Source organism: Paraburkholderia lebeckiae, from assembly GCF_014201005.1.
Lineage (GTDB): Bacteria > Pseudomonadota > Gammaproteobacteria > Burkholderiales > Burkholderiaceae > Paraburkholderia > Paraburkholderia tuberum.
This window is the reverse complement of sequence record NZ_JACHDK010000007.1, coordinates 57,672-112,996: the sequence shown is the minus strand read 5'-3', so window position 1 is coordinate 112,996 and position 55,325 is coordinate 57,672. Positions and strand designations below refer to the sequence as shown.

Here is a 55,325-nt window from a genome sequence, read left to right as displayed (position 1 = left end):
ATGCGCGTCGTCCCAGCCCCACTTCGGCAGCAGGATGCCCCAGAAGCGGGTGCCGTAGGTGTTGAACGACGAGCCGAGATACCCGGCAAGCGGCATCGCCACCATGCCGACATATAAAAGACCCTGCGTAGTGCGCGCGGCGGCGCGTTGCCACGGTGGCATCGGCGGCAGCGGAGGCCGGTGAAGGACCAGCCGTGCGACGATGCGCAAAAGCACCAGCAGGAAAACCGTCAGTCCGAGCGACTTGTGCAGATTGATCAGCGTCGCCTTGACAGGCAAGCCCTTCGGCAATCCGACCATATAAAGCCCGAGCGCGAGCAGCCCGACGATGCCGAGCGCGATCAGCCAGTGCAGCGCTATCAGCAGCCCGGCATAGCGCGGGCCGCCGGCGCCGGCATTTGCGTTGACGTCGATATCAGGCTTCGCGTTTGCAGAATCCGCTGTCGTCATGCCCTGTCTCCATGCAACATCGTTGCGGGACGTTTCTTTTTTGCCGAACACCGTTTCAGTCGCGGCCGACATAGCGCTGCGTCAGCCGACGATCAGTATTTCACCGCGGCCGTCGACCGCGAGGTCGCCCGTGAAGCGGACCGGCAGACGGTCGGCGCGCCACTGCGAAAACGGCGCGATTTCGGCCGCGAGACTGCGTATGAGCAATGACCAGAATACGTCGAAACCGTGTCCGCCGCCGGTGAAAGTAGGGGGCGGCAGTGGCTCCGGCCGTTGTGCGAGCAGCAGCGTGCCACGCCTCATTGCATAGGCATAATGCGCGCCCAGTTGCCCCGCCACGCCGACGGTCCCCGCCACCAGCCGCGACGCCGCGAAATCGCCCGCGTTGCCGCCGACCAGCACGAGGCCGCGGCGCATCCGGTCGGCGAGCCGCGCGCCCGCGTTGCCGTGGATCGTCAGCGTGCCGCCGCTCATGCCTTCCATATCGCCCGTCAGTGCGCCGGCGGCGAAGTCGCCGCTGTCGCCGCGCACCGTCACGCGTCCGCCGCGCATTTCGCAGCCGGTGAAGTGCCCCGCGTCGCCGTCGATTTCAAGCAAGCCGCCGCTCATTCTGAAGCCGCTGTAGTCGCCGACCGAGCCGCGCGCGACGAGCCGTCCGCCATCCATCTGCGCGCCGAGCCGGTCGAGCCACCGCGCGGCGTCGTCGATCAGCAGCGTGGCCATGTCGTCGCCGGACGCAGGCGCGTCGTCGCGCGAAACCTCGAAGACGTCGCCGACCGCACAGCGCTCGTTGCCGGCCGGCAGCACGATGCGCTCGATCTCGGCCAAGCTCATGCTGGCCAGCGCCGAGGGTGACAGCGCTGCGGCATCGACGCGAAAGCCGGGTGGTGTCGTCACGCGCAACATGGTCGTGCTCATGCGTGACTCCCGTTGAGCCCCGCAGCCAGTTCGTGCAGATGAAAGTGGTACGGCCCGAGCTTGCCGCCGTAGTTGCCCGCCGAAATGCGCAGCACGCCGGCCGCGCGGCCGAGTCCGGCGGCCGCGCCGATCCCGGCCGTCATCGCCGCGCCGACGTCGGCGTCGGTCAGACCGTCGATGACGATCTCCAGCACGCAGCCAACGTCCGCGCTCAACTCGATGCGCCGCGCGAGGCCGGTCAGGCTCGGGCAGAACGCGTCGTTGGTCGACGCGGTCGCGCCCGCGTACTTCGAGCCGATCTTCGAGCCCGAGCGCACGATGCCGCCGGGAAACGGCATGATCACGTTCGGCAGCCGGCGCATCGCGTCGACCGCGGCTTCGGCGGCCGCGAGCGCGGCGCCGAGGTCGCGCGCGAGCAGCAGCAGGTTGCCGCCGCCGACGGCCTTGACCGTCGCCGCCGTGTCTTCGCAGACGAACTCGCCGTCCATCACCGGCACGCGCCAGTAACGCGTGGGTCGGTTCCCCGCGTCGATCATCTTCGCGATCTGCCAGCCGTCGCCGAAAAAGCGCAGTCCGCTGCCGAGCGGCGCCGGGTCGGACAGCGGCGCGCGGCTCGTGGCCGGATCGATGCCGCCGTAGACGGCCGTGCTCGGACAGGTGAGCACGCATTGGCCGACGCGCCGCCCGATCTGCTTCGCGAGCTCCTTCGACGACACCGCGAACAACAGCACCGCGACGCCGGGCCGGCCGTCGGGCGTGGCATCGGGCGCGAGCGCACGCTCGACGCCCGCCTCGCAGCCGCAGCCGATCACCGAGGTCGCGAAGCCCGCCAGCGAGTTCGCCGCGTGCATCGCCCAGCTCGCCGTGTGCGCGGTGATCACGAGCCGGGTCGCCTTCATTGGAAAGGCTTCGGCGAAGGTCGCGTCGATCGCGGTGCCGTTGATGTCGAGCGGGGCGGGTGCGTTCATCGTGGACGCGTCAGGTTAGACATTCGACGGGCAATAGTCGTCCGCCGCGGCAGCAGCGGCAGGCTTCGTCGTCGCTGATCGCGGCGTGCGCGAAGTTGCTCGCGAGGTTCGCGTCGCTATACGCGCGCAGCGTTGTCTCGATGCCGCGATCGAATTCCGGCGCGACGAAATGGATACCGCCCGTCGGCGTCGCGACCAGCGTGCCGTCGCGCGCGACCAGTTCGCCGTCCTTGAACACATAGGCTGGCGACGTGAACATCCGCTCGCGGTCCGGCTCGTCGCGATAGACGGCGATATCCGCGGCCGCGCCCGCGCCGAGATGGCCGCGATCGCGTAGACCGAGCAGACGCGCGGGACCGGCGCGCGTGATGATCGCAATCTCGTACAGCGAGAATTCGCGCTTGAGCTCCGGCAGCGCGCTGGCGACCTGCGCTTCGGGATGCAGCTTCGCAAGCTGCTCATCGCGAAACGGCTTGTCCATTAGCAGGCGGATCAGATGCGGATAGCTCGTGAACGGTCCGCCGTTCGGATGATCGGTGGTCATCGCGACGCGCCACGGGTCGTCGACGAGCAGGAAGATTTCGAGGCCGATGATCCATTGCAGCGCGTTCACGTAGCTCTGTTCGCGATAACGGAACGGCAGCACGCCGCAACCCGCGTCGCACTCGATATCGCCCACCACCCACTTGTGCGGCCGCGCGAGCGGCGCGTTGCGGAACTGCATCATCGTGTCGCCGGAGGCCGTGACGGTCTGTCCGAAGATGATCTGGCCGACGTCGATCGACACGTTCGGCCGCGCGTTCACGGCCTCGGCAATCTGCCGCGCGCCCGACGAAAACTTGCGCGAACCCTCGGTGCCATAGCTGTGAAACTGGATATGCGTCAGATGGATCGGCAGGCCGTCGGCGGCGTCCATCGTCGCGATGGTCGAGGCGAGGTTGCCGGGCACGCCGAGGTTGCTCGTGTGCACGTGCAGCGGATGCGGCACGCGCAGCTCGGTCAGCGCGCGCGTCAGCGTGCGCAGCACGTCGCGCGGCGTGATGCCGTAGTGCGCGTGCGGCTCGTCGACGTTTAGCGAGCGCTGGTTGAACTTGAACGCCGAGATGCCGCCGGGGTTGACCACCTTGACGCCGAGCGCCTTGCTCGCGTCGATCGTCCAGCCGACGTAATCGCGCAGACGTTCGAAGTCGTCGCGCGCGGCGAGCATCCGCAGGAACAGCTCGTCGTTGCCGAGCATCACGTACGCGCCGTGATCGATGATCGGCGTGTCGCCCATTTCGAGGTGCGTGTGGCGCGCGTTGGACGGCATCATCGCCGGCTCGAACGCTGCCGTGTAGCCCATTTCGGCGTAGCGGTAGCCGGTCGCGAGCGTGCCCGGCGTGCAGACGCCGCACGACGGCAGGCGCAGGTAGCGGCCGTTGTCGTCGCGCGCGGCTTCGTAGGCGGCCTCGCGCGGCGCATGGGCGCCCCGCGCATCGGCGCGATGGTCCTCGGGCAGCAGCAGGCGCGACAGATTGGTCTTGCCGCCGCCGATATGCGAATGCAGGTCGATGCCGCCCGCCATCACGATCATGCCGGTCGCGTCGTATTCACGATCGACGGGCGTGGTGGCGGGCAGGTCGACGATGCGGCCGTCGCGGAACGTGAGGTCGCGGCGCTCGCCGTTGACGTTGTGGATCGGGTCGAACAACGTGCCGCCCTTGAGCCGGACGAGAGTCATGGCTGATCCTCGCGCGTACTCGAGCGTTCGCTCAATCGCCCGCTCAACTTCGCGGCAATCGACGCCACCGACTCCAGCGCGGCACCACGCGCGGCGGTGAGCGGCATCACGACCGTGCCGTCGATGCGAAACAGATGCCCGCCGCTATCGACGCCTGGTGTCGCGACCGGCACGAACACGGTGTTCGCGCCGCGTGCCCTGGCGGCATCGGCGAGCGCCGGATGACCGAGCACGATCAGGGCAAGCGCGGGATCGAGCGACGCGGGCCACGCGTGCGGCGCGAAGCCCGCGATCCACAGCAGCGCATCGACTTCGCGTTCGGCGAGCAGCCGAGCCGCCCGATAGCGGTACGGATCGTGATCGAGCGCGGTGCCCGCGGCGTGCGCCGGCATCGACACGCGCGTGCGCAAGGGCAAGCCGGACAGCCACGTGACGGTCTGATTGACCGTCAACGCGCCGTCGTCGCCGCCGAGCGCGAGACATGCCGCGCGCGTCGTGCGATTCACGGCCTTCACGATCCGGTTCAGCGCTTCGATCAGCAGCGCCGCGTGCGGCGCGGGCAGTGCGGCCGGTTCGTAGACGACCACCGTATAGCGCGCGCCGGCGATGCGTGCGTGCAACGACGCGAGCGCGGTTGCCACCTTGGCTGCGCTGCCATCGCCGTGGCTGAGCGCGGCGGCGTCGCGTCCTTCCGCGAGCGCTGACCACAGCGCGAGCGTGTCGTACGGATCGGTGTCCGGCAGCAGCGTGTCGATGCGCGTTTGCGCGAAGCCGGCTGCGGTCGGGTCCGCTTCGCAGCCGACGAAGACCAGCTCGCGCGCGAGTTCGGTCCCCGCCAGCGCGCGCGTGAAAAAGCGCGGATAGCGCCGCGACGGCTGACAGCCGAAGAACACCAGCAGGTCGGCGCGCGCGCGCACTTCGGAGAGCGTCGTAAAGAGCGAGCCGCGGTCTTGCAAAGCGAGCGTCGCGGGCGTCAGCGCATCGCCGTGCAGATGATCGAGGATCGCGCCGCAGGCGGCGGCAAGCGGATACAGCGCGCGGATGCCGGCGACGTCGGTGGCGAGGCCGCCGAATAATGGGCGGCGCGCGTTCGCGAGCAACTGCGCGGCGCTCGCCAGCGCGGCATCCTTGTCCACTTCGTTGCCATCGACGGTGCAAGCGCATTGCGCGTCCGTCGCGCCGTACTGCGCGAGCGCGTGAGCGAGCCGCGAACATTCGGTGTCCGGCACATCGAGCGTGCCGTCGTCGTGGGCAGCGGCGGCCAGGTCGTCGCACAGCAAAGGGCAGAACGGACAGATCCAGTCGCGTGTGAGCGCCGCGGCGCGCGTTGCGCTCGGGCTGGGGGGCGATGGATCGATGGAGGGGCTATGCATGGGGCAGGTTTAGCAAGCTCCATGCCGATCTTTCGACACGCCTCGGCGGGCGAGCGCCGCGCTGAAGCGGGCCGCGCCTACGGTCGTACTGCTTTGCATTCAGCGGATGAACGTGCGCGGTTCCCTGCGGCAAGCGTGCCTGATCCTGCGTCGGCGCGCGGCGTCAAAGGCCCGCTGCGCCATACAAAATGTGTGCCGTTCTGGAGCAGAGTGTCAAGCAGAGTGTCACGCGCGAACAGTCCGGCTCGTGTTGCGTTTACCGACAGCGCTGTCAGAACGCGTGGCATGGAAATTGTATGGAAGGCCTACGCGGAATCGGAATGCGCGCAGTCGATCTGTCGATCGTGCAGCGCGGAGGCCACCAGCCAGGCGCTTGCGCCGGTGCCGGCCGCGGCGGCCAGATCGTCGCGATTGCGGATGCCGCCCGCGCCGATCAGCGTGGTGTGCGCGGCGGCCTGCGCGCGCACGCGCTCGAACGTCGCGAGATCGGGGCCGGCGTAGCTGCCGACCTGGTCGAGCGTCATCGCGATCACGCACGACGGCCACCACGCCGACGAGCGGTCGAGCGCGGCCGCGGCGAGCAGTTCGCCCGCGCGATGATCGAGCGACAGGATCGGCGCGAGACCGGCGCGCTGAGCGGCGTGCAGTGCGTGGATATCGCGCAGCGTCTCCGAGCCGAACACAGGCACGAGAGTCGCGAGGTGGGAACCGGCAGCAGGGCTGTCGTGTTGATCGATGGCGTCGTCGATGCGCTCGAATAGCGCGCGCATTGACGCGTAGTCCGCGAAACCCGCGTCGAGCCACAGTTCGATGCCGGGCAGCGCGGCCCGCAATGCGGCGAGCGTCGAAGCATGCGCGCCGCGCTGCAGGATGGCGCCGAGATCGGCGATATAGAGCGTGCGCGCGCCGCTGGCTTCGAGCAGCGCGCGGGCGGTGGCAAGTGGGTCGCTCGTCGCGACGAGGCGGGACTGGATGGGCCGATAGGCGCTCCGCTCGCCGCGCACGGCGCGTACGACCTGGCCGTCGAGCAGATCGAGAACAGGTATCACCTGCATAGGGGCGCTTTCCTTTGAACAGAATCTTTGTCTACGAGTATCTCACCGGCGGCGGCATCGACCCCCAGCTCGCCGGCCCGGGCAGTCTCGCCGATTTGAGCGCGCTGATCGTCGAAGGACGCGTGATGCGCGACGCGCTGGTCGCCGCTCTGCGTGAACTCGACGGCGTGCAGGTCACGTTCGCGACCTCGCGCTTCGAAACGCCAGGGGCGGGCGAGGCCCATTGTATGGCCGCGCCCGGCGAATCGATGACGGCGTTCGTCGCGCGCGCGGCGCGTGAGCACGATTACGCGTGGGTCGTCGCGCCGGAATGCGATGGGCTGCTGCTGCGCTTTCACGATGCGGTCGGCACCGCGCGCTGGCTCGGCTGCGCGAAGGAAGCGATCCGCGTCGCGTCGAGCAAGAGCGCGACCGCGGCGTGTCTTGCCGCGCATGGCATTGCGACGACGCCGGCGCTCGAACCCGGCGACTCAGCCGCGCAGCACGACGGCCGGTGGGTGGTCAAACCGGACGACGGCGCGGGCGGCCTCGACACCATCGTGTACGAGCGCTTCGCCGATGCCTGCGCCGAGTACGAGGCGCGTGCGGCGGCGGCGCGCAATCCGGTGCTGCAGGCGTGGATCGATGGCGAGCCGTTGAGCCTGTCGCTGATCTGCCGCGGCGACGCTACCAAGCTCCTCAGCATCAATCGTCAGCAGATCGGGCTGAGCGGCGGCGACGCGTCGGGTGATGTTGCGCGGATCGTCGAGTTCGACGGCGTGCTGGTCGATCAGATCGACCAGCACAGCGACATGGGCCGCGCGCTCGACACGCTCGCGCATCGCGTCGCGCGGGCCATCCCGGGTTTGCGCGGCTTCGTCGGCATCGATGTCGTGTGGCATCCGCAACTCGGGCCGGTCGTGATCGAAGTGAATCCGCGTTTGACGGTCGCTTATGCGGGGCTGTCGGCGGCGCGCGGCAGCGGCCTGACGCGCGCGCTGCTGGCCGCGCATGGCGTGCGCATCGAGCGCTGCGGCGCGGCGCGCGCCAATCCGCCGACGTACGAGGTGCGCCCTTGAGCCCCGCCCGTTCGAACCCGGCGGCGCGGTTCGGCTGGGACGTCGGCGGCGCGCACGTGAAGGTGTCGCTCGTCGACGGCAGCGACGCCGTGCTGGACGTCGTGCAATGGCCGTGTCCGCTTTGGCAGGGGCTCGACCATCTGCACCGCACGATCGAGCTCGTCTTCGAGCGCTGGCCGCAGGCCCGCACGGACGCCGCGCAGCATGCGGTGACGATGACCGGCGAGATGGTCGACCTGTTCGCGGATCGCGCCGAAGGCGTGCGCGCGATCGTGGCCGCGCTCGCGCAGCGGCTCGGTCCCTCACTGCGTTTCTACGCCGGCGACGCCGGCTGGCTCGCCGCCGCCGACTGCGCGGCCGGCTGGCGTCACGTCGCGTCGGCGAACTGGCTCGCGACCGCGAGCTGGGTCGCTACCCGCATGGCGAACGCGCTGCTGATCGACATCGGCAGCACCACCACCGACATCATTCCGATCGTCGACGGCCGCGTCGTCGCTCGTGCCGCGAGCGATGCGGGCCGGCTCGCGACCGGCGAACTCGTGTATCACGGCGTCGTGCGCACGCCGTTGTGCGGCGTCGCGCAGCGGATCGAATTCGGCGGCGCCATGCTGAACGTGATGAACGAATGGTTTGCCACGACCGCCGACGTCTACCGGCTGACGGGCGAACTGGACCCGCTGCACGACGTGCAGCCGAGCGCCGACCAGGGGCCGAAAACGCAGGCGGCGAGCCGCGCGCGGCTCGCGCGCATGATCGGGCACGACGCGCACGACGCGTCGGACGTCGAATGGCTGCACTTTGCGCGGCGCTGGCGCGCGCTGCAGGTGCGCGAAATCGGCGCGAACCTGATGCGGGTGGTCGCCGCGCAGCCGGTGCTCGCGGCCGCGCCGCTGGTGGGCGCCGGCTGCGGCCGCTTCCTCGTCGCCGCATTGGCGCGTGACGAAGCGCGCGGCTATATCGATTTCGGCGCGCTGGCGGGCGTGCCCGATGCTTGCGCGGCATGGGCGGCGACCTGCGCGCCGAGCGTGGCGGTCGCGCTGCTCGCGGCGCGCGAGCCGGGCGCCCAACGGCCCGGCGCGCGTGATATCGCGGCGCGCGCGGCATGAGTTGAGAGGCGCGGCGCGCAATCCGGGGACGCGGCGCACCGGCGCACGAGTAGCGCAAAGAGGGGCAGTGGACACGACAAGGCAAGCGGGACAAGTTCGGTGATGAACGAGGTTGCGAAACGACGCGACCCGGCCGGGCACTCAACTGGACACGAGGGCAACAGTCATGTGGGTGGTCAAGATCGGAGGCAGCCTGAGTCACGACCCGGCACTGCGCCACTGGCTCAGTGAGCTATGCGAAGTCGGCGGCGGAAGGGTCGTGATCGTGCCCGGCGGCGGCGATTTCGCGGACAAGGTCCGCCAGTACCAGGGCGAGTGGAACTTCGACGATCTGGCCGCGCACAACATGTGTCTGCTCGCGATGACGCAATATGCGCTGCTGATGCAGGGCGTTTCGCCCGAACTGGTGATCGCGTCGAGCGAGGCGAAGATTCGCCGCACCCTGCGTGACGGTCATGTTGCCGTGTGGGCGCCGACCGCGCTGATGCGCGACACGCCCGACGCGATGAGCAACTGGGACACGACCTCGGACAGCCTCGCCGCCTGGCTATCGACGATGCTCAACGCGGAGCGGCTGGTCGTCGTCAAATCCTGTCCGATCGCCGTCGACGATCCGCTCGAAACGCTGGCCGCGTCGGGGGTGATCGACCGCAAGTTCGTCGACTACGTGAACGATGCGAACTATGTGGTCGAATTGCTCGACAAGAGCAACGTCGCGCTGATGCGCGACCGTTTGCTGAATATTCCGGTGATGTGAGCGGCTGCTACAGCCGCGTCGCGTCGGTCGTGCCCGGCAACGGCGCGCCGCCATCGACGCGAATCTCTCCAGCCGGCCGATGCAACGCGCTCGCCCATTGCGCGACGCGCTCGGGGTCGAGCCGCGAGCGGCGCCCGTCGGCGCACAGCGCGGTGCGAAAACCGGCCACGTCGGGCGCCAACGCGCGGATCTGCGGCAGTTGCGCCCAGCCGAGCGCACCGGCGATGCCCGCCATCGCGCCGCGTTGACGCGCGAGCCGCAACCAGCGCGCGAGCGAGTCGACATCGACGTGATCGAACAGCGTGCCGCCGTCCTTGCTCGCGGTGTCGAACATCAGGCCGGCGAAGCCGAGCGCCGCGGTGTGGCTGACCAGTTCGTCGTCCATGCCGCCGTCGCATAGCAGCACCGGCACGACGCTAGCCGGCAGATTCGCGAGCTGCTCGATGCAGCGGCGGGCGGCCGGTCCGCGCGCGACGCCGACCTTCACATAGTCGACGCCGGCATCGCTGACGTCGATCACGCGCGCGGCGATCTCGTCGAACGCATCGGCCGGCACGTCGCCGATCGCCGCGCTGATCGGCTTGACCGGGTAGCGCGCGCGAAGTTGTTGCGCGATGGTCGTGATGGCGCCGATCGACAGGCCGCCGAGCGCGCCGTCGTCCGGCTCTTTCAGGTCGATCAGCTCGGCGCCGGCGCGGGCGGCGTCGAATGCTTCGTCAGCCGAGCGGACGCTCGCGAGCAATGCGGTCATCGGGGTTCTCCGCGGAAGGAAGGGTTTTCAGTGATGGGCCGAAGCGGCGGCCTGATGCGCCGCGTCTTCGAGGCTCGCGCGATATCGCGCGATCGCGGCGACGAGCCAGCTCCATGCGGTGCGCTCGTTGTCGCCGGCGGTTTTGTCGATCGCGATCTGCAGATACACCATTTCTCGATCGACCTTGTCGGCCGGCAGCATGAAGAGCCGGCTCACCAGAATCGCGCCTTCCACGACCGCCGACTGCGCGCGATTGAAGCCCGCGAACGGCGCGTGGTTTTCACGGTGCACGCATTTCATCACCAGCACCGGGCGCTCGGCGTCGTCGCGCAGCTCGTCGAGTTCGAGCTCGGCGTGGGCCAGCGACTCGGCCAGACGTACGCTCGGCACGCGGCTCGCAGCCACGGTCGGCCAATCGGTCGCGCAGTGCGTGACGCAGCCCGCGAAGATCCGCACGTCGGTGGTGAAATTCAGCACGGCCGCGCGCGTCGCGATCACGTTGTCGAGCGTGACCGACGGGCGGAACGGCGCGAGGATGATGCGCTCGCCCTCGTAGCGCGCGCCCATCGGCGCGACGTGTGGACGGCCATCGCACGCTGCCGTGGTGACGATCGTTTCGTGGATCATGGCTGGGAACGTGTGTCCCGACAGCGCCGGAAGGCCGGCCGTCAGCAGAAGTCGAACACAAACGGGAACCGCAAAGGGGCCGCGGCGTGCGGCCCGGTTGCGGGCTTAACGCGTAGCGACATACATCACGATTTCAAACCCGAGGCGTACGTCGGTGTAGCTCGGAGTCGTCCATTGCATACGTGCTTCCTCCTTCCGTTGAAACAGCGGGTGGAACAGCGTTGCGCCGCCGGCCCGGCGTGATGCCGGTGTCGACGGCAGCCGGCATCACGCAAGCTCCGTGCCCATGCGCGTACCGGCCGGCCAGGCGTGCGTGCATTCGACGGCCAATACAGCACCCGGCGAATTGCGCCACGCCGTGGCGCTCGCGCGGGTTGCCAGACGCAAAGAGCCGCGCGGTGTGGCGAAAACGAAGCAAAGTGTGCCATCGCGATTCGCTAATTCGATTGCGCTGTCACGCCGCGCGCGCCTCGCTCACCAACACATTCTGCTCCCATTCGCGTCGCATGGCTCGAAAAAGAACCTCACGATGTGATAGCGATAACCGATCCGTTAAGTCTGCCAAATAAAATCGTGAATTCACCTTGGGCGTGTCCGTGCCTACAGTGCATCTCAAGCGCTTCGTTCTTCCGGCAGTGCGCTTGCCACCTTCGAGGACACGTCATGAACGATTTCAGTCAACCGCCGATCCAGCCCGAACCTCAAGCGCGCGATCCGCACAATCCGCGCGAACGGTACGCGGCGGGCGTGATGAAATACCGCGAGATGGGGTACTGGCAACCGGACTACGAAACGAAAGACACCGACGTGATCGCGCTGTTTCGCATCACGCCGCAAGCCGGTGTCGAACCCGAGGAAGCAGCGGCCGCGGTGGCCGGCGAATCCTCGACCGCGACGTGGACGGTGGTGTGGACCGACCGCTTGACCGCCTGCGACATGTATCGCGCGAAAGCGTATCGCGTCGAGCCGGTGCCGGTGTCTCGCGCCGACGAGCCGCAGTACTTCGCGTACATCGCTTATGAACTCGATCTGTTCGAGGAGGGCTCGGTCGCGAACCTGACCGCGTCGATCATCGGCAACGTGTTCGGCTTCAAGCCGCTTAAGGCACTGAGGCTCGAAGACATGCGCATTCCCGTCGCGTATCTGAAGACGTTTCAGGGGCCGCCGACCGGCATCGTCGTCGAGCGCGAACGGCTCGACAAGTATGGTCGGCCGCTGCTCGGCGCGACGGTCAAGCCGAAGCTCGGTCTGTCGGGCAAAAACTATGGACGGGTGGTCTACGAAGGCCTGCGCGGCGGCCTCGATTTCCTGAAGGACGACGAGAACATCAACTCGCAGGCGTTCATGCACTGGCGCGACCGCTTCCTGTTCGCGATGGAGGCCGTGAACCGCGCCCAGGCGGAGACTGGCGAGCTCAAAGGGCACTACCTGAACGTGACGGCCGGCACGATGGAGGACATGTACGAGCGCGCCGAATTCGCGAAGGAGCTCGGCTCGTGCATCGTGATGATCGACCTCGTGATCGGCTGGACCGCGATCCAGTCGATGTCGCGCTGGGCCCGCAGGCACGACATGATCCTGCATCTGCATCGCGCGGGGCACGGCACCTACACGCGGCAACGCAACCACGGCATCTCGTTTCGCGTGATCGCCAAATGGCTGCGCATGGCGGGCGTCGATCATGCGCATGCGGGCACCGCGGTCGGCAAGCTCGAAGGCGATCCGCTGTCGGTGCAGGGCTACTACAACGTGTGCCGCGACGCGCACAACGCGGTCGATCTGTCGCGCGGCATTTTCTTCGATCAGCCGTGGGCCGGCTTGCGCAAGGTGATGCCGGTCGCCTCGGGCGGGATTCACGCGGGGCAGATGCATCAGCTGCTCGATCTGTTCGGCGACGACGCGATCCTGCAGTTCGGCGGTGGCACGATCGGCCATCCGGCCGGCATCCAGGCCGGCGCGACCGCGAACCGCGTCGCACTCGAAGCGATGGTGAAGGCGCGCAACGAGGGCCGCGACATTCTGCGCGAAGGGCCCGACGTGCTCGAAGCCGCCGCGCGCTGGTGCACGCCGCTCAAGCAGGCGCTCGATACGTGGCGCGACGTGAGCTTCAACTACGCATCGACCGATACGCCCGATTTCGCCGCCACGCCGACGGCGGCCTAGCCACGCCGAGCTTTTCCCGCGAGCGCCTCACGAGCGCATCCGCAACGCGGTGCAACGGCACCGCGCGGGGCACCGTTGACGCTGCTCCGAACGCGACATCCATCCACGAGGTTCGTCATGCGTATTACTCAAGGAACGTTTTCTTTTCTGCCCGAGCTGACCGACGAGGAAATCGGTCTGCAGATCGACTACGCGCTGCGCCAGGGCTGGGCCTGTTCGGTCGAATTCACCGACGACCCGCATCCGCGCAACACCTACTGGGAAATGTGGGGTCTGCCGATGTTCGACCTGCACGACGCGGCCGGCGTGTTGCAGGAGGTCAGGGCTTGCCGCGAGGCGCGGCCGCAGCACTACATCAAGGTCAACGCGTTCGACTCGGTGCGCACCTTCGAGACGATGCGCCTGTCGTTCATCGTCAACCGGCCGGACGTGGAGCCGGGCTTCCGGCTGTTGCGGCAGGACGCGCAGGGGCGCACGCAGCGCTACAGCATGACGGGCTACGCGGGCGACCGGCCAGCGGGCGAGCGTTACGGCACGGCGGGCTGACGCCGCTGATTGCGCAACAACGCACACGACGACCCGCAGCGAGGAGGAACCATGACAGACGCCGCCACCGTGGACGCATGCTCCGCGTCTACCGCGCGCAGCGACGCCGCCGCGCCCCACATCGACCTCGCGGCGCTGTACCGCGACTCGGGCATCGGCGACGTGCTCGGCGAACTCGATCGCGATCTGGTCGGGCTCGCGCCCGTGAAAACGCGCATTCGCGAAGTCGCCGCACATCTGCTGGTCGAGCGCGCGCGGGCTTCGCTGGGTCTCGCGGGCGGCGCGCCGACCTTGCATATGTGCTTCTCCGGCAACCCCGGCACCGGCAAGACGACGGTTGCGCTGCGCATGGCGGAAGTGTTGCACCGGCTTGGCTACATTCGCCGCAATCATCTGGTGTCGGTCACACGCGACGATCTGGTCGGCCAGTACATCGGCCACACCGCGCCGAAAACGCGCGATGTGCTCAAGCGCGCGATGGGCGGCGTGCTGTTCATCGACGAAGCGTATTACCTGTATCGCCCGGAGAACGAGCGCGACTACGGGCAGGAAGCGATCGAAATCCTGTTGCAGACGATGGAGAACCAGCGTAGCGACCTGGTCGTGATTCTGGCCGGCTACGCGTCGCGAATGGAAGTGTTCTTCGAGAGCAATCCGGGTTTCCGGTCTCGCATCGCGCATCACATTACGTTTCCCGATTACGAGGAAACGGAGTTGCTCGAAATCGCCGAGCGGATGCTCGGCACCATGCATTACCGCTTCGATGCCGCGTCGCGCCGCGCGTTCGCCGACTATCTGGCGCGCCGCATCCGCCAGCCGAATTTCGCCAACGCGCGCTCGGTGCGCAACGCGCTCGACCGCGCGCGGCTGCGCCAGGCGAACCGCCTGTTCGCGAACGCCTTGCAGGGCGGCAAGCCGATCGACGCCGCCACGCTGACGCTGATCGATGCCGCCGACGTGCGCGCGAGCCGCGTGTTCGACGCGCCGCCGCAGTCCTCGCAATCGCCTTCCACCGCGCGCGCCGTCACGGCGCCGCCGGGCTGAATCACGACACCATCGACGGAGAACGCCATGCAGGACGGACGCACGACACTTTCGAAGTTCCTGATCGACACGCTCGATCGCCCGCCGTGTACGGACGACACGCGCGACACCGCAGGACTCTCCGCGCTGCTGATCGACGTAGCGGCGGCCATCAAGTCGATCTCGGCGATGCTGACCAAGGGCGCGCTAGGCGGCAACTACGGCTCCGCGCAAACGCTCAACACGCACGGCGAGCAACAGAAGAAGCTCGACGTCTCGACCAACGAGATCTTCGTGCAGCAATGCGAGTGGGACGGCTTGCTGGCCGCGATGGTGTCCGAGGAAATGGAGCACGTCTACGCGATTCCGCCGGACTATCCGCGCGGCGAGTATCTGCTCGCGTTCGATCCGCTCGACGGCTCGTCGAATATCGACATCAACGGCGTGGTCGGCTCGATCTTCTCGGTGCTGCGCACGCGCGACCCGGCAGAGGATGCAACCAGCGAAGCCGCGTTCCTGCGGCCGGGCTGCGAACAGGTCGCGGCCGGCTATGCCGTGTATGGACCGTCGACGATGCTGGTGCTGTCGGTCGGCAATGGCACGCATGGCTTCACACTGGAGCGCGACATCGGCAACTTTGTGCTGACGCATTCGAACATCCGGATTCCGGAGGAAACCGGCGAGTTCGCGATCAACGCATCGAACGAGCGCTTCTGGGAGCCGCCCGTGCGCCGCTACGTGCAGGAGTGCAAGGACGGCCGCAGCGGTTGCCGCGCGCGCGACTTCAACATGCGCTGGATCGCGTCGATGGTCGCGGAAGTGCATCGCATCCTGATGCGCGGCGGCGTGTTCATGTATCCGCGCGACTCGAAAACACCGGCGATGGAAGGGCGCCTGCGCCTGCTCTACGAAGCGAACCCGATGAGCTTCCTGGTCGAGCAGGCGGGCGGACTCGCGATGACCGGCCGGGAACGCATTCTCGACGTCGCGCCGCGCGCGCTGCATGGCCGCGTGCCGGTGATTCTCGGCTCGAAGAACGAGGTCGAGCGCATTGCGCGCTATCACGGCGAATACGACCGCGGCGAGGACAAGCCGTTCACGTCGCCGCTGTTCGGCACGCGCTCGTTGTTCCTGCCGGATTTCACGGCGTGATCAGCGACTGACGGCGCGCTCAGCGCACAGAACACAGTCATCCGGAGACAAACGCATGTCAGTCAAACATCCGATCATCGCGGTGACCGGCTCGAGCGGCGCCGGCACCACCACCGTCATGAAGAGTTTCACGCATATCTTCAGACGCGAGCACATCAATGCGCAGATCGTCGAAGGCGACGCGTTCCATCGCTACGACCGCGACGGCATGCGCGCGGCGATGCAGGAGCGCGAACGCGACGGTGTACCGAACTTCAGCCACTTCGGGCCGGAAGCGAATCTGCTCGAAGAGCTCGAAACGCTGTTCACGCGCTACGGCGAAAACGGCAGCGGGCAGTTTCGCCACTACGTGCACGACGCGGGCGAAGCGCAACTGTACAAGCAGGACGGCGGCACCTTCACGCCGTGGGAGGAGGTCGCGCCCAATACCGACCTGATGTTCTACGAAGGACTGCATGGCGCGGCGGTGACCGACAAGGTCGATATCGCGCGGCATGCGGATCTGCTGATCGGCGTCGTGCCGATCATCAACCTCGAATGGATCCAGAAGCTGCACCGCGATCAGACGATGCGCGGCTACACGCACGAGGCGGTGGTCGACACGATCCTGCGGCGCATGCCCGACTACGTGAACTACATCTGCCCGCAGTTCTCGCGCACGCATGTGAACTTCCAGCGCGTGCCGACCGTGGACACGTCGAATCCGTTTACCGCCCGCGAGATTCCGCAACCGGACGAGAGCTTCGTCGTGATCCGCTTCGCGCGGCCGAAGGGTATCGACTTCCAGTATCTGCTGACGATGCTGCACGACTCGTTCATGTCGCGCCCGAACGTGATCGTCGTGCCGGGCGGCAAGATGGGACTCGCGATGCAGCTGATCTTCACGCCGATGATCCTGCAATTGATCGACCGACGCTCGCGCGCCTGAGCGGTACCAGACGGATACCGAGGTTCATTTCGCAAGGAGAGATTCGATGAGTGCAGTCGCGCAACCGCTTGACGCACCCGCCACGCGCTCGATGGCCGACGCGCTGCGCATGCTCGCGATCGATGCGGTGGAAGCCGCGAAGTCGGGACATCCTGGCATGCCGCTCGGCATGGCCGAGATCGCGGTCGCATTGTGGGACCGGCATTTGAAGCACAACCCGCGTAATCCAGCCTGGCCCGACCGCGATCGGTTCGTTTTGTCGAACGGGCATGGTTCGATGCTGCTCTATGGACTGCTGCATCTGACGGGCTATGACCTGCCTATCGACGAATTGAAGCGTTTTCGCCAGTTGCACGGCAAAACGCCGGGGCATCCCGAAGTGGGCGTGACACCAGGCGTCGAGACGACCACCGGGCCGCTCGGCCAGGGGCTCGCGAACGGCGTCGGCATGGCGCTCGCCGAGGCCTTGCTCGCGCGCGAGTTCAATCGGCCCGGGCATAGGATCGTCGATCACCGCACCTACGTGTTCGTCGGCGACGGCTGCCTGATGGAGGGCATCTCGCACGAAGCGGCGTCGCTCGCGGGCACGCTGAAGCTCGACAAGCTGACGGTGCTCTACGACGACAACGGCATCTCGATCGACGGCCACGTCGCGCAATGGTTCGGCGACGACACGCCCGCGCGCTTCGCGTCCTATGGCTGGCACGTGGTGCGCGAGGTGGACGGCCACGACGCCGATGCGGTGGATCGCGCGTTGCACGCGGCGCGCGCCACCGGCCGGCCGACGCTGATCTGTTGCCGCACGGTGATCGGCCAGGGCGCGCCGTCGAAGGCCGGCACGCACGATGTACACGGCGCGCCGCTCGGCGCCGACGAGGTGGAACGCACTCGCCGCGCGCTCGGCTGGCCGTATCCGCCGTTCGAGATTCCCGGCGAGATTCGCGCGAACTTCGACGCGAGCGAGCGCGGTGCCGCCGCTGAAGCCGAGTGGCGCGCGCGTTTCGACGCGTATCGCCGGCACTATCCGATGGAGGCCGCCGAATTCGAACGACGTATGGAAGGCAGCTTGCCCGCGCATTGGCACGACACGGTTCGCGCGCTGCTGCGCGATGCGGATTGCGCGGCCGAATCGATCGCGACGCGCAAGGCTTCGCAAAAGGCGATCGCCGCGCTCGCGCGCTGCCTGCCGGAGCTGCTCGGCGGCTCGGCCGATCTGACCGGTTCGAACCTGACGGACTGGCCGGGCGCGGTCGATGTCCGCTGTGACGAAAACGGTCTGCGCGGCGGCAACTACGTGCACTACGGCGTGCGCGAGTTCGGCATGAGCGCGGTGATGAACGGCATCGCGCTGCATCGCGGCTACCTGCCGTTCGGCGGTACCTTCCTGACGTTCTCCGACTATGCGCGCAACGCGTTGCGTATGGCCGCGCTGATGAAGACGCGCTCGATCTTCGTGTTCACGCACGACTCGATCGGACTCGGCGAGGACGGACCCACGCATCAGGCGGTCGAACACGCGGCGAGCCTCAGGCTGATTCCGGGGCTCGACGTCTGGCGTCCGTGCGACACCGTCGAGACCGCGCAGGCGTGGGTCGGCGCGGTGGAAAGGGACGGGCCGTCGTGTCTGTTGCTGAGCCGGCAGAACCTGCGCTTCGTGACGCGCTCCGCCGAACAGGTCGCCGCGATTGCGCGTGGCGGGTACGTGTTGCGCGATTGGCCCGCCGAAGAAGGGCAAGAGCCACCGGCGCGCATCGTTCTGATCGCCACCGGCTCGGAAGTTTCTCTCGCACTCGATGCGATCGCGCCGCTCGCGGCCGCCGGTATTGCCGCGCGCGTCGTATCGATGCCATCGACCACCGCGTTCGACCGGCAACCGCGCGCCTGGCGCGACGTCGTGCTGCCGCCGGGCGTGCCGCGTGTCGCGATCGAGGCGGGCGTGCGCGCGTTCTGGCGGCAATACGTCGGGCTCGACGGTGGCGTGGTCGGCATCGATACGTTCGGCGAATCGGCCCCGGCCGCCGCGTTGTTCGAGCATTTCGGGCTGAACGCGCAGGCGGTGATCGACGAAGCGCGGCGCATCGCGGACCGCGCGCGTTGAGCCCGCCGCTCGCAAAGATTTCATTTCATATCGAGGAGCACGCAATGGCCTTCATCACCCTGCGGCAACTGCTGGATCACGCGGCCGAACATGACTACGGCGTGCCCGCGTTCAACGTCAACAACATGGAGCAGATTCACGCGATCATGCGCGCGGCCGAGGCCACCGATAGCCCGGTGATCCTGCAGGCGTCGGCCGGTGCGCGCAAGTACGCCGGCGAGCCGTATCTGCGCCATCTGGTGCTCGCCGCGCTCGAAGCGCACCCGGACATTCCGCTCGTGCTGCATCAGGATCACGGCGCGAGCCCCGCGGTGTGTCAGCAGGCGATCCGCTCGGGCTTCACGTCGGTGATGATGGACGGCTCGCTGCTGCCCGATCAGAAAACTCCCGCCGCGTACGACTACAACGTCGAGGTGAGCCGGCGCGTGGTGGACGCCGCGCATGCGGTCGGCGTGTCGGTGGAAGGCGAGCTGGGCTGTCTCGGTTCGCTCGAAACCGGCACGGCAGGCGAAGAGGACGGCGTCGGCGCACAAGGCAAGCTCACACGCGAGCACCTGCTGACCGATCCGGATGAGGCGCGGCGCTTCGTCGACACAACCGGCGTCGATGCGCTCGCGATCGCGATCGGCACGTCGCACGGCGCGTACAAGTTCAGCCGCGAGCCGACCGGCGACATCCTCGCGATCGACCGGATCGCCGATATCCATGCGCGCATTCCGAACACGCATCTGGTGATGCACGGTTCGTCGTCGGTGCCGCAGGAATGGCTCGCGGTGATCCGCGAATATGGCGGCGAGATTCCGACCACCTACGGCGTGCCCGTCGACGAAATCCGCCGCGGCATCGCGCACGGCGTGCGCAAGGTCAACATCGATACCGACATCCGTCTCGCGATGAGCGGCGCGATGCGCAGGTCGCTCGCCAACGCGCGCGCGGAGTTCGATCCGCGCGCGGCATTGAAGGCCGCCACCGCCGCGGCGAGCGCGATCTGCGTCGAGCGATTCGAGGCGTTCGGTTGCGCGGGGCAGGCGGCGCGCATCAAGCCGCTGCCGCTCGATACGATGGCGAGCCGCTACCACTAACGCCACTGCCACGGAGAACGCAATGCGCGAATTCCTGATTGCTCCGTCGCTGTTGTCGGCGGATTTTGCCCGGCTCGCCGACGAGATTCGCGACGTGACGGCGGCCGGCGCGGACTGGATTCATCTGGACGTGATGGACAACCACTACGTGCCGAACCTGACGGTCGGCCCACTCGTGTGCTCGGCGATCCGGCCGTACACGACGCTGCCGTTCGACGTGCATCTGATGACCACGCCCGTCGATCCGCTGGTGTCGGCGTTTGCCGAGGCCGGCGCGAACCTGATCAGTTTTCATCCGGAGGCGACGCAGCACGTGCATCGGACCATCGAACTGATCCGCTCGCACGGTGCGCGCGCGGGGCTGGCGCTGAATCCGGCGACGCCGCTCGCGGCGCTCGATCACGTGCTGGAGATGCTCGACGTCGTGCTGGTGATGTCGGTGAATCCGGGCTTCGGCGGCCAGGCATTCATCGCCGAAACGCTCGACAAGCTGCGGCTGCTGCGCGAGCGCGTCGACACGACGATGCAGCGCACCGGGCGGCCCTTGCTGATCGAAGTGGACGGCGGCGTGAAGGCGTCGAACATCGCGCGTGTCGCCACGGCGGGCGCGGACGTGTTCGTTGCCGGGTCGGCCGTGTTCGGTGCGGGCGATCGCGCGCAGGCGATTCGCGGCATGCGCGGCGAACTGGCTACTGTCGACGAACCCGCGGGGGTGGCCGCCATGCAGTGATGGCGCTGCTGTTTCAGCGCTTTTTCATCGTCTCGCCCGGCGCGCACCATGCGCTGAGATCTTCTTCAGGCCGCTCGACCGCGCAGCCCCAGTCGAGCGGCTGGTCCTGATCGAAGCGCTTGCCGAGCCGCCATGCAATCTCGGCGCGCGCGAGCTGCACGCCCATATAGAACGCGTGGCCGCCGTCTGTTTCGAGGTTCAACTGCGGGTACAGCGCGAACGGATCGTCGCCGCGACGATGGCCGTCGCGGTTGTACACGTGGATGCCGTCGGCGCTGATCTGCACGCGGAAATTCGGGTCACGCACGCCGCGCGCGAATTCGTCGATTTCTTCGGCGCTATACGGAAACGGCCGTTTCGCGTGGACCGTCGCGAGTTCGGTGCTGATGCCCTTCGGCAGCACCTGCGCATCGCGCGCGGCATGCATCACGCGGCGCGCGACATCGGCTTCGCGCAACGCGCGCCGCGCATGCTGGCTCACCGACGTCGCCAGCACCGCGCCAACGCGCAATTCAGCCGCCATGCCGAGCAGCACCGCGTTGATGCCGCTCGTGTCGGCCTCGGTCAGTTCGGTCACGTTGCCGATGCCCATCATGATCGCGATGTCGGGATAGCGCTCGCGCAAACGCACATAGCGCGCAATCGACGCGGCCAGCCCGAACGGAATCGGATCGAGAATCGGATCGGCGAGAAACGCGCGGCCGCGCGCGGACAGCGCGTCGATCGCGGCGTCGAGCGAAGCGGGGTCGGCCGGTTCGCGCGCGACGAGGATCGGCGTCGACGGCACTTCGTCGGCGATCCATAGCGTGTCGAGGTTCAGGCTCATCAGATAGTCGGCGCCCGCGCGGCCGCCGCGCAGCAGTTCGTCGTTGCGCATCGAATCGACGCTGACGCGATAGCCTTCGGCCTTCAGCCGCCGCACCGCGTCTTCGAGATGCGCAAACGCCGTGTCCGGCAGACAGCCGATGTCGATCACGTCCGCGCCTTGGGCCGCATACTCGCGCGCCCTTGCCGCGATGCCGTCGAGGTCGAGGCGCGGCGCATCGACGATCTCCGCGAAAATCTCCGTGTCGTAGCGGCTCAGATCGAACGGCTTCGCCTTGCGGCCGAAAAACTGCGGCAAGTCCTTGACCTCCTCCGGACCGCGTTCGAACGGCACGCCGTAGTGCGCGCTCAGCGCGTCGAGATCGCCACGGCAGCGGCCCGGCACGATCACGCGCTGCGCGGCGAGCGGCGCGCTCACGCGGCGCTGGATCAGGTCGGCGGTCATCAACCCGGCCACTTGCAGGCCGATTTCGCGCACCTCCCAACTGAACGGCGTCGGCGCCATGCCGTCGAGCACGCGCCGCAGGCTCGGTTCGGCAAGCCGGCCGGTCAGGAAGAGGAGGTGGTCCATGCGAGGTCGAGGGTCGCGAGGCGTTGGGTGAGCGCCGCTTCGAGTTCGTCGAGCGAGCGCGCGAGCGTCGTGTATTCGAAGCGCGCCAGACGCTCGACGTTGTCGAGTTCGATCGCCCGTGGCCGCAGTTCGACCCATTCGTCCGGGCTATGCGTGATCACGCTCGGTTCGGTGTCGCACGCAAAGACGATGCCGGGGATGCATTGCTTGCCGGCCTGCGCATACATATTGGTCGGCAGCGTATCCGAGATGCCGTGAGCACATTTGGCGACCGTGTTGCTGGTGGCGGGTGCGATCACGACCGTGTGATAGATGCCGTGATACAGCATGCCGACCGGCACGCCGCTCGCGCTGTTGTCGCGCAGTACGCGAAAGTGTTCGCGCAGCTTGTCGAGCGACCAGCCATAGAGCGGCAGCACTTCCTCGGCCGCCGCGGACAGAAACAGATCGACGAGGGGCAAGCGCCGGGCGAGCGCGATCGATTCTTCCAGCATATGACCGGAGCCGGTCACGCACCACGCGAAGTGCGCATCCGGCTTGAAGTCGGCGAGATCGCGGGCGCCCTTGCGAGCAGTCTCGCTGGGGGACGACTGCGTCATGCGTCGAGATCGAACGGCATGCCGTCGGCCGGCGAACCTTCATGCGACAGCCGGATGTGCAGCCGGCGCATCTTGCGATACAGCGTATTGCGGCTGATGCCGAGCGCCTTCGCGACGTTGCTGACGTTCCAGCGGTGCTCGTCGAGCAGCGACAGCACCGTTTCGCGCTCGTTCAGCTGGATCGCGTTCAGCGAAGAAATGTCCGCTTCGTCGGCGAGATGCCCGTCCATGTCCGCGTTCGCGAGGCGCAGCGCGATCGGCAGGTCGACCGCCGACGTGCGTTGCGTGACCTCGGGCGGCAGATGCTCGCAGCGGATCGGCTCGCCGTCGGACAGCGCGATGGCCATCTGCAACACGTGACGCAGCTGACGGATGTTGCCGGGCCACGCGTAGGTCAGCAGCGCGTGTTCGGCTTCCGGTGTCAGATCGGGCGGATCGTCGGTTTCGTTCGCGAGCAGATGATGGATCAGCGGCAGCTTGTCGACGCGCTCGCGCAGCGCCGGCAGATTCAGCTCGACGCCCTTGAGCCGGTAGTACAGATCCTCGCGGAATTGCCCGCTTTGCACGAGTTCGAGCAGATTGCGGTGGCTCGCGCTGATCAGCTGGAAATTGACCTTGACGGTGGTCTCGGCGCCGAGCGGCGTGACCTCGTGTTCCTCGATCACGCGCAGCAGGCGTGCCTGCAACACGAGCGGCATGTCGCCGATCTCGTCGAGAAACAGCGTGCCGCCGTTGGCCTGCACGATCTTGCCGCGCCGTCCTTCGCGCTGCGCGCCGGTAAACGCGCCCGCGCGATAGCCGAACAGCTCGCTCTCGATCAGGTTCTCCGGCAGCGACGCGCAGTTGACCGGCACGAACAGACCGGCGGCGTGCGGGCTGATGCTATGCAACGCCTGTGCGAAGACTTCCTTGCCGGTGCCGGTCTGGCCGCGCAGCACGATCGGAATCTTGCGCTGAATCACGCGCGCGGCCAACTGGATCTGCGAGGCCATGCGCGGGTCGCCGAATTCGAGGTGCGCGATCTCGTCGAGCTTCGGCATCGGCGGATGTTTCTCGTGTTTTTCGGAGGCGTTGGCGCGCATGGCGGAGTCGGTGACGAGCACGCGCGTCACGCGCCCCGTGGCGTTCTGCGGCGTCTGCGCGACGAGGAAAAAGCGGTTCGTCGCGTTTGCGCTGTAGACGGTGACCGGATGGAACGAGCCCCGGATGCTGCGCGCGATCATGTCTTCGAGCGACGCGTTGAATGCTTCCTCGATGCGCCGGCCGCGCAGCTCGCTCAGCGAGCGGAAGCCCAGCTGGAACAGCGCGCTGCGATTCGCGGCGAGCACGGTGCTGTCGTCGCCGACCGCGAGCTTGCCGCCGTGCAGCGTGCCGACGAATTCCGGGCGGCTGTGGAAATGGATCATGTTGGCGTGCCGGTAACGCGCATCGAGCAGACGGTTTTCGATCATCTGCCGCGACATGCCGACCAGCACCAGCGAGTGCTGCTGCAGCAGCTTCGAGCGGCTCGTGACGTCGAGCACGCCGGCGATTTCGCCGCCATCGTCGAAGATCGGCGCAGCCGAGCACGTCAGCGACGTATAGCGCGGATAGAAGTGCTCGTTCTGACAGACGGCAATGCAGTCGCGCTCCGCGAGACAGGTGCCCATGCCGTTGGTGCCGGCTTCGCGTTCGCTCCACAGCGCGCCGACGCGAAAGCCGTCGACGGCGACCGCCTCGGCGAACGGCACGGACGACACCTGATGCACGATCACGCCGCCAGAATCGACGAGCACGACCGCGAGCTCGGGATCGGCCAGTTGCTGGTAGAGCGTCGTCATCTCGAGCTTCGAACACGCGATCAGATCGCCGAGCGCCTCACGGCGCGCGCTGAGTTCGTACTCGGTGAGCACCGGCGGCGGCACGAAACGCGCGGGGTCCAGCTGGAATTCGTTGATGCAGCGCGTCCACGACTGAGCTACGGGTTCGCTTGTCGGGCGCGTGGTCAACTGATGGTTGACCACGTTCAGAACTTCCCGGACGTGCGTACTGCTGTCAGCGAGCAACGACATGGGATTTGTCTCCGTTGCGTCATTTCGGCAGCGTGACTGCTTCGCACGCCGCGAATGCCGCTTTATCAAGCCTGCCTGCCCTTGGTGCGGCGGAATCTCGGTTCGCCTGCGCCCTCGCGACCGGCCCTACTACGAGGCGGGTGTTTAAAACTGTACGCCCGATGCAGGATTGGTTCAACAGAAAGTCACACTGGGTTTACCTCACTGTGCCCGGAATTTGCTTTTCTCGATGAGCGACGCGTTAAACGGGTTGCAGATTGCATGCCTGTCGCAGCTTCGGCACAGAGTGTGCCGCGCGTCGTTCAGTTCTACTGTTCTACTGTTGCATCGTTTCGCTCGTCATCACTGGCTGTTCAATCCTGGGCCGCGCCGCGGCGGAGATCAAATCATGGATCGTTTCGATACTGTTCGCCTTGCCGCATTTTCCAGCCTCGGCGCCGATCCCGGCTCGCAAGTCGGCGCGTTGCCCGAGCGCCTCGACATCGTATTCATCGAAAACTTCATCGGCCAGACGGTCATCGGTATCGATAGCAGCGAGTTGCATGTTGCGCAACCGGTGCGTGTGAACCTGGCTATCGGCGTGCCAGCGATCCGCGCCTGCGCGACGGACCGGATCGAAGATACGGTCAACTACGCGGCCGTGCGCGGGGCGCTGCTCGAGCTGTTCGCGTCGCATCGCGTGCGGCTGCTGGAAGCGCTTGCCGAGACGATCGCGCAACTGCTGATCGCCGACTTCGGCGCGCACTGGGTGCGCGTGTCGCTCGCGAAGCCGGCCAAGTTCGCCGACCTCGCGGCCGTCGGCGTGCAGATCGAGCGGCGTCGCGGCGATGGCTCCGCGGCGGCCGTGGGTCTCGCGCGGTACGCGTCGCTGGGCGAGGGGCTGGTGCCGAATTGAGGGGCGCGCCGAGCGGGGGGCGCCTAGCCGGGGGCGCCGAGCCGGGCGCGCAGAACGCCCGGCGCGTTTCAGGCCGTGGTCATTTAGCCACGGTCGACGATTTCTGCGGACCGAGTCCGCATGTCTGATATGCGCTGGTTTGCAGCGCGCGGAAGCGCTTGGTTTGCGCCTTGGCGTGGTCGACGCGGAATTCCGCGCCGCCTTCGCCGCCTAGCGTCGCGTACTTCGAGAAGGTCGACTGGTCGACGAATTCGTCGTACGGCAACGACGCGGCCATCTTGTCGATCACGCACGAGCACTTGTAGACGTTCGCGAAATCGTGGCCGTTATCGTCCATGCAGCTGAGCACGTATTCGACGCGACCCTCGGTCGGATAGTTGTAGCCGCCCGCCCACGCGAGCGGCGCGGCGAGCACGAGCGAGGTAAAGGCGAGAAGCGCGCGACATCTGTTGGTCATTGAATGCCTCTGCGAGAGCATTGAACCTGCTTCGCGAACCGCTGCGCGAGATGCGTGCCTTGCGGCCGCGAGGCGACGGGATGCGCGAGCAGGCGGCGCCTGCAACGGCGCCGCGTCTCCTGCGCTTGCACGCGCCGTCAGTTCGGCGCGAACGGATGCGCGACGCTGCCCTTCTTCGCCACCACTTCAGCCGCGCTCGGGTCGCCGGTGACCGCGCGCTTGATCGCCTCGCGCGTCGCCTGATAGTTGAACTGCTGGATCTTCTTGTCGTCCTCGGCCTGCCAGTGGATGAACACGCCGACGCAAAGGAACAGATCGTCGGCCTCTTCCTGCGGGATCGTGCCGTCCTCGACGCTGTCGGCCACCGCGAGCGCGACCGCGTGCTGCGCCGGGCCGAACATCTGCACGGCCTGCTTGGCGCCTTTGATCGTCACCTTGTTGAACAGGATCGTATTGGGCTTCGTGATGAGATTGGGCGCGACGACGGCGAGCAGCGACGTGAAGCCGTCCTTGTTGTTGGTGAGGGCGTGGCAGAACGCGGTTTCCGCAGCCGAACCTCGCGGTCCGATCAGCAAGTCGATGTGCGCGACCTCGTTGCCGTCGCCGACGAGCGACTCACCGATCATGACGCGGTTGATCTTGGCCATTCTGTTCCTCCAAAAGAGTAGGTATGGACCTGCTGACGAGGCGCCGCCCGCGATCGTCCAGATCAGCATCGCGAGAGCGGTGCGGGAATGCACGGCCGTACTAACTAACAGGTTCCGTGCCAGTTGTGGCAAAGGGCCTGCTGGCGCGCCTGTTCGGGTCGTGTTCAGTCCAGACGATTCAGGGTTAACCGCGCCCTTAGACACAGCGCGCAAGAAAAAGCGTGGCCACCGCGAGGTCAGCGCTGGTGCCGGGATTGATCGCGCGAGCCTTCAATTCGGCATCCCAAGCATCGAGTTGCGGATCGCTTGCCGGGCGGCGCGCGGCGGATCGCGTTTGGCGCCAGCGCGCGTGCTGTTCGCGTGCCACGAGCGTGACACTCTGCGCCAGCGCGAGGCCGTGCTTGCGCACAATGTGAGAGTCGGGCCAGCCGCCCAGGAACGTGAGAAACACGTTGAGCATCGCGATTTCGCCTGGATCGGCGGGCGCGGGTTCGGGCGTCGGTCTCAAGGCTTCGAAGTAGGCGGCGAGGCCGGTGTCGAACAGGTCGGCGAAACCGTTCGCGTACTGCCGCGCGATGCTGTCGCGTTCGCTGGCGAGCCGCATCGCGTCGTGCAGGCCGATCGTCGGCGGTGCGTGGACCGATTGCTCGGGCGCGTCGCCGAGGCCGCCGGGATTGGCGAGCGCGATTGCGCGGTAAGCAAGCCGAGCGTCTTCGACGTCGAGCCGGCTCAGCACGTCGCCGGCGGCCGCGCGCCACGCTTGCGCCGACACCGGCGGTTCGCCGGTTTCGTCGAGGGCCGCGGCGAGCGGCGCGACCAGCAGCACGATGCCGAGATTCGTATTGCAGCCGACGGCCGCGCGCGTGCGCGTGACCGCGTCGAGAATGCGCTGTCCGACGCGCTCGCCGCGCGCGAATAGCGCATCGAGCGACGCGTCCGCGCTGGCGAGGAACTGGGCCGCGTGCATGCCGTGGCCGGGGCTTTGGGTGCTGACGTTGCCGGGTTTCGGCGTGGTGACGTCGAGCGCGCAGGCTTCGAGGAAGGCCGCGCGCGCGTGCTCGACGGGAATCGCATGAGTGTCGGGCATCGCGCTCAAGCCCGGCGCTGCGGCGACTGCTCAGGCAACCCCGCGCTAGCGGCTTGTTCAGCCAGCCTGCGATCGAGCAGATCGTCGACGAGCGCCGCCGCGACATCGAGCGGCACGACCGACTGCAAACCGCGCCACGCGGCCACGCCGTTGACTTCGAGCACGAGGGGCAGCGCGGCGTCGTCGGCATTCGGGATCAGGTCCACGCCCGCGTAGTCGAGCCCGAGCGCGGCGGTTGCGCGCACTGCCGTCTGTGCGAGCGGGACCGTGAGCTCGGCGGGCTCGCAGCGCGCGCCTTGCGCGACGTTGTGAATCCAGCCCTTGCCGCCGCTGCGCCGCATCGCCGCAACCGCCTTGCCGCCGATCACCAGCACGCGCCAGTCGAAGCCGGGCCGGCCACTCGCGACGAAGCGCTGCAGATAAGCGACGTGCCGATAACGCGCGAGCGACGGCAATGGCGCGAGCACGGCGCCGCGCGCGCCGAGCCGTTTGAGCCCGTGGCCTTGCGAGCCGAACAGCGGCTTGAGCACGACCTGACGGCCGGCGGCCGCTTCGCGCATCAGTACGCGTTGCGCGAACGCGGCGGATTCGCCTGCCCAGGTGGCCGGTGTCGGCACGCCCGCGCGATGCAGCAGGAAGCTCGTCATCGACTTGTCGACGCTGCGCTCGATCGCGCGCGCGTCGTTGTACACCGGCACGCCCGATTCACGCAGCGCGTGCAGGATGCCGAGCCGCAGCGTCACCTGCTCGAAGCTGCCGCCGGCGATGCCGCGTACGAACACCGCGTCCGGCAGCGTGCGGCCGAAGCCCGGGATCGCGAGGCCGTGCGGCAGCCACGTGGTGTCGATGCGGCAATCCGCGAGATCGACGCAACGCGCTTCGGCGCCGCGCGCGCGGAACGCCTTTTTCAGCCGGCCGGTGTGCCAGCCGGTTTCGTCGGTCATGATCGCGATGCGCACGCCTGATGTGATCGTCATCGCGCGACGGACTCGCCGCCCCACTGTTTGCGCAGCAGGCCGCCGTCGAGCCGGCCGCCATGATAGGTCGCGCCGCTTTCGAGGCTGCTGACCCACACCTCGGCGGGCGCGAACAGCGCGGGATCGATCTGATAGAAGTCGAAGTTGACGGCCGTGAAGACGTCCGCGAACGGCCGGCCGTAGTCGCGCGAATTGGCGGAGGGGAGGGTGTCGGCGAGACGTTGCGCGATCTCGTCGTGCTGGACGGTCAAGTGCACGCGGCCGCCGTACAGGATCGCGTCGTTGGTGCGGCCCATCGCCTGAATGCCGTCGGGCGCGGGCGGCGGCAGCGGCGCCGAGCCCGTCCCCGCGACGATCTCATCGAGCGGCACGCCGAGCACGTGCACCTTGTGCAGCGCAACTTCGACGACGCGGGCGACGACCTGTACCGTTCCCGCGACAGAGTGTGTCGGCGTGACGATCAGCGTCAGGCGGTCGGGCGCGAGGCCGCAATCGTGCAGCACCTTGTCGATCACGACCTGCGGCGGCAGGCGGTCGACTTCGAGCACCAGCGCGCCGCGCTCGTGACGGTCGCGATAGCCGAGTTCGTCGAATAGCGGCTCCTTGACCGCGAGCGCGCGCGCGGGCCCCGAGCCGAGCGAAAAGAATTTCTTGCCGCCGGTCTGCTCCCTGGTCGCCGACAGGCTCCAGCCCGCGTACTGGCTGCCCAGACAGGCGAGCACCGGCGACGATGTGCTGACCTCGAGCATCGTCGGCCAGAGCGGCGCGGCGTCGAAGTTGGCGCGTACCGCGACGCGGCCGAGACCGCCCATGCAGATGCGCGCGATCAGCACGCCGGCGTCGAGGCCGCCGCGCGCGTCGACGCCGGCGTCCGCGATCACGGTGCCATCGCGCGTGCGCGTCAGTGCGACGCCGAGCTGTGCCGCTTGATCGACGAGCCGTGCTACGAGGCGCTCTGAAAGCGCGTTCACGCTCGGCAACGCGGCGGGCGGGGAAGTCTCAGCTGTGGGCGTGGAGGCAGGCATGGTCGGGTTCATCGCAGGTTTCGATTCGTTGGACGACGCGTTCGTGCTGCGCGTTGAGCGCGGTGAACACCGCGTCCACCGATGCCGTTCGCACGTGCAGCGTGCAGACCGGCTGCCCTGCGTCGATGCGGGTGCCCGGCATCGGTACGTCGCGGCATTGCGGATCGCGCAGGCAGGCGTCGGAGAACGCGGCCGAGACGCTGAACGGCCGCTGCGCGAACAGCACGCGCTGACCGGCACGCCAGCGCGGCGCGCGGGCGAGCGCGAGGCTCGCGGCCGACGGCGCGCGGCCGTGGCGGCACGCGTCGAGGTGGCAGGCGAGCAGGCCGGCCGGCCATGCATCGGGCGACGCGGTTTCGTAGAGCGCCATCGTCGACGAAGGGCGCGGGTTGATTTCGAGCACGTCGAACGAGGTGCCGTCCGACAGGAAGTCGCAGCTGTTGATGCCGACGAGGCCGGTGTTTGCGCACAGCGCGTCGAGCGCTTGCTGCGCGTGCGCGACGAGCGCTGGCGGCAAGTCGATCGGCCCGATCGAGCCCGCATGCACGAAGCGCAGATCGCCGATCGCGCAGGTGAGTTGCTCGGCGAAACCGATCAGATGCGCGCTGCCGTGCGCGCCGATGAAAAGCGCCGACAGCGAGCGGCCTCGGCCAATGCGCTGGAAGTAGCCGTGCGCGGAGTCGGTCGTTAAATGGAACGAGTCGGCCGCCTCGATATGCGTTCCGCCACAACCATCCGCCTGCTTGAACAGCCAGCCCTCGGCCGTCGCGGGCCGCTCGAACGACACAGCCGGATGCGCAATCCGCAACGCGTCGAGCAGCGCGAAAAAACGCCGCGGCTCGCGGACGGCCGCGATCGCCTCGGCAGCGTTGCCGAGAAAGCGCGGCAAGCCGGATTCGCGGCACAACTGAGGCATCAAAGGTTCGAGCCCGCTGCCGCCGATCCAGCCAAGCAAACCCGGCAAGCGCGCGACACGCGCAAGCGCATCGACGAGCCGCGTCCGGTCGATCCCGAGCGCGCCATCACCACGGCCGATGTCGAACCATAGCTCGGCGGCCTCGCGCGTGTCGCGGTCGCCGAAGATATCGAGCGCGGCGACATGCAGGCCGTCGCGCGCCGCGGACTGCGCGAGCAAGCGCGCGGACTGCCCGACGACCGCGACGATCGGCACATGCATGAGCGGCCGGTGCGACTTCATGACGACCGCGCTCAGCCGAGACCGGCCGCGACCGCGCGGGCCTCGTCGTAGGCTTCCGGGAAGCCCAGGTAGACCGGCTTGCCGCCCGTGCGCATGCGCATGAAGAGGCGATGCTCGACCTGATACTTGACGTTGCCGATCGCCAGCGCGCCGATGCCGACCGCGCCCGCGTTCGGCACGCCGTCGATCGGCTTGCCGTCGTTCATCACGTTCACGCCGGCGATGCCTTCGGGCGGCACCGCGTTGACGTCGGCGGCGACGAGCAGGCGCTTCGCATGCACGAGGTCGTCCTTGCCGACCACCTGCGCGCCCGCGACGGCGGTGGCGAGCACGATTTCCGCGTCGGCGAGCGCGCCGCGCAGTTCGTCGGGCGTCGTGGCGCTGATGCCGTTCGTGAAGATGCCGAAGCGCTCGTTGACTTCGGCCGAGGCCCCGAGCGCGCGATTGCGGTCGTGGTGGCTCGCGATCGTCACGTCGGCGCCGCGCGACGCGGCGATCGCCGCCGCGATGCGCCCGACCGCGCCCGTTCCGCCGAGAATCAGCACGCGCTTGCCGCCTAACTCCACGCCGTGCTGTTTGCCCAGATGCCGCTCGACCAGCGCGACGAGCGCGGCCGCGGTCGTGTACGAACCGCTCGGATCGGCGAACACCGAGACCTCGAACGGCGGGACCATCGCGCGGCGCGCGGTGTCGAGCATGTCGGCGGCCTGCATCACGTCCCGTCCGCCGATGAAGATGCCGGTGCGCGACACCCCTTTCGGGCCGCGCGAGAAGATCGCGTCCTGCGTCAGATTCGCGACCATGCGCGCTTCGACGTTGCAATACGGCACGATGACCTGATAGCCGGCGTCGGCGGCCATGTTGACGTCGAACGGACTCATCTGCGGCGTGGCCGTGAACATGTGCAGGATGTAGGGCCTTTCAATGGTTTCTGACATGGCAGGGGCTCGTTTTAGTGGCAATCTCGGGGACGGCGCAAGGGCAAGGCCGCGCCGCGCGAGGCAGCGTCTTACGTAGGCGGCGGCCTGAGCGGTGCAGCGCATCATGCGGCGTCGATGTGCGGCGCGCGCGCCTCGGCGCCGCTGATCGCCGCGCCGCTGTTGCGGCCCGCGACGACGCTGCACTCGATATGCGGCAGCGCGCTCGCGACGGCGCGCGCGGTCGCGAGCGCGCGGTCGGCCTCGCGCGCGCTCGCGAGCACCGCGAAGCCAGTCGGGCCCCACGAGGTCTGGCCGATGCCGGCGGTGCGTTCGGCGGCGACCGCGCGCAGTACGCGCTCGACGTCGGGGCTCGCGAACACGCCGCCTTGCGCGCTCGCGAAATATTCGCCGATGGTTTGCTGCAGCTCGGTGAGGCCGTGCGCGAACGGCGCGAAGTTATGTTCGGCGGCGCCGGGCAGGATCTGCATCAGCACCAGATGACACAGATGCGCGGCGAGCCGCCGCGGAAACGGCGCGAGCGATGCGAGCGCGCTGCGTTCCTCGGTACCGTGCAAGCCCTCGCGGCTGTTGTCGCTGACGAGCAGCACGCGCCACGGCTGCGGAAACGGCTGGCGCGACAGCAGCGGCGGCATGCTCTGGCGCAGATCGCCGGGCGGGCCGCCATCGAGCAGCAGGCCGCCGCACTCGAAGCCGAGTATGCCGATGCCGGAGCGGGCGCCGCGCCCGAGCAGACTGGCGAGCTCGGCGCTCGTCGCCGGCTGGCCGACGAGGCGCGCGAAGGCGGTGCCGACCGCCAGCGCCAGCTGCGTGCCGGAGCCGAGGCCGGTGTGCGCGCGCGGCGCCTCCAGCACGTCGATCGCGAGTGTCGCCGGTCCGTAGGCAGCCTGCAGCCGCGCGAGACTCAGCGCGATGCGCTCGCGCTCGGCCTCGCTGGCCACGCCGCCGATCTGCTCGCGTTCGGCGAGCCGAGCTTCGATCCGCGTGCCGTGCGTATCGATGACGAGCCCCAGGCTGCCGAACGCACGCCCGAGCGACGCGTTCGGATCGAGAAAGCCCAAATGCAGCCGCGCGGGCGCATCGATCGTGATGGGGGCGCGTGGCGGCAGGCGGCGGAGCTGAAGCGGCATCTCGAGTGTCCTCAGGTGTCCTTGCGGGTGCGCAAGACCGGGTTCGGCCGCGGGGCGTCCGCAACGCGTCGCGGGTTCCAGCGATAGTGCGCCCGGCGACGTCAAGCGAAAGCCGTACCAGGCACGCGCAACGGCCGCCGCCGCGGGTTCGGCCCACTGGAACCTCTAAACGGGCACGCCGCGCCCCACGCGGTTTCGCCGCCGCATGGACGCTGTGTGACGCCGAAGGCGCACTGTGTCACGCGCTGTTTCATCCGGCGACAGGAACGCGTGTCAACTGCCTTGCGCGGGTTTGGGCGCGTCGTACTTGATATAGCGGAAGCGCTGATCGTCGGCGGGCGTGCCTTCGAGCGGGCCGTCCTCGAGGCCGGGCTGCCAGTGGACCACCGATTCGATCTTCGTCGCGAGCGCGAAGTCCTTGTCGGTGATGCCCTTGGCGCTGTGCGTCTTCAGCTTCACGGTCACGAATGCGTACGAGACCGTCAGGTCGGGGTGGTGCCAGGCGGCTTCCGCGAGGTGGCCGACGGTGTTGACCACCATCAGCGTTCCCTTCCAGCCTTCGGTGCGGTATTTGCGCCGCAGCCAGCCATCTTCCAGATACCAGTGCTGCAGCGGACCGACGAGGCGCTGCTGGATCTCTTCGTCGGTATAGACGTGCTCGGTGTTTGCCATGGCTGTTGCTCCTCGAATGCGCGAATCGATCGCCGAACGAAGCATCGTTGCAAGTGACAGGCCGGTGCCGCGGCGTGTGATTCGCAAAGGACACGATTCGTATCACGCAAGTGACACAGTATGTGCCGCATCGCGTGACGCAGGCCCTTCAGCTTACCGCCATGCAAGCATCGGCGTGCAACGCCCGAGCGCCGCGACACCTCGCGCGTGCCGAGTCGCCGGGCCAGCGCAGCCAATAGCGGCAAACGTTGCCGCTATTCCGGCATGGAATATGCGTCGGCCGTTCATGCGCCGCGAAGCCCGACATCGAATCGGGATAGCGCGTTAATCGTTACCTGCACTCGAGAAGGCGCGCACGATGCGATGAGGTAGCGTGGGTCATTCGTGAGTTGAACAGCAGGACAATTCTGGAGGAGACATGAACTTACGCACTGTAGTTCTTGGGCTCGCGATCCTCGCATCCGCAGCCTTTGGCTCTCTGGCTGCGCAGGCCGATTCGCAGCTCGACGGGCTGATGAAAAACCCAGCCAACTGGGCGACCCAGGCGGGCGATTATGCGAATCACCGCTACAGCCCGCTCAAGCAGATCAACGAGAACAACGTCGGCAAACTTCAGGTCGCATGGACCATGTCGACCGGCGTGCTACGCGGCCATGAAGGCGCGCCGCTCGTGATCGGCGACACGATGTATATCCACTCCCCGTTTCCGAACAAGGTTATTGCGGTCAACCTGAAGGATCAGACGTTCCTCTGGCAGTATCTGCCGAAGCAGGATGAACAGGTCGTCTCCGTGATGTGCTGCGACACCGTCAATCGCGGTCTCGCATATGGCGACGGCAAGATCTTCCTGCAGCAGGCCGACACCAAGCTCGTCGCGCTGAACGCGAAGACGGGCGACGTGGTGTGGACCGCGCAGAACGGCAATCCGAAAGCCGGCGAAACCAACACCAACGCGCCGCACGTATTCGGCGACAAGGTGCTCACCGGCATCTCGGGCGGCGAGTTCGGCGTGCGTGGACGTCTGATCGCGTACGACATCAAGACCGGCAAACCGGCCTGGACCGCGTACAGCACGGGCCCCGACAACGACATGCTGCTCGACCCGCAAAAGACGATGACGTACTCGAACGGCCAGATGGTGCCGGTGGGCGCGGATTCGTCGATCAAGTCATGGAAGGGCGATCAGTGGAAGCTCGGCGGCGGCACCACGTGGGGCTGGTATGCGTGGGATCCGAAACTCAACCTGATTTACTACGGTACTGGCAATCCGGGCACATGGAACCCGACGCAACGTCCGGGCGACAACAAATGGTCGATGTCGATCTTCGCGCGCGACCTGAATACCGGCATGGCCAAATGGGTCTACCAGATGACGCCCCACGACGAATGGGACTATGACGGCGTCAACGAAATGATCCTGTCCGATCTGACGATCAACGGCAAGCAGGTGCCCGCGATCGTGCACTTCGACCGTAACGGCTTCGGCTATACGCTCAATCGCGAAACCGGACAGCTGCTGGTCGCGCAGAAGTACGACCCGGCGGTGAACTGGGCCGACCGTGTCGATCTGAAAAGCGGCCTGCCGATCCGCAACGCGGCGTACTCGACGCAGGCGGCCGGGTCCGATCACAACGTGAAGGGCATCTGCCCGGCGGCACTCGGTTCGAAGGACCAGCAACCGGCGGCATACGATCCGAACTCGCACCTGTTCCTCGTGCCGACCAATCACGTCTGTATGGACTACGAGCCGTTCGATGTCGACTACGTGTCGGGACAGCCGTATGTCGGCGCCACGCTGTCGATGTATCCGGGCCCGAACGAGGGCAACGCGATGGGCAATTTCATCGCGTGGGATGCGAGCAAGGGCAAGATCGTCTACTCGAAGCCGGAGAGGTTCTCGGTGTGGTCGGGTGTGCTGGCGACTGCGGGCGGCATCGCGTTCTACGGCACGCTGGAAGGCTACCTGAAGGCGGTGCGCATCAAGGACGGCAAGGAACTGTGGCGCTTCAAGACGCCGTCGGGAATCATCGGCAACGTCTTCACGTATGAGTATCAGGGCAAGCAGTACGTCGGCGTGTATTCGGGCATCGGCGGCTGGGCCGGCATCGGCATGGCGGCAGGTCTGGAGAAGCCGACCGAAGGTCTGGGCGCGGTCGGCGGCTATAAGGATCTCGCCAAGTACACCGCGCTGGGCGGCACGCTGTTCGTGTTCGCGATTCCGAGCGAAAAGAGCTGAACCAACGGCTGAAATGAAGGGCTGAACGAGCGGGGCGGCCTTGACCGGCATGGCCGCCCCGCCAGCCTGGCAACAGCAGTGAATCACCCCCGACCGTGCCCGTTTGGTGGATGCGTTGATCAAGCGCATCGGGGCGCGGCTTATCTGAAGATGGAGACATGTGCATGAAAGGCCGATCTATCCTGTTGCTCACCGTGTTGCCCGCAGCGCTCGTCGTGCTGCCCGTCGCATACGCGCAGAACAATCCTTCGATTGCGCAGGTCGCGTACAAGGTGGTCGACGGCACCAAGGTGGACAGTAATACGCTGCTTGGCTGGAAGACGTGGCGCGCGCTCGCTTGCGAACGCTGCCACGGCGCGCAGCAGCAGGGCATGGTCGGGCCGTCGCTGATCGACGCGTTCAAGACGCTGGACAAGACCGAGTTTCATCGCACGGTGTTCGGCGGCCGGGTGGACAAGGGCATGCCCGATTTCAGCACGAGCCAGATGATGCAGAAGAACTGGGAAAACCTCTACGCGTACCTGAAAGGGCGCTCCGATGGACAGATCAAGCCGGGCGATCTGAAGGCCATCGACGCCAAATAACGCCGTGCCGTCATTCTTCCGGAGGCTCACGATGCGTGATAAGAGAAGCATGTCCGTGCATGTCAGCGTGATCGCGGCCGCGTTGTGCGGCGCGGCGCTCGCGAGCGCCGCGGTCCGGGCGGACGGCCCCGCGCTGCCGAACAACGACGGCGCGGACGGCGTGCTCAGGGTGTGCGCGGACCCGAACAACATGCCGTTGTCGAACGACAAGGGCGAGGGCTACGAGAACCGCATCGCGGCCCAGATGGCGAGCGACTTCGGCTACAAGCTCGAATACACGTACTTTCCGCAGCGCATGGGCTTCGTGCGCCACACGCTGCGCGAGAAGGAGGACGGCAGCGAGCGCTATCGCTGCGACCTGATCATCGGCGTGCCGAAGGGCTATGACATGACGTCGACGACGCAGCCGTATCTGCGCTCGACCTACGCAATGGTGCTGCCGAACCGCCCCGAGTTCGCGAGCATCAAGACGCCCGACGACCTGCTGAAGCTGCCGCCCGATCAACTGCACAAGCTGCGCTTCGGCATCTTTTCGCAAACTCCCGCGGTGGACTGGCTGCTCGGCCACAACCTGATCGACCAGGCGGTGTCGTACCAGGTGCAAAGCGGCGATCCGGCCGTGTACCCGGGCCAGATGATCGAACACGACCTGCGCGCAGGCAACGTCGACGTGGTGTTTCTGTGGGGGCCGATCGCCGGCTACTTCGCGAAGCGCGCCGGTGATTCGGTCAGACTCGTGCCGTTCCCGCCGGGGCCCGGCATCCGCTTCGACTACACGATTTCGATGGGTGTGCGCTACGGCGAGAAGGACTGGAAGGACAAGGTGGATCGATGGATCGGCGCGAATCACGACAAGATCGACAGCATCCTCGCGACCTACCAGGTGCCGATGCTCAAACCGGTCGACGCGCCGGCGGCGAAGCCCGGCGACGCATCGCAATGACGCGCGCGCGCGGCGCCTGGCTGCGCGCGGCACGCGCCGCGCTGATCGGGACGCTGTGCGTGCTGTGTCTCGCGCCGGCCGCCGCGCGTGCGGCGAGCCCGGCGTCGGCGCCGGGCGGCGACGAGATCACGCCAGCCGAGCGGCTGATTTTTCTGACCGATCATCTTCACGGCGTCGCCGCGCAGACCGAACTCGACTACACGCTGATCGATTCCGGGCAGCCGTCGCGCAGCGCCGATGTCGTCAAGGTGCTGGTGCTGAGCGAGAACAACGCGAAAGGCGACGCACAGGTGTCCGACCATAGCGGCAGCGTGAACCTGCCGATCGGCGGCCTGCAGTGCAATCCGGCAATCATTTATTTTCTCGAACACGACATCGCGGAGATGCAGGGTCTCACCGGCGGGCAGCGCCGCTATTTTCAGCAGCGTCTGCGTCTCGCGCTCGCCGCGGGGCCGCAGATCGAGAGCGTGCCGAGCGAGTTCGGCGGCAAGCCGGTCAGCGCGCGGCGCATCGTCGTGCAGCCTTATCTGAACGATCCGAACGCGGCGCGCTTCGCGCAATACACGGGCAAACGCTACACGTTCCTGCTTGCTGACGGCGTGCCGGGCCAGGTCGTGCAGATCCGCACCGACGTGCCGGGTCCCAACAACGACTTTGCGCATCCGGCGCATACGGAGTCGTTGAGCTTTCAGTCCGCACTGAACAAGTTGCCTTCGGGCAAGGCGCCGACGAAACCGTCATCGAATGCGCCGCGAGCGAGTCGCTGAATCAAATGCAGAACGCGAGTTTCGCGACGAACCGGGTCAAGCTGAATTTCGTTCGCACGCTGACCCTGCGGCAGTTGCAGATTTTCGTCGTCGCGAGCCGCTATACGAGTTTCGCGCGCGCGGCCGAGGAGCTGCATCTGACGCAGCCGGCGGTGTCGATGCAGATTCATCAGCTCGAAGAGGCGGTCGGCCTGCGGCTGTTCGAGCGCGTCGCACGCAAGCTCACGCTGACCGAAGCGGGCGAGGTGCTGACCCATCACGCGAGCCGCATTCTCGGCGAAATCAAGGACACCGAAGACGCGATGATGTCGCTGAAGCAGGCCGACAGCGGCTCGATCAACGTGGGCATCGTCAGTTCGGCGACCTACTTCGCGCCGAAACTGCTGGCGATGTACTCGCATCTATACCCGAAGGTCGACGTGCACTTCTCGGTCGGCAATCGCGACGCGTTGCTGCGTCTGTTGCAGGACAACGCGATCGATCTCGCGATCATGGGCCGCCCGCCGCCCGAACTCGATACGACGGCCGAGCCGCTCGCGAGTCATCCTCAGGTGGTGATCGCGCCGCTCGATCATCCGCTGTGCGGCGCGCGCCGCTTCGATCTGCAGGAGTTGCGCCGCGACACCTTCCTGCTGCGCGAGCCGGGCTCGGGTACGCGCATGGCCGCCGAGGCGATGTTCCGGCAACATCTGTTCACACCCGCGAAAACCGTCACGCTCGGCAGCAACGAAACGATCAAGCAGGCGGTGATGGCGGGCATGGGCGTGAGTCTGATCTCGCTGCATACGTTGCAGCTGGAGTTGCGCACCGGCGAGATCGCGCTGCTCGACGTGAACGGCACGCCGATCGAACGCACGTGGCAGGTCGTGCATCTGCGCACGAAGCAGCTTTCGCCGACCAGCGTGATGTTCCGGCAGTTTCTGCTCGAGCATGCGGCGGTGCATCTGGAGCAGGAATATGCGCAGTTTGCAGGGGTGTTTGCGAAACCGCCGGTCGGCGCGCAGCGGTAGCGTTATGCGCGGGTTGCGCGACTGCGCCGGTCGGCTTGCTGGTGAACGTGGCACAGTCTGTACCCGGCTGTCGTGACAGGCTGCCAACTTTTCGCATTCGATTTAACTCCTGGGTCCCGTGCGCGCGATCGGCATAAACCGTGCTTGAACGGAAGGCTGGCGAGCCTGGAAGCGCGTCGACGTTCGGGCGTCGTGCAAATAAACGCCAGCCACCACGGAAGGGGATCGCAGCGATGGTTTCTGGCGAGCAGCTTCAGGACTGGCGTTCTCACGCCCAGCGGATCGAAAACGAAGTCGCGAGAGTCGTCGTCGGTCAGCAGCAAACGCTGAGGCTCATCAACGTCGCGTTGTTCGCACGTGGCCACGTGCTGCTCGAAGGCGGCGTCGGAGTCGGCAAGACGACCGTGTTGCGGGCATTCGCGCGCGTGGTTGGCGGCGATTTCGAGCGCGTCGAAGGGACGATCGATCTGATGCCGGGCGACCTCGTCTATCACACCTACGTCGATGCCGACGGCAAGCCGCGCATCGAACCGGGCCCGCTGCTGCGCCACGGCGAGCAGCTGACCACCTTCTTCTTCAACGAGATCAATCGCGCGCGTCCGCAGGTGCAATCGCTGCTGTTGCGCGCGATGGCCGAACGTTCCGTGTGGGCGTTCGACCGCGAGCACCGCTTTCCGCACATGACCGTCTACGCCGACCGCAACAAGGTCGAGAAGGAAGAGACCTTCGAGCTCGCGTCGGCGGCGCGCGACCGCTTCCTGTTCGAGCTGAACATGCCGACGCCGACCGACGAGGACGCGCGGCGCAGCCTCGTCTTCGACACGAGGTTCCATGACGTCGACGGCCTGCTCGCGCAGCTGACTCCGTCGATCGTGCCGTGGGAGCAGTTGAACCGGATCGGCGCGGCGATCCAGCAGGGTGTGCAGGCAAGCGAGACGATCGAGCGCTACGTGCACGACATCTGGCAGGCGACGGAAACGCCGGCGCGCTTCGGCATCGCGCTCGACGGCGTCGACATGGAACAGCTGATTCTCGCGGGCGCAAGTCCGCGCGGCATGAGCGCGCTGCTGCGGGCCGCGCGCGTGGTCGCGTGGCTCGCGGGACGCACGCATCTGCTTCCGGAGGACATTCACGAAGTGCTGCTGCCGGCGCTGGGGCATCGCGTGTTCTTCACGCCGATCTACGAGCTGCGCCGCCAGGAGCTGGCCGAGGCGCTGATCGCGCGGATCGTCGCGAACGTCGCCGTGCCTCGCTGACCGCCGGCGCGCGTACCACGATGAACGGCACCGCGGAATTTCACTACCGTCTGCCGATGCGCGCGGCCGGCGCGCGGCCCGGCTCGCATCCGGGCTCGAGCTTCGGCTCGGGTCAGCAGTTCGCGATGCACGGCCGGTTGTTCGACTACCCGGACCCGCGCCGGCTCGATCTGCGCGCGAGCTTGCGCGCGGCGCGCGACGAGTGGCTCGTGCGCGTGCATTTGCAGCGCGTCGCGGTGCCGGTGTTCGTGATCGTCGACGTATCGGCGTCGATGCGGTTCGGCAGCCGTAAAACGAAGCTGGAGGTCGCCGCCGATTTCGTCGAAGCGCTCGGCCATAGCGCGTTCCGGGTCGGCGACCGGCTTGGCATGCTGGCCTTCGATGGCGGCGAACGCGACGATCTGTTCATGCCGGCGCGCACGGGGCGGGGCACCGGCTCGCTGCTCGCGAGCATGCTGCGCGAACGCGCCGGTGAAACGGCTGATCGTCAGGCGAATGGTCAGGCAGCACGTCAGGCCGGACGTCAGGCCGGATGCGCGGCCGTCGAAGGATTGCGGCGTTGCGCGATCCGTATCGCTGGACGCCAGGCGCTCGTGTTCGTCGTGTCCGATTTCCACTGGCCGCTCGCGCGACTGTCGTCGGTACTCGACATGCTGGTGCATGCGTGCGTGGTGCCGATGGTCGTGTGGGACGCGGCCGAGATCACGCCGCCGCAGCACGCCTTGCTGCTGGCCGTCAACGATGCGGAGTCCGGCGAGGAGCGTCGCGTGTGGCTTTCCCGCGATGTGCGCGAGCGCTGGCGCGAAGGCGTCGCGCGCCGTCGCGACGAACTCGCCGCGGGATTCGGCGCGCGCGGCATCCGGCCGTTCTATGTCGAAGGCGCGTTCGATCCGGAAGCGATGTCGCGCTACTTTCTGGAGATGACGGTATGAGCGCGCGCGGTTTGCGCGGTGGCGTCGCTCGTCGGGCGGCGCTGCGTATGCTGATCGCGTCGCTCTGCGGCGCCGCGAGCGCGACGGCCAGCGCCGCCGTGGTGACCGCGCGCGTTCAGGAGCCGCGCGCGTTCGGCTATGTGCTCGGCGACGTGCTGACGCAGCGCGTGCTGCTGGAGGCCAACGATCGGGACATCGGCGCGGTCACGCCGCCTTCGGTCGGACGCACGGGCGTGTGGCTCGAACGCCGGCCCGTGACGCTCGAAACCGATGCCAACGGCCGCAAGTGGATGGTGATCGCGTATCAGGTCGTCAACGCGCCGCAGACGCTCACGCAGATCACGTTGCCCGCGTTGACGTTGACGTCGGCGGCGGGCACGCAATTGCAGGTCGCCGAATGGCCGGCGAGCATCGGACCGTTGACCCCGCAAACCGCGTTCGCCGCAGGGGATTTGCAGCCGCTGCGGCCCGATCGTCAGGCACCCATGCTGGGCACAGCCGGCTGGCGTCGGCAGATCGCATGGGCGCTCGGCTTGCTGCTCGTGACCCTGCTCGCGTGGGCGAGCTGGTGGTGGGCGCGCAACCGACGCGAGGCGGCACGGCTGCCGTTCGCGCGTGCATGGCGGCAGATGCAGCGGCTGCCGGAGGCGCCCGCTGCTTCATCGAGCGATGCGTGGGTCTGCCTGCATCGCGCGCTGAACGAAACCGCCGGCCAGGTCGTGCATGCGGCTTCGCTATCCGCGTTGCTCGCGCGCGCGCCCTATCTGCAACCGTTGCGCGCGCAGCTCGAACGTTTCTATCTGGCGTCGTCCGAGCGCTTTTTCGCACCGGCGCCGAAGGCCGTCGGCAATCCCGGCGAGCTGTCGTTGCACGCGCTGTGCCGTGCGTTGTATCGGGCGGAGAGGCGCCATCAGCGATGACCATGAGCCTCGATTTCGCCCTGCCGTGGATGCTGGTGCTGCTGCCGCTCGCCGCGCTGCCGCTGCTGCGGCGACGCAGCGACACGCTGGTGTTTTCGAGCGTCGCGTGGCTACCCGCCGACGATCTCGGGCGCGCGGCCGGCTGGCTCGTACGCGGCGGCGCGGCGCTGGCGATCGCCGCGATCGTCGTCGGGCTGGCGGGGCCGGGGCGCTCGCAGTTGCAGGTGCTGCGCACCGGCAGCGGCGCGCAGATTTTGATCCTGATGGACCGCAGCGCGAGCATGGACGAGCCGATGGGCAGCAAGGGCGTCGAGGCGCCGCGCGGCGACTCCAAGAACCACGTGGCGCGCGCCGCGTTGACGCGCTTCGTCGAGCAGCGGCCCAACGACCGGCTCGCGTTCATGATGTTCGGCACCAACCCCGTGCTGGCGATGCCGTTCACGTACAACCATCGCGTGATCGAGGCCGCTGTCGCGGCGACGGCGATTGGCCGTGGCATGCCGGACACCGAGCTCGATCGCGGCATGCTCGCGGCGATCGCGCAGTTCGACGGGCGCCTGTCGTCGGGCCGCCGCGCGATCGTGCTCGTCTCCGATGGCGGCGCGGTGCTCGACGAAACGATGCAACGGCGCATCGAGGCGGGACTGCGACGCGACCAGATCGCCCTGTACTTCATCTACTTGCGCAGCAGCGTCTTCAGTCCCGATCTGAACGCGACGCAGCCCGTCAGCGGAACCTCGGCCGAAGCGCAGCTGCATCGTTTCTTTCTGACGCTCAGGACGCCCTATAGGCTGTTTCAGGCTGAAGACCCGAAGGCGATGATGGCGGCGATCGCGGAGATCAACCGGCAGCAGAACGCGACGACGACGTTCGTCGAGCATCTGCCTCGCCAGGACCTGAGTCTGTACTGTTTCGCGCTCGCGCTGTTCTGTTCGGCGCTGCTGGTGCTGCTGCACCAGTTGCAGCTCAGGAGCTGGGCATGAAGCGCACGCTGATCCACACGCTGTTCGGCACCGTGGCGATCTGTTGCGCCGCGTGGGCCGCGTATGGCTTCGTTCGTCTGCAGCACGCGGAGCGCGTCGATCAGGCCATTCTCGCGACGAACGCCGCTGCGCGCGACCAGCCTGCCGGCGACGACGCACGCGAGGTTCAACTGGCCCGCGCGATAGCGCTGTCGAAAGCGGGCGCGTATGACGCGGCGGCGCGGCTCTATAACGGTCTGATCCCCGCGGGCAGCCCGCCTGACGAAGTCGGCCGCGCGGCGCTGTTCGATCTCGGCAACCTGTACCTGCGCGAAGGCAGCGGCGACACGGCGCAGACGGTCAGGTCTCTCGCGATGATCGGTGAGGCCAAGGCGCGCTACCGGCTCGCGCTGCGCGCGGCGCCCGACGATTGGGACGCGCGCTACAACCTCGAGCGCGCGCTGTGGCTTGCGCCGGAAACGCCGTCCGCGCTCGCCGGCCCCGATGTGAAAGAGCAGCACAACGTCAAGCTGCGTGACCCGCAGAGCCAGGACTTGCCATGAGCGGCGTCTCGCGCGAGCGCGGCTTCGCAAGATGGCGTCACGCGTTGACGCCGCTCGCGCTCGTCGCATTGATCGCGGCGGTTGCGATGCCGGACGTCACTTTGCCGCGCAACACGTTTAACTACATCGTGACGTTCGATATCACGCAAAGCATGGACGTCGAGGACGTGGTGCTCGACGGCGCTCCGGTCAGCCGGCTCAGATTCGCGCGGGCCGCGATGCGCGACGCGCTCGGGCGCTTGCCGTGCGGCTCGAAGGTCGGCTGGAGCGTATTCACGGGGCAGCGGGTGTTGCTGCTGATGGCGCCGGTCGAAGTCTGTGGCAACTACGACGCGCTGCTTGGGTCGCTCGACGGCATCGACGGGCGCATGCGCTGGACCGACTGGAGCCGCATTGCCGAGGGCGGTGTGTATTCGGCCGTGCGGGTCGCGCAGGAGGTCGGCGGCGGCGCGGCCATCGCGTTCGTCACCGATGGTCAGGAGGCGCCGCCGGTATCGGCGGCGCGCCCGCTGATGGAGGGCATCAATGCCGCGCGGATCAGGGGCTGGCTGATCGGCGTCGGCGGCGACCAGCCCGCGGCCATTCCGAAGACCGACGCCAACGGTAACCGGATCGGCTACTGGCAGGCCGACGACGTGATCCAGGTGCCGCCGACGCCAGGCTCCGGTGTCGAGGCGCAAACGCACGAGGAGTTGTCCGAATTGCGCGGCGAGTACCTTGCGTCGGTGGCGGGGCAGACTGGCCTCGACTACCGGCGCCTGCTGAACGTGACGTCGTTCGGCGATGCGCTGCTCGATGCGCGCTTCGCTCGCCGCGAACCGGTGCCGACCGATCTGCGCTGGTGTCCAGCGCTGCTCGCGTTGCTGCTGCTCGTCGCGCGCTTCATACCGGATGCCGTTCTCGCATGGCCGCGCGCCTGGCGAAAGCGCATTCGAACGATCGTATTGCTTATCGCGCCGGCATTCAATGGCCGGCCGACACGAGTCGACTGACTCACGCGAGCGCGAACGTTGATGCTGCAACGATTGAAGGTGCAGGTATCCAATCGAGTCGCGTAGTTGCTTGCGAAACCTCGCAAGAGTTGCCGGGATCGACCGACTCACGAGGCTTGCGCCAGAAGCTTTTGCCGGTCTTCGAGGCCGGAGAGCGTTGCCAGGAATCATTCTCAATCGTTCCACTTCGACGTCGACTCCAGCGCTGAGTCGCGAAGGCGCATGCGCTCGCCACACACGCGAGATACCTCACACATTGACCTACCGGTACGCCAATGACTGACTACAATGTCTGAATGCAAGCGACGCTGCAAGGCGCTCGGTTCGACGGGAGCGCTGTGTCATGTGACGTTTCAATTCCTTCACTGGAGGCATGTGATGACGTGCCAAAACGAGAGGATTGTCGGAGCGCTGCTCGTCTTGATGAGCGGCTACGCGTTTGCGGGCGGCCCCTTCGGCGATGTGCCGCAAGCGATGATGGTCGCCAACATCGTCGCGTCGCCCGTCGAAGTCGTGCCGCCGATTCCCGAGCCTCGGCGCTACTTCGAGCAGCAGCGCTATGCGATGGAGTATCGCGGGGATCAGGGCAAGCCGTTCTTCGCGCAAATGGAGAATTACTATAGCGTGGACGTGACGCGCGATGCCCAGCTCGGCACTGCGAAGGCATTGATGTCGTCCGGACCGGAGTTCGCACCGGTGTCCGAACCGGGCGCAAAGGCTGTCGCGCAAAATGCTTCGAATCCTCTGCATCTGGGTCCATCTACCGCGCCGCAATTGTCCATCGTCCAGATGAACAGTTCGGTGTTGTCGATTGGCGCGTCACCGCAGCGACGCTTGTCCTTGACGATCGACAACTGGGTGTTCTCCGGCACCGCGCGCGTCGCGATTCTGCATTCTCACGATACGGGCGCGACGCTGATCGTCAAACGTCGCTACTGAGTGATGTCGGACGGCCGCGCATGTCACGTCGACGAGTCACGTCGACGAAAAGCGCTCGCGATACACCTGCGGCGCCACGCGCAGCTGGCGCACGAAGCTGCAGCGCATCGTTTCCTCGCTGCCGAATCCACATCGCGCCGCAATCCGTTTGATCGACCAGGATGTCTCGCTGAGCAAGCGCTGTGCCGCTTCGATGCGTAGCTGCTCGACCGCGCGGGCCGGCGTGCGGCCCGTTTGCGCCTTGTAGTGGCGCATGAAGCTGCGCTCGCTCATATGAAGCCGTCGCGCGAGCGCGGGGACCGACAGGTCGGATGCGAGATGCGACGCCATCCATGCATGCAATTCGCCGAAACGGTCGTCGGCATGTTGCAGCGACAGCATCGCGCTGAACTGCGACTGACCCCCCGGCCGCTTCAGAAACACGACGAGCTCGCGCGCGACATCGAGCGCCAATGCGCGTCCGTGATCTTCTTCGAGCATGGCCAGCGCGAGGTCGATGCCGGCGGTGACGCCCGCCGATGTCCAGATAGCCCCGTCGCGAATAAAGATTGGATCGGCTTCGACGCGCAGTTGCGGATACGCCTGCGCGAGTTCGTCGCAACGCCCCCAATGCGTGGCGACGCGGCGGCCGTCGAGCAATCCCGCCTCGGCAAGCAGGAACGCGCCCGAGCAGACCGAGGCGACGCGTCTGCAATCCGGCGCATGGCGCTGCGTCCAGCGGATCAGACGCTGATCGGCCGATGCCTGACGAATCCCCCAGCCGCCCGGAACGATCAGCGTATCGACCGGCGCTTTCACCGAGCGTAGCGAACCGGCGAGCACCGCGAGTCCCGACGACGACGTGACGGGCCCGGCTTCGGCTGCCACGACGCGGGGTGAGTAGAGTTCGTCGAGCCCACGCTGCGCAACGAGTTCATTGGCGGACGCAAATACCTGCAGCGGACCGGTGACGTCGAGCAGTTGCATGTTGGGGAAGGCGAGCAGCACGATGGAGGGGGGAGCGCTGAACATATCGTGTGTAATAGGGGCTGTAAGAGAGCGCGCGCGTGGCAGAAAAACGGGGGTTAATGGCAGTCTTGCCAAAGACTACGCGCATAGAATCAATCCGTCCACCTGGAAGACGCGGCGGATCGCGCGTTTCGACTTCTCCCTAGATAAGGTATCCCTATGAGCCTGCAAATCGGTTTTCTGGTGTTTCCGAAAGTACAGCAACTCGATCTGACTGGCCCGCACGACGTGCTTGCATCGTTGCCGGGCGCCACGATGCATCTGATCTGGAAGACAAGGGAGCCCGTGGTGTCGAGTAACGGGCTCGTGTTGACGCCGGGCACGACCTACGAAACCTGCCCGCCGCTCGACGTGATCTGTGTGCCGGGCGGAAGTGGTGTGACCGATCTGTTGCAAGACGCGCAAACGATCGACTTCGTTTGCCGACAGGCCGCGAGCGCGCGCTACGTGACGTCGGTCTGCACCGGCGCGTTGCTGCTTGGCGCGGCCGGCTTGCTGCGCGGGCGGCGCGCGACGACTCACTGGGCGTTTCACTCGCTGCTTGAACCGCTCGGCGCGATACCCACGCATGCGCGTGTGGTCCGCGATGGCAATCTGATTACCGGCGGCGGCGTGACGGCGGGCATCGATTTCGGGTTGACCGTCGCGGCCGAACTGGCGGGCGTAGAAGAGGCGCAGGCGATCCAGCTCGAACTCGAATACGCGCCAGCCCCGCCGTTCGATGCGGGCGATCCGGCGTTGGCGCCGCAAGCGGTGGTGGAGCTGGTCCGGCGACGGTCGGCCGCAGGCCTCGCCACGCGGCGTCGGGTAGTGATGGAGATCGCGGAGAGAAGCTAAGTCTTGCATGCGGGTACGGCCATTCCATTAAACTGTGTGGCTCTACCCGTTTCCGCCAGTCGGATTGATGCGATGAAGTACGGCGAATTTTCCCTGGGGCACTCCCTATGCGCGTAGGCAAGCCCGTCAAGGCACTGCCGCAGCCGTCATGCGACTACTGCGGCAACCGTGCGTTGCTCGCGCGTTACGGCGACGAGTCCTACCCCTATCGCAGCGATCAAGGGCCGCTGTGGATCTGCACCGCATGTCAGGCGTGGATCGGCGTTTATTCGCGCAGCAAGCACAACTTGCCGCTCGGCCGCCTTGCCGACGCGAGCTTGCGCGAGGCGAAGAGCAAGCTGCACGATGCGCTCGAACCGCTCGTTGCCGGGAAGGTGCGCCGCGATGGCGTCAACGCGTTCGAAGCCCGCGCGAAAGCGATCCGGTGGGTCGCGACCGAGCTTGGCTTCGATCCGGTTCCGGCGAGCATTCACGCGTTCACGCCCGAGCAGTGCGAACAGGCGCTGCGTTATGTCGAGGCCTTTGTCGAGGCTCGGCGTGCGAGATAGCGTGATATCCCCAAGCGATTAGCAGCCTTTCATTCCACCAATACCAACCCGCCATACCGCCTTCCCCGCGCCTCTTCACCCCCACCAAATTGGCAGTTCTCGTGCGATGCGGCTCGGCGGTCGGATCGCAGCTGCGTCCGGGTGCAAATCTCCGGTTGCGTCCGTCGCTATCGTGAACTACAAATCTAAAGTTACGCTGGCTCGATTTTTGGCGGGCCGGGCTTCCGTTCAGAACCGTTCGAACGACAGGGAGAGTGCCGTCATGGGAATGCGCCCCGATCCTACCTTTCATGCATCGCCGAAGCTCGCGATGGATGCGCCGGCGGAAGAATACGCGTACACGGTACTGCTAAGTCCGGACTCCTCGCAGCCCGACGCGCTGGCCGTGATCGACGTGAAGCCCGGTTCGCCGACTTATAGCCAGGTGGTCCACACGGTGCCGGTGCCGAACAAGGGCGACGAATTCCATCACTTCGGCTGGAACGCGTGTTCGTCCGCGTTGTCGCCGTTGACGGGCCACGCGTTTCTGGAACGTCGCTATCTGATCATTCCGGGCATGCGCTCGTCGCGCATCTATATCGTCGATACGAAGCCGCATCCGACCCAGGCGAAGATTCACAAGATCATCGAGCCGGAGGAAATTTTCCGCAAGACCGGCTATTCGCGTCCGCACACCGTGCATTGCGGACCGGAAGGCATCTACGTGAGCACGCTCGGCGGTGGTGGCAAGGACGGCACCGACGGGCCGCCCGGAATCTTCATCATGGACTGCCAAACATTCGAGGTGCTGGGCCGCTGGGAAATCGAGCGCGGCGCGCAGGAAAAGCATTACGACTTCTGGTGGAATCTGCCGCGCGACTACATGGTGTCGACCGAATGGGCGCTGCCGCCGCAATTCGAAAACGGCATCGTGCCCGAAGACCTGCTCGCGAACAAATATGGCCACCGCGTGCACTTCTGGGATCTCCGCGCGAGGCGCAACGTGCAGACGCTCGATCTCGGCGCGAATCATCAGATGGCGCTCGAAGTGCGGCCCGCGCACGACCCGAGCCGCGAGTACGGCTTTATCGGTGTCGTGGTCGATACGACGAATCTGGAAGGGTCGATCTGGACCTGGTGGCGCGAAGGCGGCCACTTCCACATCGAAAAGACCGCGACCATTCCACCGGAGCCCGCGCATGCCGACGAGTTGCCGCCATTGCTGCAAGGTTTCGGCGCGGTGCCGCCGCTCGTCACCGACATCGATCTTTCGATCGACGATAAATTCCTCTACGTCTCCTGCTGGGGTACCGGCGAGATGCGCCAGTACGACGTCAGCGAACCGCGCAAGCCGAAATTGACGGGCTCGGTGCGCATCGGTGGAATCGAACATTGCACGCCGCATCCGAACGGCAAGACTTTCGCCGGCGGTCCGCAGATGGTCGAGATCAGTCGCGACGGCAAGCGCATCTACTGGACCAACTCGCTCTATTCGACGTGGGACGACCAGTTCTACCCGGATGGTGTGCCCGGCGTGCAAGTGATGGCGCATGCCGAGCCCAATGGCGGTCTCGAGCTCGCCGAAGATTTCTTCGTCGAGTTTCCCGCCGGCTATCGCGCGCACCAGATTCGCCTCGAAGGCGGCGACTGCTCGACCGATTCATTCTGCTATCCCTCGGTGGGCGTTTGAGCGTCGCGATGTCGCCGCAAACGGCACTGTGGCTGGCCGTCCTCGCGAGCGGTGTGTATCACGGACTCAATCCGGCGATGGGTTGGCCGCTCGCGGTGTCGAACGCGCTGATGCAGCGGCGCTCGCAAGCGCTGGTCATAGCGCTTCTTTATCTCGCAGCGGGGCACGCGCTCGCCATATTGCTGATGATGCTGCCGTTCGCAATGCTGGCCAGCGTGCTCGCGTGGCAGCGTCAGATGCAGATCGGCGCGAGCGTGCTGGTGATCGGCTTCGGTCTGGTGTTGCTGATGCGCCGGCGCCATCCGCGCGTACTGGCGAGAATTCCGCCGTCGCGGCTCGCGCTCTGGTCGTTCGCGGTGGCGATCGCGCACGGCGCCGGCTTGATGCTGGTGCCGATCTACCTCGGTCTGTGCCGCGCCGACGCTATGGACAGCGCGCACAAAGCCGCCCAAACGCTGATCGAAACGAGTCTGCGCATGGCGCTGTCGGTCTCCGCCGTGCATGCGGCGGCGATGACGATGGCCGGCGGCGTGCTCGCATGGCTCGTTTATCGCTACCTCGGGCTCAGGTTCGTGTCGCGCAGCTGGTTCAATCTCGATGCGGTGTGGGCGTCGAGTCTGATTCTGGTGGGGGGCGTGTCGCTGGCGTTGAATGCGGCGGCAGTGGGTGTTTCCAGTTGATTTCGACGAGGCCGACGAGGCCTATGATGGCCCCGGGCACAGCATATGCTGCGTAGCTTCGGGCAGGGACGCCATTCCGTGCGGGTCCTGATTTTTCCTCTCGTCATCTACACCCGGAGAAGATCATGCCGCTGAAGAAAGGGACATCGAAAGAGACCGTATCGCACAACATCAAGACCGAGTCGAAGCATGGCAAGCCGCACAAGCAGGCTGTTGCGATCGCGTTGAATCAGGCGCGCAAGTCGGGCGCGAAGATTCCGAAGAAGAGTGAGAAATAAGCTGCTTCAGCACGCGCGGTCGTACCCATGACCGACACGCCGCAGAAAAAGCGCGCGCATGGCGACTCGCAATCGGAGCCAGCGGATGTTGAACCCGATCAGCATCCGGCGAAGCTCGGCGATTGCCGCCGTTGCGCGCTCTGGCGCAACGCGACTCAGGCCGTGGCAGGCGAAGGGGAGCGGTACGCGTCGATCGTGCTGGTCGGCGAGCAACCCGGCGACATGGAAGATCTGCAGGGCAAGCCCTTCGTCGGGCCGGCCGGCGCATTGCTCGACAGGGCGCTCGAAGAAGCGGGCGTCAAGCGTAACGACGTCTACGTGACGAACGCCGTCAAGCATTTCAAGTGGATCGCGCGCGGCAAGCGTCGCTTGCACAAAACGCCCGCTCAGCGTGAAGTGGATGCTTGCGGCTACTGGCTGGAACAGGAACTCGACATGCCGCATGTGCGTGTGGTCGTGGCACTGGGCGCGACCGCGTTGAAAGCGGTTGTTCACGACTCGCACGCGCGCTTGCAGGACGCGTTCGACAAAACGCTCGAGCGCGGCGAGCAACGCGTGGTCGCGACGTACCATCCGTCGTTTGCGCTGCGCGCGCCGGACCCTGAAACGCGTCGCGAGGTGTACGAGCGAATCGTCGCAGCGTTGCGCACCGCACAGAAACTGGCCCATGGCGGCAAGCGCTCAGGATGACGCGGGCGCGTGCGTCGCTCGTAATGCGAGGCCTTTCATCAATCGTTGTGCGTCGAACGGCGCCCGAGCTTTTACATCGTTGTCGAAGTAGCAGTAGACGTCTCGCGCGGCTCTGCGAGGCGGCCGGAGTTGCGGCGCGATCAATCGCGCGTCGGCCGGTTGCGAGCCGCCGCGCCATGCATCGATTCGCTCGGCCCATCGTTGCAGAGCGTCGTCCCCATACGAACCCGAGTATTTGGCTTCGCTGCCGTGCAGGCGAATATAGACGAAGTCCGCCGTCAGATCTTCGGCGACGGGCCACGGTTCGGTGGAATCTGAAACGACGAGCGCGACGCCGTAATGCCGAAGCAAGGTCACGAACGCCGGATCGACAAAGCTCGCGTGGCGCACTTCGACCGCGTGACGCAACTTCCGCTTGCGATCGATGTCGACGTAAGGCGTCTTGACACGCGCGTCATGTTGCTTCGCCAGCGCCGATGCGCTTGTGATGTCGGACGGCAACACGCGCAGAAAGCGCTCCATTGCGTCGGGCTCGAATCGGAACGACGGCGGAAATTGCCATAGGATCGGACCAAGTTTTTCGTTCAACGCGAGTAGCCCCTGCGCGAAGAAGTTCGCGATGCCGACACGTGCGCTCGCATCGCGAAACCGCAGCATATGAGTCAGATAGCGCGCGCCTTTGATGCCAAACACGAAGCCGTCAGGCGTTTGCGCGTACCAACGCTGCCAGCTATCGAGCGATTGAAGGCTGTAATGCGTGCCGTTGATTTCGATCGTGCCGAATAGCGCCGACGCGTACTGTAATTCCGCTGCATGTTTGAGATCCTCTGGGTAAAAGCTGCCGCGCCAACCTTGGTAGCGCCAGCCGGAAATGCCGATACGCACATCGCCGGTTTTCTTCATTCGCGCGTCGAGTCCGGCGGAATGGCGTTCGGAGTCCGGTTCCGGCTCGACGGATCGCAGCGTCATTGAATACGCGCGATTTGCTTCGCCACCGCGGCCGGGCTGTCGAAATTGTGATCGGGCAGACGGTCGACCAGATCGACGATGTCGGTATTCGCGTGATTTTTGCGCGCCTGCGCGGCCAGCTTTTCGCGTGTGGTCGGGTAATTCACGCCACTGATTGCTTTTTCGACGTCAGCGGGATTCGGCTGACCGGGGTGGCGGTGATCCTGGGAATGGGCGGGGTGCTGTGACATGGTTCCTCCTTGAATGAGTCCATCACGACTGTGCGCCTACCGGTAGGTGTCGCATATGTCGTGCCTCGGCGCGCGGGCTCGTGTTGCGTTTTCCAGCGGCGCACGTCGCGCGGATGAAAAAGAACCCAGCGATAAGGAACGCGGCTTGCGCGCAGCCAGCAAAATAGCGCTGCTGACACAGGACCTTTCGAGGAGCAGGCCATCATGAGCACGATGCTCGCATATCGCATTCACCGCTTCGGCGGTCCCGAGGTGTTGAAGGCTGAAAATATCGAGATCCCCGAGCCTGGCGCGGGCCAGGTGCTGGTGCGCGTGCGCGCGGCGAGCGCGAATCCGGTGGACCTGAAGACGCGCTCGGGCCAGTACCCGTTGATTCGCGAAGAGAAGCTGCCCTATACGCTGGGGCGCGATTTTTCCGGAGTGGTCGAACGGGTCGGCGAAGGCGTCGGGCGATGGCGCACGGGCGAGCAGGTGTATGGCTTCGTTGGCCAGGGACAGGGTGCGTACGCGGAATTCGTTGTCGTGCCCGCGAGCGCGCTAGCGCGTGCGCCGGAAAAACTGGATGTGGGGTCCGCGGGCGCCGTGCCGCTCGCCGCGTTGACCGCGTGGCAGGGCCTGTTCGATCACGGCTGCCTCGAAGCCGGTGGTCGCGTGCTGATCCATGCGGGCGCGGGTGGCGTTGGACATTTCGCCGTGCAGTTCGCCAAGCAGAAGGGCGCGCAAGTGTACGCTACGGCGTCCGGCGACGGCATCGAGTTCGTGCGCTCGCTCGGTGCGGATCGCGTGATCGACTATCACGCGCAGCGCTTCGAAGACGTCGCGCGCGACATCGACCTCGTGTTCGATCTGATCGGCGGCGATACGCAGCGCCGCTCGTGGTCGGCCGTCGCGACCGGTGGCGCGCTGGTCTCGACGCTCAATGAGCCTTCGCAGACCGAGGCGTCGAACCATGGCGCACGGGCCACGCGTTATACCGCGCGACCCGACGGCCGGCAATTGACGGAGATCGCGTCGTTGCTCGACAAGGGCAGCGTGCGCGTCGTGGTCGCCGAACGGTTTGCGTTCGATGCGACGGCCAAGGCGCTGGAACGGCTCGCGAAAGGCCACGCGCGCGGCAAGATCGTGGTGGAGGTGGCGTCGTAGTACGGAGAGCGCGCTGTTTGCTAGTCCGGATTCGTGTCGTCGCTCGCGCTGCGCAGCGGCGCGCGGCTCTGATCGTTATTCAGATGCACGAACTTTCTCAACAGTCTCAATAGCTCTCGCGCGTCCTCGTCTCCCATCCCGTCGAGCAGGCCGTGATTGAGCGCGTTGACGCCGGGGATCAATTCATCGAGCAACTGCTCTCCAGCCGGCGTCAGCAATAGACGACGCTGGCGGCGCGGCAGAACTTCGCGCACGATCCAGCCTTTCGCTTCGAGCCGTACCGCGATATCGGCGGTGGTCGACGTGTCGAGGCCGACTCGCTGCGCGAGCGTGACCTGATCGAGTCCGGGCAATTCCTGCAGCATTCTGAGCACCGCATACTGAACGGGCGTCACCTCGCGTCCGATCAGATCATGAAACATGGACACGGAAATCTGATGCGCGCGTCGGATCAAATGGCCGGGCTGATCGTACAGATCGATGCTGATCGCGGAAGTGCTGGTATCGGTTGAAGTGACCATATTAGTTCTGAAGACCTCGCGCCTTTTCGTTGCGAATGGAAATGGCGAACCGGCGTTCGTGTTACCTGATTGAAAGTTCGTCTAGGGGAAAACCTTCATTTAATCATTAAAGATTCATTGAGTACACTGAATCTCAATGAGTAGGCTGAATGTAATGCACGAATAATCCAGGGAGTGAGACTGACATGTTTCCCAAGAATGCGTGGTATGTCGCATGTATGCCCGATGAAGTCGCGGATAAGCCGCTCGGCCGGCAGATCTGCGGCGAGCCGATGGTTTTCTATCGCAACGCGGAAGGCGCCGTGGTGGCGCTCGAAGACTTCTGTCCGCATCGCGGCGCGCCGCTGTCGCTCGGTTTCGTGCGCGATGGCACGCTCGTGTGCGGCTATCACGGCCTCGAAATGGGCTGTCAGGGCAAGGCGACCGGCATGCCGGGGCAACGCGTCAACGGCTTTCCATCGATTCGCAGCTATCCAGTGATCGAACGCTATGGCTTCGTCTGGGTGTGGCCCGGCGATGCGGCGCAGGCCGATGCCGCCAAGCTGCATCATCTGGAGTGGGCCGAGAGTGCCGAATGGGCGTACGGCGGCGGTCTTTATCACATCCGCTGCGATTACCGGTTGATGATCGACAACCTGATGGATCTGACGCACGAGACCTATGTGCACGCGAACAGCATCGGGCAAAGGGAGATCGACGAAGCCGCGCCGAAAACCGTGGCCGAAGGCGATACCGTGCGCACGAGCCGTTTCATGGAAAACGTCGCGGCCCCGCCGTTCTGGAAGATGGCGTTGCGCGGCAATGGTCTCGCCGACGACGTGCCCGTCGACCGTTGGCAGATCTGCCACTTCACGCCGCCGAGTCACGTGCTGATCGAGGTGGGCGTCGCGCATGCCGGGCATGGCGGCTATCACGCCGCGCCGGCCGACAAGAAAGCGTCGTCGATCGTGGTGGATTTCATCACGCCGGAAACGCAATCGTCGATCTGGTATTTCTGGGGCATGGCGCGCAATTTCCGTCCCGACGATCCGGCGTTGACCGCGAGCATCCGCGAAGGGCAGGGCAAGATCT

Annotated in this window: 57 protein-coding genes (2 of these 57 cut by a window edge); 32 read left to right on the top strand and 25 right to left on the bottom strand. The window is 66.5% G+C overall.

Going from position 1 to position 55,325, the window contains the following annotated elements; translation table 11 throughout:
• From HDG39_RS15485 to HDG39_RS15460, 6 genes are all read right to left on the bottom strand, one after another.
• On the bottom strand, positions 1-450 hold the 5' portion of the coding sequence (locus HDG39_RS15485; protein ID WP_409259170.1) for a cytochrome b. The gene continues 135 nt to the left of window position 1, outside the view; only the first 450 of its 585 coding nucleotides appear in the window; its start codon is at positions 448-450; the stop codon falls past the left edge of the window.
• A gap of 81 nt (positions 451-531) precedes the next feature.
• Positions 532-1,368, bottom strand: a complete 837-nt coding sequence (locus tag HDG39_RS15480) for a formylmethanofuran dehydrogenase subunit C (protein ID WP_184006762.1) — start codon at positions 1,366-1,368, stop codon at positions 532-534.
• Entirely contained in the window at positions 1,365-2,336 is a 972-nt protein-coding gene (fhcD, locus tag HDG39_RS15475) for a formylmethanofuran--tetrahydromethanopterin N-formyltransferase (RefSeq protein ID WP_184006760.1), read from the bottom strand. The genes HDG39_RS15480 and fhcD overlap by 4 nt, the downstream gene beginning before the upstream one ends.
• A 10-nt stretch (positions 2,337-2,346) precedes the next feature.
• Positions 2,347-4,056, bottom strand: a complete 1,710-nt coding sequence (locus HDG39_RS15470; RefSeq protein WP_184006758.1) for a formylmethanofuran dehydrogenase subunit A — start codon at positions 4,054-4,056, stop codon at positions 2,347-2,349.
• The gene (locus HDG39_RS15465; protein WP_184006756.1) at positions 4,053-5,429 is read right to left on the bottom strand and encodes a molybdopterin-binding domain-containing protein; all 1,377 of its coding nucleotides are present in this window, start codon (positions 5,427-5,429) and stop codon (positions 4,053-4,055) included. The genes HDG39_RS15470 and HDG39_RS15465 overlap by 4 nt, the downstream gene beginning before the upstream one ends.
• A gap of 305 nt (positions 5,430-5,734) precedes the next feature.
• A complete protein-coding gene (locus HDG39_RS15460) occupies positions 5,735-6,484 on the bottom strand; it encodes a HisA/HisF-related TIM barrel protein (protein ID WP_184006754.1) in 750 nt (249 codons plus the stop codon).
• 14 nt (positions 6,485-6,498) lie between these two features.
• On the opposite strand from HDG39_RS15460, the gene HDG39_RS15455 reads away from it, so the two are divergent.
• From HDG39_RS15455 to HDG39_RS15445, 3 genes are all read left to right on the top strand, one after another.
• Complete coding sequence (locus HDG39_RS15455; RefSeq protein ID WP_184006752.1) at positions 6,499-7,542, top strand: ATP-grasp domain-containing protein; 1,044 nt, start codon at positions 6,499-6,501, stop codon at positions 7,540-7,542.
• Positions 7,539-8,648, top strand: a complete 1,110-nt coding sequence (locus HDG39_RS15450; protein ID WP_184006750.1) for a hydantoinase/oxoprolinase family protein — start codon at positions 7,539-7,541, stop codon at positions 8,646-8,648. The genes HDG39_RS15455 and HDG39_RS15450 overlap by 4 nt, the downstream gene beginning before the upstream one ends.
• 166 nt (positions 8,649-8,814) lie before the next feature.
• Positions 8,815-9,405: an amino acid kinase family protein gene (locus tag HDG39_RS15445; protein WP_018424588.1), complete on the top strand. Its 591-nt coding sequence runs from the start codon at positions 8,815-8,817 to the stop codon at positions 9,403-9,405.
• A 7-nt stretch (positions 9,406-9,412) separates the two neighbouring features.
• Here HDG39_RS15445 and HDG39_RS15440 read toward each other — a convergent pair whose 3' ends face one another.
• From HDG39_RS15440 to pqqA, 3 genes are all read right to left on the bottom strand, one after another.
• Entirely contained in the window at positions 9,413-10,156 is a 744-nt protein-coding gene (locus HDG39_RS15440; protein ID WP_184006748.1) for a (5-formylfuran-3-yl)methyl phosphate synthase, read from the bottom strand.
• 27 nt (positions 10,157-10,183) lie between these two features.
• Entirely contained in the window at positions 10,184-10,783 is a 600-nt protein-coding gene (locus tag HDG39_RS15435; RefSeq protein WP_184006746.1) for a DUF447 domain-containing protein, read from the bottom strand.
• A 105-nt stretch (positions 10,784-10,888) separates the two neighbouring features.
• Positions 10,889-10,963 carry a pyrroloquinoline quinone precursor peptide PqqA gene (gene pqqA, locus HDG39_RS15430; protein WP_113062024.1) on the bottom strand — a complete coding sequence of 25 codons (75 nt, stop codon included), beginning with the start codon at positions 10,961-10,963 and terminating at the stop codon, positions 10,889-10,891.
• Positions 10,964-11,446: 483 nt separating this feature from the next.
• Here pqqA and HDG39_RS15425 point away from each other — a divergent pair, with 483 nt between their 5' ends.
• The 8 genes from HDG39_RS15425 to rpe all read left to right on the top strand — a co-directional run bounded on the left by HDG39_RS15425 (position 11,447) and on the right by rpe (position 20,505).
• Positions 11,447-12,946 carry a form I ribulose bisphosphate carboxylase large subunit gene (locus HDG39_RS15425; protein WP_184006744.1) on the top strand — a complete coding sequence of 500 codons (1,500 nt, stop codon included), beginning with the start codon at positions 11,447-11,449 and terminating at the stop codon, positions 12,944-12,946.
• Positions 12,947-13,063: 117 nt separating this feature from the next.
• A complete protein-coding gene (locus tag HDG39_RS15420; protein WP_184006742.1) occupies positions 13,064-13,492 on the top strand; it encodes a ribulose bisphosphate carboxylase small subunit in 429 nt (142 codons plus the stop codon).
• Positions 13,493-13,543: 51 nt separating this feature from the next.
• A complete protein-coding gene (gene cbbX / locus HDG39_RS15415) occupies positions 13,544-14,536 on the top strand; it encodes a CbbX protein (RefSeq protein WP_184006740.1) in 993 nt (330 codons plus the stop codon).
• A 27-nt stretch (positions 14,537-14,563) separates the two neighbouring features.
• On the top strand, positions 14,564-15,667 hold the full coding sequence (locus tag HDG39_RS15410; RefSeq protein ID WP_018424595.1) for a class 1 fructose-bisphosphatase: 1,104 nt from the start codon (positions 14,564-14,566) through the stop codon (positions 15,665-15,667).
• 55 nt (positions 15,668-15,722) lie between these two features.
• Positions 15,723-16,595, top strand: a complete 873-nt coding sequence (locus HDG39_RS15405) for a phosphoribulokinase (RefSeq protein WP_184006738.1) — start codon at positions 15,723-15,725, stop codon at positions 16,593-16,595.
• A gap of 46 nt (positions 16,596-16,641) precedes the next feature.
• Positions 16,642-18,693, top strand: a complete 2,052-nt coding sequence (gene tkt, locus HDG39_RS15400) for a transketolase (protein WP_184006736.1) — start codon at positions 16,642-16,644, stop codon at positions 18,691-18,693.
• Positions 18,694-18,737: 44 nt separating this feature from the next.
• Positions 18,738-19,775, top strand: coding sequence for a class II fructose-bisphosphate aldolase (fba, locus tag HDG39_RS15395; protein ID WP_184006734.1), 1,038 nt, complete (start codon positions 18,738-18,740; stop codon positions 19,773-19,775).
• Positions 19,776-19,797: 22 nt separating this feature from the next.
• Entirely contained in the window at positions 19,798-20,505 is a 708-nt protein-coding gene (gene rpe, locus HDG39_RS15390; RefSeq protein ID WP_184006732.1) for a ribulose-phosphate 3-epimerase, read from the top strand.
• Between the two features lie 13 nt (positions 20,506-20,518).
• Here rpe and HDG39_RS15385 read toward each other — a convergent pair whose 3' ends face one another.
• The 3 genes from HDG39_RS15385 to HDG39_RS15375 are packed head-to-tail and all read right to left on the bottom strand — an operon-like array spanning position 20,519 to position 24,551.
• Positions 20,519-21,901, bottom strand: a complete 1,383-nt coding sequence (locus HDG39_RS15385; protein ID WP_184006730.1) for a DUF6513 domain-containing protein — start codon at positions 21,899-21,901, stop codon at positions 20,519-20,521.
• On the bottom strand, positions 21,880-22,500 hold the full coding sequence (locus HDG39_RS15380; protein ID WP_184006728.1) for a flavoprotein: 621 nt from the start codon (positions 22,498-22,500) through the stop codon (positions 21,880-21,882). The genes HDG39_RS15385 and HDG39_RS15380 overlap by 22 nt, the downstream gene beginning before the upstream one ends.
• A complete protein-coding gene (locus tag HDG39_RS15375; protein WP_184006727.1) occupies positions 22,497-24,551 on the bottom strand; it encodes a sigma-54-dependent Fis family transcriptional regulator in 2,055 nt (684 codons plus the stop codon). Before HDG39_RS15375 ends, HDG39_RS15380 begins: the two co-directional genes overlap by 4 nt.
• A 388-nt stretch (positions 24,552-24,939) precedes the next feature.
• On the opposite strand from HDG39_RS15375, the gene HDG39_RS15370 reads away from it, so the two are divergent.
• Positions 24,940-25,446 carry a dihydroneopterin aldolase gene (locus tag HDG39_RS15370; RefSeq protein WP_018424603.1) on the top strand — a complete coding sequence of 169 codons (507 nt, stop codon included), beginning with the start codon at positions 24,940-24,942 and terminating at the stop codon, positions 25,444-25,446.
• Between the two features lie 79 nt (positions 25,447-25,525).
• Here HDG39_RS15370 and HDG39_RS15365 read toward each other — a convergent pair whose 3' ends face one another.
• The 9 genes from HDG39_RS15365 to HDG39_RS15325 all read right to left on the bottom strand — a co-directional run bounded on the left by HDG39_RS15365 (position 25,526) and on the right by HDG39_RS15325 (position 33,577).
• Positions 25,526-25,903, bottom strand: coding sequence for a hypothetical protein (locus HDG39_RS15365; RefSeq protein WP_184006725.1), 378 nt, complete (start codon positions 25,901-25,903; stop codon positions 25,526-25,528).
• A gap of 137 nt (positions 25,904-26,040) precedes the next feature.
• The gene (gene fae, locus HDG39_RS15360; RefSeq protein ID WP_018424605.1) at positions 26,041-26,550 is read right to left on the bottom strand and encodes a formaldehyde-activating enzyme; all 510 of its coding nucleotides are present in this window, start codon (positions 26,548-26,550) and stop codon (positions 26,041-26,043) included.
• A gap of 196 nt (positions 26,551-26,746) precedes the next feature.
• Positions 26,747-27,637, bottom strand: coding sequence for a triphosphoribosyl-dephospho-CoA synthase (locus HDG39_RS15355; protein ID WP_184006722.1), 891 nt, complete (start codon positions 27,635-27,637; stop codon positions 26,747-26,749).
• Between the two features lie 5 nt (positions 27,638-27,642).
• On the bottom strand, positions 27,643-28,614 hold the full coding sequence (locus HDG39_RS15350; RefSeq protein ID WP_184006720.1) for an ATP-grasp domain-containing protein: 972 nt from the start codon (positions 28,612-28,614) through the stop codon (positions 27,643-27,645).
• Positions 28,611-29,651: a methenyltetrahydromethanopterin cyclohydrolase gene (gene mch / locus HDG39_RS15345; protein WP_260327877.1), complete on the bottom strand. Its 1,041-nt coding sequence runs from the start codon at positions 29,649-29,651 to the stop codon at positions 28,611-28,613. Before mch ends, HDG39_RS15350 begins: the two co-directional genes overlap by 4 nt.
• Positions 29,614-30,837, bottom strand: a complete 1,224-nt coding sequence (locus HDG39_RS15340; RefSeq protein ID WP_184006718.1) for an ATP-grasp domain-containing protein — start codon at positions 30,835-30,837, stop codon at positions 29,614-29,616. Before HDG39_RS15340 ends, mch begins: the two co-directional genes overlap by 38 nt.
• 11 nt (positions 30,838-30,848) lie before the next feature.
• On the bottom strand, positions 30,849-31,775 hold the full coding sequence (locus HDG39_RS15335) for an NAD(P)-dependent methylenetetrahydromethanopterin dehydrogenase (RefSeq protein WP_184006716.1): 927 nt from the start codon (positions 31,773-31,775) through the stop codon (positions 30,849-30,851).
• 104 nt (positions 31,776-31,879) lie between these two features.
• Entirely contained in the window at positions 31,880-32,905 is a 1,026-nt protein-coding gene (locus tag HDG39_RS15330) for a beta-ribofuranosylaminobenzene 5'-phosphate synthase family protein (RefSeq protein ID WP_184006714.1), read from the bottom strand.
• Between the two features lie 273 nt (positions 32,906-33,178).
• Positions 33,179-33,577 carry a 4a-hydroxytetrahydrobiopterin dehydratase gene (locus HDG39_RS15325; RefSeq protein ID WP_090809095.1) on the bottom strand — a complete coding sequence of 133 codons (399 nt, stop codon included), beginning with the start codon at positions 33,575-33,577 and terminating at the stop codon, positions 33,179-33,181.
• A gap of 418 nt (positions 33,578-33,995) precedes the next feature.
• Between HDG39_RS15325 and HDG39_RS15320 the strand changes: the two genes are divergently transcribed.
• The 12 genes from HDG39_RS15320 to HDG39_RS15265 all read left to right on the top strand — a co-directional run bounded on the left by HDG39_RS15320 (position 33,996) and on the right by HDG39_RS15265 (position 45,681).
• Positions 33,996-35,813 (top strand): methanol/ethanol family PQQ-dependent dehydrogenase, encoded by a 1,818-nt coding sequence (locus tag HDG39_RS15320; RefSeq protein ID WP_184006712.1) that lies wholly within the window; start codon positions 33,996-33,998, stop codon positions 35,811-35,813.
• A gap of 164 nt (positions 35,814-35,977) precedes the next feature.
• Positions 35,978-36,397 (top strand): c-type cytochrome, encoded by a 420-nt coding sequence (locus tag HDG39_RS15315; protein WP_184006710.1) that lies wholly within the window; start codon positions 35,978-35,980, stop codon positions 36,395-36,397.
• A 31-nt stretch (positions 36,398-36,428) separates the two neighbouring features.
• Entirely contained in the window at positions 36,429-37,340 is a 912-nt protein-coding gene (locus HDG39_RS15310; protein WP_184006708.1) for a substrate-binding domain-containing protein, read from the top strand.
• Complete coding sequence (locus HDG39_RS15305; protein WP_184006706.1) at positions 37,337-38,107, top strand: hypothetical protein; 771 nt, start codon at positions 37,337-37,339, stop codon at positions 38,105-38,107. Before HDG39_RS15310 ends, HDG39_RS15305 begins: the two co-directional genes overlap by 4 nt.
• Positions 38,108-38,112: 5 nt before the next feature.
• Positions 38,113-39,117: a LysR family transcriptional regulator gene (locus HDG39_RS15300; RefSeq protein ID WP_184006704.1), complete on the top strand. Its 1,005-nt coding sequence runs from the start codon at positions 38,113-38,115 to the stop codon at positions 39,115-39,117.
• Between the two features lie 233 nt (positions 39,118-39,350).
• A complete protein-coding gene (locus HDG39_RS15295) occupies positions 39,351-40,373 on the top strand; it encodes an AAA family ATPase (protein ID WP_018424618.1) in 1,023 nt (340 codons plus the stop codon).
• Between the two features lie 20 nt (positions 40,374-40,393).
• Complete coding sequence (locus HDG39_RS15290) at positions 40,394-41,305, top strand: DUF58 domain-containing protein (protein WP_184006702.1); 912 nt, start codon at positions 40,394-40,396, stop codon at positions 41,303-41,305.
• Positions 41,302-42,225: a calcium incorporation protein MxaA gene (locus HDG39_RS15285; RefSeq protein ID WP_184006700.1), complete on the top strand. Its 924-nt coding sequence runs from the start codon at positions 41,302-41,304 to the stop codon at positions 42,223-42,225. The genes HDG39_RS15290 and HDG39_RS15285 overlap by 4 nt, the downstream gene beginning before the upstream one ends.
• Positions 42,222-43,208, top strand: a complete 987-nt coding sequence (locus HDG39_RS15280; RefSeq protein WP_184006698.1) for a vWA domain-containing protein — start codon at positions 42,222-42,224, stop codon at positions 43,206-43,208. The genes HDG39_RS15285 and HDG39_RS15280 overlap by 4 nt, the downstream gene beginning before the upstream one ends.
• Positions 43,205-43,750 carry a hypothetical protein gene (locus HDG39_RS15275; RefSeq protein WP_018424622.1) on the top strand — a complete coding sequence of 182 codons (546 nt, stop codon included), beginning with the start codon at positions 43,205-43,207 and terminating at the stop codon, positions 43,748-43,750. Before HDG39_RS15280 ends, HDG39_RS15275 begins: the two co-directional genes overlap by 4 nt.
• Entirely contained in the window at positions 43,747-44,742 is a 996-nt protein-coding gene (locus HDG39_RS15270) for a vWA domain-containing protein (RefSeq protein ID WP_184006696.1), read from the top strand. Before HDG39_RS15275 ends, HDG39_RS15270 begins: the two co-directional genes overlap by 4 nt.
• Positions 44,743-45,120: 378 nt before the next feature.
• Positions 45,121-45,681 (top strand): hypothetical protein, encoded by a 561-nt coding sequence (locus tag HDG39_RS15265; RefSeq protein WP_184006694.1) that lies wholly within the window; start codon positions 45,121-45,123, stop codon positions 45,679-45,681.
• A gap of 36 nt (positions 45,682-45,717) precedes the next feature.
• Here the strand turns inward: HDG39_RS15265 and HDG39_RS15260 are convergent, their stop codons facing one another.
• A complete protein-coding gene (locus HDG39_RS15260) occupies positions 45,718-46,692 on the bottom strand; it encodes a GlxA family transcriptional regulator (protein ID WP_184006692.1) in 975 nt (324 codons plus the stop codon).
• A 156-nt stretch (positions 46,693-46,848) separates the two neighbouring features.
• Between HDG39_RS15260 and HDG39_RS15255 the strand changes: the two genes are divergently transcribed.
• The 6 genes from HDG39_RS15255 to HDG39_RS15230 all read left to right on the top strand — a co-directional run bounded on the left by HDG39_RS15255 (position 46,849) and on the right by HDG39_RS15230 (position 51,391).
• Positions 46,849-47,526, top strand: coding sequence for a DJ-1/PfpI family protein (locus tag HDG39_RS15255; RefSeq protein ID WP_184006690.1), 678 nt, complete (start codon positions 46,849-46,851; stop codon positions 47,524-47,526).
• A 107-nt stretch (positions 47,527-47,633) separates the two neighbouring features.
• Entirely contained in the window at positions 47,634-48,074 is a 441-nt protein-coding gene (locus tag HDG39_RS15250) for a zinc-finger-containing protein (RefSeq protein WP_184006688.1), read from the top strand.
• Positions 48,075-48,336: 262 nt separating this feature from the next.
• Positions 48,337-49,743, top strand: coding sequence for a selenium-binding protein SBP56-related protein (locus tag HDG39_RS15245; RefSeq protein ID WP_184006686.1), 1,407 nt, complete (start codon positions 48,337-48,339; stop codon positions 49,741-49,743).
• An 8-nt stretch (positions 49,744-49,751) separates the two neighbouring features.
• A complete protein-coding gene (locus HDG39_RS15240; RefSeq protein ID WP_184006684.1) occupies positions 49,752-50,423 on the top strand; it encodes a hypothetical protein in 672 nt (223 codons plus the stop codon).
• A 125-nt stretch (positions 50,424-50,548) separates the two neighbouring features.
• Positions 50,549-50,701 carry a DUF6496 domain-containing protein gene (locus HDG39_RS15235; protein WP_018437257.1) on the top strand — a complete coding sequence of 51 codons (153 nt, stop codon included), beginning with the start codon at positions 50,549-50,551 and terminating at the stop codon, positions 50,699-50,701.
• A gap of 27 nt (positions 50,702-50,728) precedes the next feature.
• Positions 50,729-51,391 carry a UdgX family uracil-DNA binding protein gene (locus HDG39_RS15230; protein WP_184006682.1) on the top strand — a complete coding sequence of 221 codons (663 nt, stop codon included), beginning with the start codon at positions 50,729-50,731 and terminating at the stop codon, positions 51,389-51,391.
• On the opposite strand, the gene HDG39_RS15225 is transcribed toward HDG39_RS15230, so the two are convergent.
• Both HDG39_RS15225 and HDG39_RS15220 read right to left on the bottom strand, forming a co-directional pair.
• Positions 51,383-52,294: a DUF72 domain-containing protein gene (locus HDG39_RS15225; protein WP_184006995.1), complete on the bottom strand. Its 912-nt coding sequence runs from the start codon at positions 52,292-52,294 to the stop codon at positions 51,383-51,385. The two genes, HDG39_RS15230 and HDG39_RS15225, sit on opposite strands and share 9 nt — an antisense overlap.
• Positions 52,295-52,356: 62 nt before the next feature.
• A complete protein-coding gene (locus HDG39_RS15220; protein WP_184006680.1) occupies positions 52,357-52,590 on the bottom strand; it encodes a DUF2795 domain-containing protein in 234 nt (77 codons plus the stop codon).
• Positions 52,591-52,794: 204 nt separating this feature from the next.
• Here HDG39_RS15220 and HDG39_RS15215 point away from each other — a divergent pair, with 204 nt between their 5' ends.
• A complete protein-coding gene (locus HDG39_RS15215) occupies positions 52,795-53,733 on the top strand; it encodes an NADP-dependent oxidoreductase (RefSeq protein WP_184006678.1) in 939 nt (312 codons plus the stop codon).
• A gap of 20 nt (positions 53,734-53,753) precedes the next feature.
• Here HDG39_RS15215 and HDG39_RS15210 read toward each other — a convergent pair whose 3' ends face one another.
• The gene (locus HDG39_RS15210; protein WP_018424636.1) at positions 53,754-54,254 is read right to left on the bottom strand and encodes a MarR family winged helix-turn-helix transcriptional regulator; all 501 of its coding nucleotides are present in this window, start codon (positions 54,252-54,254) and stop codon (positions 53,754-53,756) included.
• A gap of 185 nt (positions 54,255-54,439) precedes the next feature.
• Between HDG39_RS15210 and HDG39_RS15205 the strand changes: the two genes are divergently transcribed.
• Positions 54,440-55,325, top strand: the 5' portion of a protein-coding gene (locus HDG39_RS15205) for a Rieske 2Fe-2S domain-containing protein (RefSeq protein ID WP_184006676.1). Its footprint extends 203 nt past the window's final position; only the first 886 of its 1,089 coding nucleotides appear in the window; the start codon lies at positions 54,440-54,442; its stop codon lies beyond the right edge, outside the window.

Coding starts and splice junctions, on each gene's coding strand:
- HDG39_RS15445 (WP_018424588.1), top strand. CDS start 8,815: ATGTGGGTGGTCAAGATCGGAGGCAGCCTGAGTCACGACCCGGCACTG.
- HDG39_RS15220 (WP_184006680.1), bottom strand. CDS start 52,590: ATGTCACAGCACCCCGCCCATTCCCAGGATCACCGCCACCCCGGTCAG.
- HDG39_RS15305 (WP_184006706.1), top strand. CDS start 37,337: ATGACGCGCGCGCGCGGCGCCTGGCTGCGCGCGGCACGCGCCGCGCTG.
- HDG39_RS15275 (WP_018424622.1), top strand. CDS start 43,205: ATGAAGCGCACGCTGATCCACACGCTGTTCGGCACCGTGGCGATCTGT.
- HDG39_RS15420 (WP_184006742.1), top strand. CDS start 13,064: ATGCGTATTACTCAAGGAACGTTTTCTTTTCTGCCCGAGCTGACCGAC.
- HDG39_RS15350 (WP_184006720.1), bottom strand. CDS start 28,614: ATGACGATCACATCAGGCGTGCGCATCGCGATCATGACCGACGAAACC.
- HDG39_RS15465 (WP_184006756.1), bottom strand. CDS start 5,429: ATGCATAGCCCCTCCATCGATCCATCGCCCCCCAGCCCGAGCGCAACG.
- HDG39_RS15365 (WP_184006725.1), bottom strand. CDS start 25,903: ATGACCAACAGATGTCGCGCGCTTCTCGCCTTTACCTCGCTCGTGCTC.
- HDG39_RS15245 (WP_184006686.1), top strand. CDS start 48,337: ATGGGAATGCGCCCCGATCCTACCTTTCATGCATCGCCGAAGCTCGCG.
- HDG39_RS15310 (WP_184006708.1), top strand. CDS start 36,429: ATGCGTGATAAGAGAAGCATGTCCGTGCATGTCAGCGTGATCGCGGCC.
- HDG39_RS15240 (WP_184006684.1), top strand. CDS start 49,752: ATGTCGCCGCAAACGGCACTGTGGCTGGCCGTCCTCGCGAGCGGTGTG.
- HDG39_RS15480 (WP_184006762.1), bottom strand. CDS start 1,368: ATGAGCACGACCATGTTGCGCGTGACGACACCACCCGGCTTTCGCGTC.
- fhcD (WP_184006760.1), bottom strand. CDS start 2,336: ATGAACGCACCCGCCCCGCTCGACATCAACGGCACCGCGATCGACGCG.
- HDG39_RS15340 (WP_184006718.1), bottom strand. CDS start 30,837: ATGAAGTCGCACCGGCCGCTCATGCATGTGCCGATCGTCGCGGTCGTC.
- HDG39_RS15230 (WP_184006682.1), top strand. CDS start 50,729: ATGACCGACACGCCGCAGAAAAAGCGCGCGCATGGCGACTCGCAATCG.
- mch (WP_260327877.1), bottom strand. CDS start 29,651: ATGAACCCGACCATGCCTGCCTCCACGCCCACAGCTGAGACTTCCCCG.
- rpe (WP_184006732.1), top strand. CDS start 19,798: ATGCGCGAATTCCTGATTGCTCCGTCGCTGTTGTCGGCGGATTTTGCC.
- HDG39_RS15375 (WP_184006727.1), bottom strand. CDS start 24,551: ATGTCGTTGCTCGCTGACAGCAGTACGCACGTCCGGGAAGTTCTGAAC.
- HDG39_RS15315 (WP_184006710.1), top strand. CDS start 35,978: ATGAAAGGCCGATCTATCCTGTTGCTCACCGTGTTGCCCGCAGCGCTC.
- HDG39_RS15425 (WP_184006744.1), top strand. CDS start 11,447: ATGAACGATTTCAGTCAACCGCCGATCCAGCCCGAACCTCAAGCGCGC.
- HDG39_RS15370 (WP_018424603.1), top strand. CDS start 24,940: ATGGATCGTTTCGATACTGTTCGCCTTGCCGCATTTTCCAGCCTCGGC.
- HDG39_RS15235 (WP_018437257.1), top strand. CDS start 50,549: ATGCCGCTGAAGAAAGGGACATCGAAAGAGACCGTATCGCACAACATC.
- HDG39_RS15380 (WP_184006728.1), bottom strand. CDS start 22,500: ATGACGCAGTCGTCCCCCAGCGAGACTGCTCGCAAGGGCGCCCGCGAT.
- HDG39_RS15260 (WP_184006692.1), bottom strand. CDS start 46,692: ATGTTCAGCGCTCCCCCCTCCATCGTGCTGCTCGCCTTCCCCAACATG.
- HDG39_RS15290 (WP_184006702.1), top strand. CDS start 40,394: ATGAACGGCACCGCGGAATTTCACTACCGTCTGCCGATGCGCGCGGCC.
- tkt (WP_184006736.1), top strand. CDS start 16,642: ATGAGTGCAGTCGCGCAACCGCTTGACGCACCCGCCACGCGCTCGATG.
- HDG39_RS15355 (WP_184006722.1), bottom strand. CDS start 27,637: ATGCCCGACACTCATGCGATTCCCGTCGAGCACGCGCGCGCGGCCTTC.
- HDG39_RS15470 (WP_184006758.1), bottom strand. CDS start 4,056: ATGACTCTCGTCCGGCTCAAGGGCGGCACGTTGTTCGACCCGATCCAC.
- HDG39_RS15335 (WP_184006716.1), bottom strand. CDS start 31,775: ATGTCAGAAACCATTGAAAGGCCCTACATCCTGCACATGTTCACGGCC.
- HDG39_RS15320 (WP_184006712.1), top strand. CDS start 33,996: ATGAACTTACGCACTGTAGTTCTTGGGCTCGCGATCCTCGCATCCGCA.
- HDG39_RS15295 (WP_018424618.1), top strand. CDS start 39,351: ATGGTTTCTGGCGAGCAGCTTCAGGACTGGCGTTCTCACGCCCAGCGG.
- HDG39_RS15250 (WP_184006688.1), top strand. CDS start 47,634: ATGCGCGTAGGCAAGCCCGTCAAGGCACTGCCGCAGCCGTCATGCGAC.
- HDG39_RS15265 (WP_184006694.1), top strand. CDS start 45,121: ATGACGTGCCAAAACGAGAGGATTGTCGGAGCGCTGCTCGTCTTGATG.
- HDG39_RS15255 (WP_184006690.1), top strand. CDS start 46,849: ATGAGCCTGCAAATCGGTTTTCTGGTGTTTCCGAAAGTACAGCAACTC.
- HDG39_RS15270 (WP_184006696.1), top strand. CDS start 43,747: ATGAGCGGCGTCTCGCGCGAGCGCGGCTTCGCAAGATGGCGTCACGCG.
- fae (WP_018424605.1), bottom strand. CDS start 26,550: ATGGCCAAGATCAACCGCGTCATGATCGGTGAGTCGCTCGTCGGCGAC.
- HDG39_RS15210 (WP_018424636.1), bottom strand. CDS start 54,254: ATGGTCACTTCAACCGATACCAGCACTTCCGCGATCAGCATCGATCTG.
- HDG39_RS15435 (WP_184006746.1), bottom strand. CDS start 10,783: ATGATCCACGAAACGATCGTCACCACGGCAGCGTGCGATGGCCGTCCA.
- HDG39_RS15285 (WP_184006700.1), top strand. CDS start 41,302: ATGAGCGCGCGCGGTTTGCGCGGTGGCGTCGCTCGTCGGGCGGCGCTG.
- HDG39_RS15325 (WP_090809095.1), bottom strand. CDS start 33,577: ATGGCAAACACCGAGCACGTCTATACCGACGAAGAGATCCAGCAGCGC.
- HDG39_RS15280 (WP_184006698.1), top strand. CDS start 42,222: ATGACCATGAGCCTCGATTTCGCCCTGCCGTGGATGCTGGTGCTGCTG.
- HDG39_RS15225 (WP_184006995.1), bottom strand. CDS start 52,294: ATGAAGAAAACCGGCGATGTGCGTATCGGCATTTCCGGCTGGCGCTAC.
- HDG39_RS15300 (WP_184006704.1), top strand. CDS start 38,113: ATGCAGAACGCGAGTTTCGCGACGAACCGGGTCAAGCTGAATTTCGTT.
- HDG39_RS15330 (WP_184006714.1), bottom strand. CDS start 32,905: ATGCCGCTTCAGCTCCGCCGCCTGCCGCCACGCGCCCCCATCACGATC.
- HDG39_RS15215 (WP_184006678.1), top strand. CDS start 52,795: ATGAGCACGATGCTCGCATATCGCATTCACCGCTTCGGCGGTCCCGAG.
- fba (WP_184006734.1), top strand. CDS start 18,738: ATGGCCTTCATCACCCTGCGGCAACTGCTGGATCACGCGGCCGAACAT.
- HDG39_RS15405 (WP_184006738.1), top strand. CDS start 15,723: ATGTCAGTCAAACATCCGATCATCGCGGTGACCGGCTCGAGCGGCGCC.
- HDG39_RS15410 (WP_018424595.1), top strand. CDS start 14,564: ATGCAGGACGGACGCACGACACTTTCGAAGTTCCTGATCGACACGCTC.
- HDG39_RS15460 (WP_184006754.1), bottom strand. CDS start 6,484: ATGCAGGTGATACCTGTTCTCGATCTGCTCGACGGCCAGGTCGTACGC.
- HDG39_RS15385 (WP_184006730.1), bottom strand. CDS start 21,901: ATGGACCACCTCCTCTTCCTGACCGGCCGGCTTGCCGAACCGAGCCTG.
- HDG39_RS15440 (WP_184006748.1), bottom strand. CDS start 10,156: ATGACCGCATTGCTCGCGAGCGTCCGCTCGGCTGACGAAGCATTCGAC.
- cbbX (WP_184006740.1), top strand. CDS start 13,544: ATGACAGACGCCGCCACCGTGGACGCATGCTCCGCGTCTACCGCGCGC.